This window comes from Clostridium sp. ZBS15, from assembly GCF_023845705.1.
GTDB lineage: Bacteria > Bacillota > Clostridia > Clostridiales > Clostridiaceae > Clostridium > Clostridium aquiflavi.
The window spans coordinates 1-57,671 of sequence record NZ_JAMQHY010000042.1; the positions used below are offsets into that span (position 1 = coordinate 1).

The following is a 57,671-nucleotide window of genomic DNA, read 5'->3' on the forward strand; positions in this document are numbered from 1 at the left end:
GAACTTAGGAATGCTAAAATTAAAACAAGGCCAATAATTAAAGTAATTATATAAAAGATTGCCATCCTGTGTTTGTAGTTAAACATTGGGTGGTATTTTTTATGGAGTAAATACAAATAAACAAAGAAAGTGTATAAATAAATTTTTCATGCAGTTTTAAAAAACATTTTTGTCGTAATAAAATTAGTAAATTACAAATACAATATAATATTATTACTAAATTAAAGGTGTATGATGGGAATAATATGTTGGATAAAATCAAAATTATTATTGAGTAAAAAGAGTAATGAAGAAAGTTTAATGCAAATATTAAGAGAGGAAATAAAGAACTTAAAAGAGGAAAATAAAGAATTGAAAGAAAAAATTATAGTATTTCCAAAGAGAACTAGTGAAGAAATATCTATAAAATTTTTTGATGAAAATATAGAAGAGGTAATTATAAGAAATATACATGAAACCAAAAAAGAGATTTTTATTGCAGTTGCATGGTTTACTTCAAAAACTATAATGGATGAACTAAATAATCTTAAAAGAAGAGGAATAAATATTAAAGTTATTATTAATAATGAATCAAATAAGAATTTTAATACTTATAAATTAATGAATGTTTGTAGTGAATTAAAAAAGGTGATTATGCCTAAAAGAAAAAATACTATTTATAGTAATTTTATGCACAATAAGTATTGTATTATAGATAATGAAAAGGTAATTGATGGATCATATAATTGGAGTAACAATGCTAAATATAATTTAGAACATATTATTGTTATTGAAAGTACTAGTGTAGCTAAAATGTATAAAGAGAATTTTGATAAGATCTATAATAATCCTAAATATTATAATTTTGAAGAATTTAATGAATTAGGGTAAATTTTATAACTTATTAATTTTAAGGAGTTTTTTATATGGAAGACGAACAAATAAAGGATATTATAGTAGCTTTAATAAATAATAGGATGTTTCCAGAGGGAAAAGATGAAGAACATACAGCTAAATATGTAGCTAGATTTATAAAAACATTGCAAAAAGAATTAGATAAATAAGATTGGGGTGGTGGAGGGGCGCCTCCACCATGAAAACCTCGACAATACAGGAATGTGTTGTCGAGGTTTTTTATGCTATAATAAGATTAAATTATAAAAGATATGAGGGAGAGAAATGAGAAACTATAAAGAGTATATAAATAATTTAGAATGTTATAAAGATATAGATTTAATTAATACGAGTGGAATAATTAAGATTAATATAGGGGCGGATTCTTATATAACATATGGTAGCTCAATAGTTAAAGTTTTTACAACTATATTAATTCAACTTGAAAATAGAAATGGAACTAACAAAAGATTACAAAAGGCATATGATTATATAGGAGATTCAGATGTTAGTATAGAAATATTGGAAATATCAGAAGGAATGTATTTAAAAGAAAAATCAATGCAATATATTGATAATATTAAGCCTACTTTGAATTATCAAAGAAGTGAAGATGGTTTTAGTGAAGATCATAAAAGAAATTTATCGAAATCTAAAATAGGTGAAAAGCATAATCGAGCAAAGTTAACTGAAGAAGAGGCTAAACAAATAAAAGTTATGGCAATATATAGTGGAATGACATCAGGAGAAATAGCAAAAATGTTTAATATAAGCCCTCAACAAGTAAGAAAAATAAAATTAGGAATAGCATGGAGTCATATTGTAGTATAAAGGGAAATAATCGAAATAACAGTTAGTTTATATACTAGCTGTTATTTTTTTATCAACAAAATCTAAGCAAGAACTAACTTTAAAAAAGTATTGACATTAAGCAAGAGCTAGATTAAGATAGAAACATAGAAAGTTAAAGCATAAGCTTGCTTAGATAAGAGGAGGGTATTTATGAAAGTATTAAATATTTGTACATTAAAGAGTGGTTTTCAAGGAAAAACAAGTGAAGGAGAAGCTTTTAAAATAATAAAGCTTAAAGATGTAACTAAAGATGGGATTGTAAAATATGAAGAATTAGAAAACTTTGATACTGAAAAGATGAATGAAAAGTTCTTATTAAAAAAAGGTGATATTATTTTAAAAGCAAAAAGTGGTGATAATACAGCAGCTTTAATAAAAGAAGATATTGGAAATATAGTTGCAGCTTCTCATTTTATAGTTATTACAGTAAATGATGATAGTGTATTAAGTCCAGAATATTTAGTAGCATATCTAAATTCAGAGTATGCACAAGATTACTTTAAGAAACATGCTGAAGGAACTACATTACCAATTATTAAGATTAAAACTTTAGAAGAACTTGAGATAAAAGAGTTGGCAATGGGTAAGCAGTTAGAAGTTGCAAATATGTATAAACTTATTAAAGAAGAAAAATTAACTATGGAAAAGTTAATAGATAATAGAGAAAAACAATTTAAAGCTTATTTAAGAGAATTATTAGGGTAGGGGGAATGAGTATAATGGTTAATATTGAAAAGTATATAGCTGAAACAACATGGAAAGGACTTAATGTGTTAAGAGGGTATTTGGATTTAGGAATAGCACAAGGAGTGCTAAGAGAGTTGTTATTCTTAAGGTTGTTAAATAGTGGAATTAATATGTATAGTTATTTTGAAGAAAGAATAGATGGAAGAATCAAATTTAATAATACTGAAGAATTATTTACACAACTTAATGAATTTGTTGAAAAGAACATAATTTTACAGGGATTATTTGAAGATATATATAATGTTAGAAATAATAATGATTATAGATTTTTAGATAATGTAATTTCATTATTAAATAATATTGATTTTAATAATAAAGATATGCAGTTAGATATATTATTTAGAAACTTCTTAGATATGTCACCTAAATTAAAGTCTTCTATAAATACTACATCTCCTAGCATTAGAGGGGTGATTAGTGAATTATTAAAGAATAAACAAATAAAAGATTTATATAATCCAAGTATAGGTTATGGTAGCCTTTCTTTAGAAGTTGCATCAAATCATAAGGAAGTTAATATTTATGGACAAGATATTAATAATGAAATGATAAGAATATGTAAGATGCAGTTAATATTAGATAAAAGAATTGAGGATTTAGATAACATTAATCAAGGAAATACAATTATTAGTCCAGGTAATATTGATGAAAATGGATTGAGAAAATTTGATTGTATTGTGTGTGATCCACCATATGGATTAAGAGATTGGGGATATGAAGAAATATTAAGTTATGATAAATATAATAGATTCCATAGGGGAATGCCATCAAAATCATTAGGGGATTATGCATTTATAACACATGTTGTTGAAAGTTTAAATAGTAATGGTATTGCAATTATGGCTGTACCAGCAGGTGTATTATTTAGAGAAGGTGCAGAAGGATTATTAAGACAAAAGTTAGTGGAGGAAAATCTTATTGATACGGTAATAGCACTACCTAATAACATGATGTTTGGAACAGCTATACCTGTAAATTTAATAATATTTAATAAGGTAAAGAAGGAAAAAGATATACTATTTATAGATGTTGCAAAAGAGGTAATGGTAAATAAAGTATTAACTACTCTGTCTAATAATATGATTGAAAAGATTGTTAAAATATATGAGGAAAGATTAAATGTTGAAGGATTTTCAAGAAAAGTTGATATAGAAGAAATTAATGATAATAACTTTAATTTAAATGTTCAAAGGTATATAGAAGAGGTAATTGAGAAAGAAGCTTTAAATATGGATGAGATAGGGAAGGAAATTGAGGAATTAACAGTGAAATTGCAAGCAATACAGGCTGAAATTAATCAGTTTTTTCAATAAAAATAATAACTTATTTATGGGGGGATGAGGATTATGATATATGAAACATTAAAGATTTTAGCAGAGTTATTTTGTGGAGATACACAGGGATTTTATGCTTATAAGAGTGGAGGAAAATTAGTTGAATTTTTTAATTCAACTTATGGTTTTGAAGATGTCTATGGGCAAGGATTTCCTTCAAGATGGCACTATACTCAACAAAGGATTGTAGATTTGTATGAGAATGGAAAAATAAATCTGTTTTTAAATGATATATTAAGTAAGCGATTTATAATGAAAGATTGTAGTGTTAATGAAATTGGATATATTGAAAAAAGAAATGAGATAATACAATATTTAAATGAAGAGTTAATTAGTGAAGGATTTAAAGTAGTTAAAATAAATAATGAATATTGTTTTGTAAGTGAAGATGAGGATTTAGTTTTTATAGGAGAAGGTGGTTTTGCTACTGTATATAAAAGAAAAACTAATGGACTAATTGTGAAAAAATTAAAAGATGATTTTTTAGTCGATGTAGGGGTAAAAAGTAGATTTAAGAGAGAATATGAATTAACAAAATCACTAAATGACATTAATGGTGTAATAAAGGTATATGATTTTGATTCAAGTAGTTATTATTATACAATGGAGTGTGCAGATAAAACATTACAAAGCTATATAGAAAGTACAGACTTATCTGAAATAGAAAAGATTGAGTTGATAATTAGAATATTGGAGATAATGGAGATTGTACACAAAAGGAATATTATTCATAGAGATTTAAGTCCTCTAAATATTTTAGTTATTAATAATGAGATAAAAATTGCAGACTTTGGACTTGGTAAAGATTTAAATATGTTTACATCACATCAAACTATGAATACAAATGGTATAGGACAGTATAGATACTGTGCTCCTGAGCAGTTTATGATGTTAAAGGATGGAGATAAAAGAAGTGATGTATTTTCACTAGGAAGAATAATTAACTTTATTTTAACTAAGGATTGTGTTAATAATAGACACTTTCTTAGAAGTGTAATTGAAAAAGCCACAAATAATGATTCTGTTTTTAGATATAATGATGCAAGCGATTTACTTAAATCTGTAAAAAGAAGTATTGAATATCATAATTCAGTAAAAAAAGAAGAGCAAATTAAAAATATGATAAATTTAGGGGAATATAGTATTGAAGTAGAAAATTATATTTACGAATTGGCTGAAAATGAGTTATGTAGAGAAATTATAAAAAGCTATAAGTTTAAAGCTGCTGTAATTAGATTTATAGGAGACAGTGAAGATAAGGCTTTATATATTTTAAGAAGTTTAGATAGTAGTTTTGTGGAAGAATGTAAGTCATGGGAAGATTTTGATCCTATTTCTGATATATCCTACAAGGTACTAGATGACGATGCGTTCTCATTTGTAGCAAAAGAAATATCTGCTAATTTATTAAATTATATTGCATATGATGTAAATAGATTTGACGCGCAAAGAAAAATTGAACGATTGATTGATAAAGGAATTGAACCTTTATTAGAAGAAATGTTATGTTAAAATAGTAGTATAGTAAATATAGTACAACAGGAGGATAAAATGATAGATATAAAGAAAATAGAAAAAGATTTATGGGAAGGAGCAGATCAACTTAGAGCAAATTCTAAGTTGACTGCATCGGAATATAGTATGCCAGTTCTAGGATTAATATTCCTTAGACATGCATATAATAGATTTTTGGTAGTTAAGGAAGAAATAGAAGCTATATTACCATCAAGAAATGGTAGAAAAAGACCAGTAACAAAAGAAGACTTTATGAGTAAAAGTGCTATATATATTCCTCAAATAGCTAGATATGATTACTTATTGGATTTAGAAGAGGGAGCAGACATTGGTAAAGCAATCAATGATGCAATGAAAGCTATAGAAGAGGAATATGAAACTTTAGCAGGTGCATTACCTAAGAATTATAATATTTTTGATAATGATTTATTAGCTGATTTAATCAGAATATTTAATAGTGATGAACTACAAAAGGCTACAGGAGATGTATTTGGTAGAATATATGAATACTTCTTAAATAAATTTGCCATGAGTGGTGCACAAGAAGGTGGAGAATTCTTTACTCCAATTTCACTAGTTCAAATGATAGTAAATGTTATAGAACCAGAAGGTGGAATAGTATTTGATCCAGCATGTGGTAGTGCAGGGATGGCTGTGCAGACAGGGCACTTTGTTGAATCTCACGGTAATAATGCTAATGATAAAATTACCTTTTATGGTCAAGAGAAGGCAGATTTAAATACCAAATTAGCAAAAATGAACTTAGCTGTTCATGGATTAAATGGAAAAGTAATTCAAGGGAATACATTCTATGAAGATAAGCATGAGTTACTAGGTAAATGCGATTATGTTATGGCAAATCCACCATTTAATGTTGATGGTGTAGATAGTGAAAAAATTAAGGCAGACCCTAGATTAAAATATGGTTTGCCAGGAGTAAGTTCAAAAGGTAAAGCAGTAAGTAATGGTAACTATTTATGGATTCAATATTTTAATACATACCTAAATAAAACAGGTAGAGCAGGATTTGTAATGGCTAGTTCAGCAACAGATGCAGGTGGTAAGGAAAAAGATATCAGAGAAAGTTTAGTTAGATCAGGAGATGTTGATGTAATTATATCTATAGGAAATAATTTTTTCTATACTAGAACTTTACCTTGTACTTTATGGTTCTTTGATAAGAATAAGTTAGAAAATAATAAAGATAAAGTATTAATGATAGACGCAAGAAATACATTTAGAAAAGTTAATAGAACAATAAATGACTTTTCACAAGAACAACTTAAAAATTTAACATCTATTGTATGGCTATATAGAGGTGAAAATGAAAAATACCTAAAATTAATCAAAGATTATATAGTTGAATATTCAAATAAAGCAGAAAAGATAAATGAAAAATCTAAAGAATTTGAGAGCGTATTACAACTATTAGTTGATCAATTTCAAGAGTTTAATTCATTTAAGTTAATTGGTGAAGAGGATAAAGAAAAGAAAGTAGAATATTATGAGTCACTAAAAGCTCTAGAAAAAGATATGGATAAGTATTTTATAGACAAAGAGAAGTTGAATTATGAAATACAAGATTATTTAAATAAGGTTAAATCATATACAGATAATGCTTTTAGTAGTATAGAGGAACATAATGCTATACAAAAAAATATATATACTAGATTTGAGAATATATCAAAAGAGCTAAAGCTAAATGTAAAAACAATAGACCGTTTATACAAAGAAGCTAATAACATTTTAGATAAAGCAGAAAAAGAATTGAATGCTAAAAAGAGTGATGTATGGAATACAAAAGTAGTTAGAGAAAATAGAAAGATATTCGAAGAATTAAGAAGAAAGTTAATAGAGTTCATAAAAGACATTAACTATATATACTCTCAAGTAAAGTGGTTACAAACAAAGTTTGTTAATGCAAAACTAGAAGATATCGAAGGATTATGTAAGTTAGTAGATATAGATACTATTAAGCAAAATGATTGGAGCTTAACACCAGGTAGATATGTTGGAGTTGAACAAAGTATTGATGAAGATTTTGATTTTGAAGGAAGACTTAAAGAGATACACATAGAGTTGGATGGATTAAATGAAGAGGCTTTTGAGTTAGCAAAAATAATTAAAGCTAATTTTGAGGAGTTAGAAATATGATTAGGAATACAATAGAGTTAGGCAGAATTGCAGAGTTTAGAAATGGAGTTAACTATAATAAAGATAATTTTGGCATAGGAATAAAAGTAATAAATGTAGCAGATTTTAAAGATTATTTTAGACCTAAATACGAAGAATTAGGTGAGATTAATCCGGAAGGTGTAGTTAGCAATGATAGCATCTTACAAAAAAATGATATAATTTTTGTAAGATCAAATGGGAACAAAGAGTTAATTGGCAGAACCTTATTTATTGATGAAGATGAGAAAAATATTATATACTCAGCATTTTGCATTAGGTGTAGGTTTATAGACCCGGAAATTGAACCAAAATTTTATGCATATTTATTTAAAACTAATTTTATAAGACGTACTCTGACAGCTCAAGGGAATGGAACCAACATATCGAATTTAAATCAAGGGATATTAAACAAATTACAAGTACCTAAGCTACCAAAAGCTGCTCAACAGAAAATTGTAAAATTTTTGTCACCATATGATGATTTAATTGAAAATAACTTAAAAAGAATAAACCTATTAGAAGAAAGTGCAGAAATACTTTATAAAGAGTGGTTTGTTAATTTTAGATTTCCAGGTTGTGAGAGTCAGATAGATAGTAATGGAATACCACAAGGTTGGAATAATATTGAGGTTAGACAATTTGGTGATGTAATTACAGGAAAAACCCCTTCAACTAAAAAAAGTGAGTATTATGGTGGATATGTTAAATTTATTAAAACACCTGATATGAACAATAGCATATATGTAATTAATACTAATCAAACATTAACAGATGAAGGGGCAAAAAGTCAGGAGAATAAGTATGTTCCAAAGAATTCTATATTAGTATCTTGTATAGGAACAGTAGGTATTGTTTCATTAACTAGTGAGATTTCGCAATTTAATCAGCAGATAAACGCATTAGTTCCATTTGAGAAAGAGTATATTTATTATCTGTACTTTAAGTTTAAATCGTTAAAGGAATTATTGGAGGGGCTAGGTAGTAGTGGAGCTACAATGGCTAATGTTAACAAGGGTAAGTTTGAAACTATAAAAATATTAAATCCTGATAAAAAAGTAATTAAGATGTTCTATGATAAATGTGATGTTATTTTTAAACAGATATTAAATTTACAGCATGCAAATGAGAAACTTACGGAAGCAAGAGATATATTAATACCAAAATTAATTACGGGGGAGATTGAGGTTTGAGTAGAGAGTATTCAGAGGATGGGTTAGTACAAAAGACTACAATAGATTATTTTAGGTATAATTTAGATTGGGAAACTGTTTATGCTTATAATAGTGAGATACTTGGTGAAAATGGAACTTTAGGTAGGAAATCTGAAAAGGAAGTGGTGCTTGTTAGGTATTTAAAACAAGCACTAAAGAAATTTAATCCAGGTTTACCTGATGATGCTTATGAAGGTGCCATTGAAATAATAACTGAAAACAACTTATCTAAAACATTAATTGATATGAATGAAGAAAAATATAAGTTGTTTAAAGAAGGGGTAAAAGTACAGTTTAAAGATAAAAATGGTGAATTAACAGAAGAAAAATTAAAGGTTTTTAATTTTAGGGAGCCAAAGGAAAATAGTTTTGTTGCAGTAAGAGAATTATGGATACAAGGAAGTTTATATAGAAGAAGGGCAGATATAATTGGTTTTGTTAATGGAATTCCATTATTATTTATAGAGTTAAAAAATACTCATAAAGATGTTAAAAATGCTTATGAAGATAATTTTACAGACTATAAGTATACTATTCCACATTTATTTAACTGTAACGCTATTGTAATGCTAAGCAATGGAATAGAAGGAAAGGTTGGTTCTGTAACAGGTAAGTATGAATACTTTAATGAATGGAAGAGATTTGAAGAAGAAGAGGAAGGTTCTGTAGATTTTGAAACTATGTTAAAAGGTATGTGTTCTAAAGAAAATTTTATGGACATCTTTGAAAATTTTATTTTGTTTGATGATAGTTCAGGCACTAAGGTTAAAATACTAGCTAGAAATCATCAATTTTTAGGCGTTAACAAAGCTATAGAATCATTTAAAGAATCTAGAAAGATTAAAAGTAATAAGCTAGGGGTATTTTGGCACACTCAAGGTAGTGGAAAATCTTATTCTATAGTTTTTTTCTGTCAAAAGCTTTTAAGGTCTGTTAAGGGAAATCACTCATTCTTAATTGTTACGGATAGAAAAGAGTTAGATGAACAGATCTATAACACATTTGTTGGAGTAGGAGCTGTTAAACCTAGTAGTAAAGTATGGGCATCTAGTGGTGAACATTTAAGGCAATTATTAGGTGAAGATCAAAGATATATATTTTCATTAATACACAAGTTCAATGAAAAAGTTAAACAACCTTATGAAAATACAGAGGATTTAATTGTAATATCAGATGAGGCACATAGAACTCAATATGGATTACTTGCAAAAAATATGAGGGATGCTTTACCAGATGCAAAATTCTTAGGATTTACAGGAACGCCACTATTAAGTGGTGATGAATTAACTAAAGAATTCTTTGGTGACTATGTTTCAGTATATGATTTTGATAGAGCTGTTAAGGATGGAGCAACAGTTCCTTTATACTATCAAAGTAGAGGTGAAAAGCTTGGAATAGTTAATGATGAGTTAAACAAGAAAATTCATGCTAAAATTGATGAGTTTGATTTGTCAGATGAGGAAGAGGAAAAGCTAAGAAAAGCCTTATCTAAGGAGTATCATATTATAACAAGTAATGAAAGATTAGATACCATAGCAAAAGATATAGTACAACATTACTCTACTATGTGGGAAAGTGGAAAAGCTATGTTGGTGTGTATAGATAAAGTTACTTGTGTAAGAATGTATAATCTTATAGATAAGTATTGGAAAGAAAAAATTCAAACTACTAAAAAAAATATCGGTCAATCTTTTGATATGCAAGATGAGCTAGATAAGCAAAAGAAATTAAAATGGTTAGAACAAACTGAATATGCTGTTATTATAAGTGAAGAGCAGAATGAGGTTAAAAAGTTTGAAAAATGGGGATTGGATATAATTCCACATAGAGAAAAAATGAAAAAAGGTATAAAGAGAGAGGGTTATGATAAAGAAAGAGATCTTACAACAGAATTTAAGGATTCTGAAAGTCCATTTAGATTAGCGATTGTTTGTGCTATGTGGTTAACTGGATTTGATGTTAAGAGCTTGTCTATTTTATACCTTGATAAAGTGTTAAAAGAACACACTTTAATGCAAACAATAGCCAGAGCAAACCGTGTAAATGAAGGGAAAAATAATGGGTTAATTATAGACTATATTGGTGTGTTGAAAAATTTAAGACAAGCTTTGGCTAAATATGGTTCAGGAATGGGGAATGATGGTGGAGAAAAGCCACCAGCAGGAACTGATGAAGATTTGTTAAATGATTTAAAGAAGTCAATAAAACTAACTAAGAAGCATTTAAAGGTAAATGGCTTTAACTTAAATGAATTGATTAAAGCTGATGGATTTAAGAAAATTGCATTAATAAAAGATGCTGAAGAGGCGGTATATGCTACAGAAGAGGTAAAGAAGAAATTTGAGATACTTGCAAGAGATGTTCAAAATAAGTTTAAATCTTGTTTATTCATGGAAGGAATTGATGAGTTGATTCCAGAATGTGATGCTATAAAGGCTATATACAATAAGATACAGGACAATAAGAGAGAAACAGATATTTCACATGTTATTCTAGAGCTTCATAATGTTGTTGATGAAGCAATAAAAACAGAGAATATATCTGAAGGTGGATTAGTACCTAGTAGGTTATTCGATATTAGTAATATAGACTTTGATAGACTAAAGGAAGAGTTTAAAGGTAGTAAAAGAAAAAATACAGTACTACACAATATGAAAGAACAAATAGAGAAAAGACTTGAAAAAATGATAAAGCAAAATCCTATGAGAATGGACTTCTATAAAAAATATAAAGAACTAATAGAAGACTATAATTATGAAAAAGATAGAGCTGTAATTGAAGCAACTTTTGAAGCTTTACTTAAATTTGTTAATGATTTAAGCCAAGAAGAAAAGAGAGCAGCAAAAGAAGGTTTGGAAGAAGAGGATTTAGCATTATTCGATTTATTAGAAAAGCCAAATTTGGAGAAAAAGGATAGAGATAAGTTAAAAGAGGTAAGTAATGACTTGTTAAATAAACTAAAAACTCTTATTGATGATATAGACAATTGGCGTGAAAAAAGAGAAAGCCAAGCTAAGGTTAAAGTTGTTATATATGATTATTTAATAAATTATTTACCAGAAGCTTATGATTTTGATGAAATAGATAAAAAAAGAGATATTGTATATAATCATTTCTTTGAAAATTATGCTACATCTAATAAGAACACTTATAGAATGTATAGCTAATAATAAATGAGCCTACGTATACGAATGTATGTGTAGGTTTATTTATTATGTGAAATAAATATAGTTTATAAATATATATTATTATATTGAAAGGATATCTATACTAGATAGATAATTCCTATAGGTTCATAAAAAATGGAGGTAATATTAATGAGAAAGGTTAGTAAAGTAAGTGACTTAATTGGAATGAAGCTAGAGGTTAATGTAATAAGTACTATTGAAGAGCAACTAAATATTTTAGATGAGAGCTATGGAGCTGAAAGAAATGTTGATGCAGATTTAGGTGGATATGTATTAGTTTTAGAAACTAAAGAAGATGTTAGTGTAGCAAAAGAAAATATATTGAAAGATATTATTGCAGAGTATGTTGATGATATTAAATGTGAAGGAGGTAAGCAGTATTGTTTATCTCTTTTTCTTTTGTCTTCAGATTATGCAGTAATTGTAGTTGCTACTAAAGAGATAATGGATATTATAGTAGAAGGGTAGGAGGTGGAGAGGTGGCAAAGAAAGCTATTAAGGAGACTAAGTATTGTTCATTAATTTCTCAAAGTGTAATTGCAGATGAAGAATATACTTATGCATTGGAGAAGATTATAGTTAAACCACAAGGAAATAGAGAAGAATTAAGATTTAGTGTGTATAAAGATCAACAAAGATATGGTATGAAGCTATTAGTAAGACCACTAGATCTTCAAGAAGAATTGTTTTTACTTTTATTAAAGAAAGCTATAGAAGATAACATGTTTAGCAAAAAGTTTATAACACAATTAAAGAATTTAATTAATGAGAAATAAGACTTAATTATCAGTATTAATGGTAATTAAGTCTTTTATTATTTTAGGAGGATTTATGAGATATTTACTATGTGTTGGAAGTATTAAAATGGGTAAATTTACAGTGAAAATTAATGAGGAAGTTAAGAATAGTTATGGAAAGTAAAAAGGTGTCAAAAAGAGTTAATTTAGTATCAGTAAAACTTATAAAAGAAGGTTCAATTTTGTATGAACCAAGAAGGGTTTCAAGTCCTAAGGATGCTTTTGAGTTAGGTAAGGAGTTCTTGATAGATAGTGATATAGAAAAGCTTATACTAGTATGTTTAGATAAGAAGAATCAACCTACTTCTATTAATACAGTTAGTGTAGGAAGTCTAAATTCATCTATAGTACATCCAAGAGAAGTTTTTAAGGTAGCTATATTAAGTAATTCAGCAAATATTATAGTTTATCATAATCATCCTTCAGGAGATGTTACACCAAGTAAGGAAGACATTAATATCACAGAAAGACTAAAGGAAGCAGGTAAAATATTAGGAATAGAGCTAATAGACCATATTATAGTTGGTTCAAATAGCAGTTATTACAGTTTTAAGGAGAAGGGGGATATTTAGTATGTTTGCTAAAGAAAATAGATATATAACAAGAGGGGTAAATGAAAAATTAGATTTACCATTACAAATATTATTATGGAGTTTAGTTGATGATTTGAAAATAGAGAAGGACTATTTACAAGTTTTAAAGTTAAGTAGAGTTGGAGACGTTTTAAATATTGAGCATACACAAGAGATACCAGATTATAAGTCATGTATAAAAGTTAATGCAAAGAATTTAGAGTTTGAGGGTAATGAGAAGGTATATTTAATAGATTCATATGACTATAGCACAATGTTGCTAGCAGAGGAATATTAAGGGGGAAAGGGGGAAGAGCTATGCTAAAAAATGAATCAAAGATTTTAAATGAATTCTTTATGAAGGATTTAACTAAGTTAATTGAAAAATATAATAATATGGATGAAGTTATAGTAGAAAAGCTAGAGGATTTAGTAGCTAAGGTGGATGATAATGAGATAAAAGAAATCTTAATGAAAGATTTAGATGAAACTTTAGCTTTAGTAGATGAACTAGGGGAAGAGGTGGAAGATGATGTTATCCAATTATATTTCTTTATTAAAAATAATATAAAGGAAATTAATATAATAGAAGCAAAAGCAATACATGAAGAAATTATATTCAGAGGATATTCAACAATTGATGATATTATTATGTATTCTAAGCTAAAGGATTTAAGGGAATATGTTAGTGATGAGATAGATGACATACTTAGCTCATCTTATCAGCTTGACAGGTTATTTGATAAGGATACTATCATAGATTACTTTTTAGAAGGTACTTCAATTGGAGAAATAGCAAGAGAAATGATAGATAATTATGATGAATATGAAGAAGTTTTAGATATAGAGCCAGATGTAATGTTTGAATCTAAGCATGGGCAAGAGTATTACTATGCATATGTTAATAATTAGTTGAGGAGGACATATAATAATGAATGTAGTTTTAATTATACAAATAGTAGCAATGGTGTTAGAGTTAATTGCAAAAGGGTTAAGTGAATCAGATGCAATTAGTAAAGCTAGTAGTGCATTTAATGTTTCAGAGAGCTTTATAAGAAAATTTCTATAAATTTAATAAAAATTATACAAATATTATTTAAGTATTTGTATAATTTTTTTTTTCATTTCTAAAGTGTTTATAGGTGACTACTTTGCCACCTATACCACTATACTTTATTTAGTGATAATATTTGAGTATAATGATATAAAAACTATACAAGTAGGAGATATTATGAGCTTAGAAAATGCAATAAATTATAGATTAGTTTCACTGGTAACAAGTTTTTCAGTAGCAGATAGATGGGGATATAAAAATAATAGTGAAGGATATAAAGAGCTAAAAAGAGTGTTTAAGGATAAGTGTAAATTAATAACTCTAGAGGAATTTAAGGATGAAATTATTTTGGCTTGGATAGGAGAATCAGATAATAAAAGAAGATTAAAGAGGTCTAAGGCACAAATACTTGATGAAAGTATGAGTGATGAAGAAAATAGAGAGTTGTTTAATAAGATATGTGATAAGGTAAAAAATCAAAATAAAGAAAATTTATTAACTGGTATACCTGATGAAATTAAAGAAAATAAAGGAGCTGTAACAGATACAATAGATATTATAGATAAAGGATTTGCTAAAATAATGAAATCTGCTAAAAATGCAAATGTTAAGCTTGAATTTGATAAAGAAGAATTTGATGACATTACTTTAGCTATGGCATGTCTAGAAGAGATGAAAGATAAATCTCAATTGGATGATTTAGATAGTGATACATTTTTAGAGAGTGTTTTAAAGGTACATAATAAGAAAATAAACCATGCAGAAATGCCAGCTAAAATTTACACAGAACAAATGTTATTAGAAATAAAGACTGACTTCAATGCTAGGCTTAATACTATACCAATTAACACGAAATCTAGAAATAGAACTAAAGAAACTATTTTTGATAAAATGGATTATGCTAAAATGTCAGCAATGACACTTGCAGATTTTTCATCAGGGTATGATGAATTAATAGATTTGTATGATGAAATCAACAAGGATATACATTCTATAGATGGTTTAATAAAATTTTACAATATAGAAAGTAGATATAATTTAATATTTTATATAAATGTAGTAATAGATCTATATGAAGATACTAGTTTATCAAAAAAAGAATTGGCAAGGCAGATTTCAAAACTAGCATTGATGGATTCATATATATATCGTGCTTCTAAAATGAGATTTGAAATTAATAAATTAATATGTGCTTTTGGTAAAGAGGATGAAACCTACAAAAGCTTGTATAATGAGATTAATGAGCTAGTAATATTAAAAAACAAAATTGTTACTGATTTATTAGAAGTAGGAACATTAGATTTTGAAGCTTTAAAAGATGAGGCTTTTAACGCTATAAGTTCTAAGTGGAAAGCAGAAATAGTTAATCAAATTAAGAAGGTTGATGTAGTAAAGCATTTAGGTTTTAATGATGATAAAAAAATGAAACAAAGGGTACAAAGGCATTTAAAATACTTATTAGAGGATAATAAAGAAATATTGTTAGAAAGAAGCAGATTAAGAAATAACATATAATGCATAAGAAATCACCATCTTTGGCTATTTTTACAACATAAACCTCATTAAGAAATAACATATAATGCATAAGAAATATAGATACTTCAATTGAATTTAGAAGTATCTATATTTTTTTATAATTAAATTACTAAATTTTACATAAATGTAAAATTAATTTTAGAATTAGAGTTTTAAGCTGGATAAATTATTTCTTAAAAATTATATACTCTAACTGTAGCAAACGAGCTACGAAATATGATCTTTAAAAAGTTAATAACATGCATCTAGGGAGGTAATAGATATGAAGAGTGATGAAATATTCTTTATTGATACAGAAACAAATTCACTGGATTTTAGGAAAGGCAATATAAAATTAATAGTTTTTTCTAACGGGTTTAGTAAAGTGGTTACAAGAACAAGTGTAGATGAAAAGCTTAAAAATATTCTAAAGGATAAGAGTATTACTAAAGTATTTCATAATGCTAAATTTGATGTTGGATTCTTTCAGAGTAAAGGATATATGGCAAACAATTATCATTGTACATTACTTATGGCTCAAGTATTAGGGGAAGAAAAGTTAAGTTTAAAAGCTTTAGTTAAAAAGTATCTTGGTGTTGAAATGGACAAGTCTATGCAAAATAGTGATAACTGGCAAGGGACTGAAATAACTCAAGAGCATATTGATTATGCAGTAAAGGATGTTGAGTACACTAGAGCTTTATACTATAAACTTTTAGATTTACTTGTAGAGAATAATCTTTTAACTGTTTATGAAAGAGAAAGAAGAGCTCTACCAGCTATAGTAATGCTTGAAGGTAATGGTATTAATATGGAGTTTGATAAGTGGAATGCTAGATTAGATGATGATAGAAGGGTGGCTATTGAATTAGAGAGTACGATTAAAGACTTACTTAATAGGGAAGAGCTAAACATTAATTCACCCAAGCAATTAGTTGAAGCTATTTCAGAGTACGGTATTAAGCTATATTCAACAGCAGATGATGAGCTAGCAAGGTATTCGGATGAACATGAAGTAATCAAACTTATTAGGAAGTATAGAAGACTTCAAACAAAGATTAAAACCTATGGTGAAAAGCTAAAGCAATTTATTAATGACGATGGAAGGATAAGAGCAGATTGGAGATTAGTAGGTGCAAGCTCAGGGAGAATGTCCTGTAATAATCCACCACTTCAAGCTATGCCAGGGAATAGTAGAGAGTTTTTTGTTGCAGATGAGGGGTACAAGCTTATAGGTTCAGACTACTCACAGATTGAGCTTAGAGTTCTAGCAACTATTTCAAATGATGAAACTTTGATTAGTTACTTTAATAATGGGATAGATCTTCATTTAGGAACAGCAAGTTTAGTTTTTAAGAAGCCTATAGATGAAATTTCTAAAGAAGAAAGACAAGTTGCTAAAAGCTTAAATTTTGGCATAGTTTATGGAATAACTGCTTATGGAATTCAGAAAAATCTTAGGAAAAGTGGTGTTCCAGCATCATTGGAGGAAGCAGAGAAGTATAGAATTGAATTTCTTAATGTTTATCCAAAGGTAAAAGAACTTCAAAATGCTTTATTAAAAGCAGACTATATAAAAACATTAGGGGGAAGAAGGTGGCAAGGTGGTAGTTTATCAATGACTCAAAGATTAAATTTACCTATTCAAGGTTCAGCAGCAGAAGGATTAAAGGAAGCTTTAGCATTGCTTGTTGAAAGAATCAAAGAATCCTGGAGGTTAGTTGCAGTGGTACATGATGAAATACTTTTAGAAGTACCAGAAGATGAAGCTGAAGAAGCAAAAAATGTTTTAGAAAGTTGTATGGTTGGAGGAATGAGGACTATTGTTAAGGATATTCCAATAATAGTTGATACTTCAATAAGTAATAATTGGTGTAAATAAGAGGAGGATTACAAATGATTTTTAGAAACAACAAAGAAGTATTAGGAACATCAGGTGCGAAAGCTACTCTAAATGAAGGTGATTATGAAGCAGTAATAAAAAGAATAATTTACTTAAGAGATTGTAAAACCGATTGGGGATTTAGAGATTTTATTGAAGTAATTTATAACATTAGTGTTGGAGTGACAGAACAGGAAAAGAAAGAAAGGATAATGGTATCTCAAGCAGAAAAGTCCAAGTGCTTTAACTTCTTAATGGAAGTATACAATGGCAATATTCCAAATGAGATAAATATAGATGAGTTAGCAGGAAAGAGATGTATTTTAACTATAAAACATAATCCAGATGGAAAAGGTAATGTATATGCAAATATAGTAGAAAGAAAATTTAACTAACTTAGGAGGAATTTAGAATGATAATGAAAACAGTAAAACAAATAATAATGGAGTTTATTAAGGATAGAGTTGTAATTAAGGAGTGTCCAGAAACTCTTTATAAATTAATGTCATTACTTAGACTTATAAAAGAAAGAGGAGATGAGAGTGCTTATTTAGAAATCAAATATCATTGTAATAGTATAGATGAAGGATTATTTTCAGCTATATTAGGAGGTTTATTACCAGGTGTAAGTATTAAAGGGGATAGTGATGATAAGCTTGAGGATATTAGATATGATGAATCTTTAATAGAGGAGTTAAAAGCATTAATTACTCATAATAAAGCAGTTGCATTAGGTTTCTTTTATGATGAAAAGAAAAAACTAAGATTAAATACTAATAGGTGTATAGCTTATTTACAACAAATTCTAGAGTGTGTAGTTAAAAATGGTTCATTAATAGTTCTAAATCAAAAGGAAGGGGTTTATGAGGAATTCACAGAGGAGTTAGCAGGAACTATTTTGAGGTATCTAATGAATAGTACAATTACTGATAGTTGGAAAAAAACATATGAAAGAGATATTTTAGATGGCTTGTTTAGAGAAGTACCTAGAGTTAATGGTGAGGTAGTGGATGATTCTTTAATTGCATTGAATAATGGAGTTTTTAACCTTAAGACTAAGGAGTTAGTACCATATGATAAGAGTCATATATTTACTAGTAAATCACCAGTTAATTTTATAAAAGGAGCACTATGTCCACAATTTATAAAAGCTTTGAGAGAGATAGTATGTGATGATGAAGCTTTATTAATGTGTATCCAAGAAATATTTGGATATACATTAATAAATAATACTAAAGGAGAAAGAGCTTTCTATTTCATTGGAGTAGGATCAAATGGTAAGAGTTTTACAGCAGAAGTATTAACAACCATGGTAGGATCAGCAAATGTAAGTAATGTGCCACTTTCAAGATTCTCAGAAAAGTTTGGAACAGAAGGTCTTATAGATAAGTCTGTAAATATTGCAAATGAAAATGAAATTGGTAATGCTATAAGTACTGAGAATTTAAAAATATTTGTTAGTGGAGATAGGACAAGTATAGCAAGAAAATATAAAGGAGATTTAAATTACAAGTCAACATGTAAGATGATTTTCTTATTAAATAGGTTACCAGATACTTTAGATAATACGCATGGGTATTATAGAAAAATACTTATAGTACCATTTAACAAGGTTTTTAAACAAGAAGAAATGGACAAAAATTTAAAAGAGAAGGTTTTAGAAGAACTAAGTGGAGTTCTTAACTGGGCAATTGAAGGAGCAATAAGACTTATGAATAATGATTATAAATTTACAGAATGTGAAGCTATTGATAAGGTTACAAAGGCTTATAAAGAAGAACAAAATCCAGTAGAAGCTTTTTTAAAAGATGCACTTATATATGAAGAAGAAAGTAGTGAGACTAAAAAGGCTGTACTAGATGCCTATAAGTTATGGATTGAAGGTCAGAACATTTCAGCTAGAGGTACAGAGTCACCACAAAGATTTTGGAAGTCTTTATCTAATTCATCAAAAATAGTTCTAAATGAAGAGTTAGAGTATAAGAAGGTTCAAGGTACACTACATCTTAAAAACTTTAGAATAGATTATTCTAAATTACCTTCAAAAATAGATAAATATACATTTGTATAGATAGGGGATAAGGTGGCTAAGTGGTAGAGAAATTAGAATCAGTCAAGTTCATAATAATTTAGATTTATATTTTTTATTAATACTTAGCCACTTAACTACCTAGCCACTTCAAGGTTAGGTGTAATAAATAAGATTAATAAGTATATATCATAATAATGAATACTAAGGAGGAAAAGGTTAATGAAAGAATGTATTAAAACTACTATAAGCAGAGACAAATTATATGAGAGGGATTATACAAGAGATAGTGTAGAAAAAATTAAATATAATCAAGAAGTTAATAGTAGGATAAAATATAATTCTTTAGTTAAAATATTAGCCTCTATGTATTTAGATTCTCCTAAAGGAGGAGTATAAATATAAGGAGTTGATTTAATGGAACAACCTAATTATCTTGAGATAAAAAGGGCTTGTGCATATATAAGGTATAGCTCTGATAATCAGAGGGATGAAAGCTTAGAAGCTCAAATAAGAGCTATAAAGGAATTTGGTTATGCTAAGGGATATGAAATAGTAAAGGTTTATCAGGATAAAGCTAAGTCAGCAACAACTGATAGAAGACCAGGATTTCAGCAAATGATTAAGGATAGTGGTAATGATATCTTTGATATAGTTATAGTCCATAAGTTGGATAGATTTTCTAGAGATAAATATGATAGTGCTCAATATAAAAGAAAGTTAAAGCAAAATGGTGTAAAGCTAATTAGTGTTACTGAAAATCTAGATGATAGTCCAGAGTCAGTTATACTTGAAAGTGTTATTGAAGGCATGGCGGAGTATTACAGTAAAAACTTAGCAAGGGAAGTAATGAAAGGAATGAAGGAAACTGCATATCAAGCCAAACATACAGGAGGACTTCCACCGTTAGGCTATGATGTTAATGCAGAAAAGAAATATGTAATAAATGAAAGAGAAGCTGAAAGTGTAAGATTAATATTTGAAATGTACACAGCTAGATATACTTTAAGCCAAATGGTAGATGAATTAAATTCAAGGGGATTTAAAACAAAAGCAGGAGCAATGTTTAAGAGTAATAGCATTAATAGTGTTCTTACTAATGAAAAATATACTGGAGTTTATATATTTAACAAATCAGCTAAGAAGGATGCATATGGAAGAAGAAATAGCCATCTTCAAAAAGATCCTAGTGAAATAATTAGAATTGAAGATGGTATGCCGCAAATAGTAGATAAGGAACTATATGAAAAAGCACAAGAGATTCTTAGAAGTAGGAAGAAATCAAAAGCAGTTAATAAGGCTAAAGAAAGCTACTTACTATCAGGCTTAATTAGATGTGGAGAGTGTGGTTATGCAATGTATGGTAATCGTAGACAAGCTAAGAATAAGCCATTATATGTATCATATAGATGTGGTGGTAGAAAGCGTACAAGCAGTAATGTTTGTAGTAATAAGGAAATAAGAAAGGAATACATTGAAGAATATGTTTTAACGGAGCTTGAAGCAAGAATATTTAATGATAAAGCAATTCCAATGTTAGTAGAAGGAATTAATGAAAATCTAAAGAAGCAAAGCCAAGGGGATGAAGATAAAAGAGGAGTTATTGAAAAAGAGCTTAAAGATATAGAAAAGCAAATAGGTAATATAGTAATGGCTATAACAAATGGATTTATCCAAGAAGAGTTTAAGGTTAAGATGGAGGAGCTAAAGGAACGAAAAGTTTATTTAGAAGGTAAGTTAGTAGATATAGAAGCAAGTCAATCAGTTACTAAGGTTACAGAAGAAGATATAAGAAGTCTTTTAACTGGATTCAAGGAATATGTAGTAACTAAAAATATCCCAGAGTGCAAAAATTTCATACAGGACTTTGTTAAAGAAGTTATAGTATATAAGACCCACGTTGAAGTAGTGTTCAACGTGGGTTTTAATGTTTATAAAGAAATTAGTATTAAAACTATAATGTATAGAAAATAAAATTTGCAACTTTCTAATATGGAAAAGTATTCAAAAGTATAAATTTTAATTATATAATGGAGTAAGGGAGAGGGGGATATATGTGGATAAAATAGATTTAAGTATTACATATTTGAAGTGTATAAAAGATATTTATAGTGATAATTGTATAAACCATCTTGAAGATATTATGGAAGAAATAAGTACTGAACTCAAAGTATTGATAACAGAGCACAAAGGAAACTATGATTTAGTCTATAAAAATTCAGTTCATACGAGTGATTTATTTAAATTAGATGGTAGAGTAAAAAAGCCGGAAAGTTTATTTGAAAAATTCATAAGAAAAGATGAAGGCTTAATGTTACTTGATAAATTTCAGATAAGATCAGAAGAAGATATAGATTCTAGAAAGACTGATATAGTAAATTATTTTTATAGTTATGAAGACATTGTTGGAGTAAAAATAGTAACTGAATTAAAAGAAGATGCTAAGAATATGTATAAGTTATTGCTAGATCACAGTAATGAAGTTTCAGACAAAATAATATTTAGGGACATAAAAAATCAGCCAAAATCTATGAAAAATGGATTAGAAATATATAATATAAAAGGTTTATATTTAAATAAATATGGATTTGAGCTACAAATTAAAAGTAAAATAAATTCAGCATGGGGAGACTTAGATCATAGCATCTTTTATAAAAATTATAGTTTTAATCCAGTAAAAAGCACAGCACAATTAACTATGAATCATATAGGTAATATGTTAGATGAGATTGAAAAGCTTTTGTACAGTATAAGGAATGCCGAAAATAACTATGAGGTAACAGCTAAGAAGAGTAGATTTGTTGAACAATTGGATAACTATTTAAGTGAAAAAATTAAAGTAAAGTTTAATAGCAGTTATAGGGTAGATAAGTTAGCAGATATATTATTTTATGCATATGAAAGTTTAGTTTCAGAGTATGACAATACTAATTTAGCAATAGCAGATACAGAATATTATGATCTAATGCAAGCAGAGTTCGAAGATGATTTATGCATTAGCTATAGAAGATTTAGAGAAAATAGTTTTGAAGCAATGATATTAGAAAATATATTTTTGAAAATAATATTCAACAATGAGAATAGTAGCAATGATCAATATGAAATTAAGATTAAAGAATATTTAGAATTTATGTTGTTGTATTTAGCCAAGACATTAGGTGATGAGAGTGTTGCAAGCCTTAATGAGAGAGGAATAGATTTAATAAACATATTAAAAGATGCATTTAATTATGTAAATACTATAGATTTAATAATTAAGAAATATAATTATGAAGTATTGAATCTATGGATAAAGCAACTTTTAGATGATTATGAGATGGATGAATGTCAAAAAAATATTATGATAAAGCTATGGTTAATTACTCTAAATAAAGGGATGCTACAAAAATACTTGGAAAATCAAGATATTAATTTAATTTATGAGTTAGTGGAAGAGGTTAAAAATAATATTAATATGATTGAAGATAAAAGTTCTATAGAAATTAAATTACTAGAAACATGTAATGATGAAATAAGTAGTGTTCTAACTAAAATTATAGGAGGGAATTAAATGGTTGATAAGTTTAATGCATTTTATTATAAACAAAATAATCAAGAGTATATAAGTTTGGTGTTACCTTTTAGAATAGTAAATAATATTTCAGAAGTATTAGTCTATGGAAAAGATAAATACGGATATCAAAGGGAACTATCATCTAATCATTATAATCAAATTAAAAGAAATATACTTAAAGAAAATATTATATTACCAACATCTATTATATTAAGTGTAAACAAATCTGATATTGAATCTAATATAGAAGTTATAGATGATAACTTTATTAGGTTGAAAATTGAAGAGGGTAGGCGAGTATTTAGGGTTGTAGATGGACAACATAGGTTAAAGGGATTAGAAGAAGCTGCTAGGGAAAATAGTGATATAAATGATTATATGTTAAATATAGTTATATTACTTACTGATAAAAATAATAGAATTATAGAAGTAGATACATTTATAGATATAAATTCAAAGGCAAAAAAGATAAAAACAGATTTAACACTTTTAGCAAAATATAATTATGAAATTCTTGGAGAAAAGCCAATTGATGATGTATATGAACATATTTGCGTAAAAGTTGCATACTTATTGCATGAAAAAATTGAAGATAGTGTTTGGAAAAATGCAATAAAATTTGAATTTAATTCATCTAAAAGTTATGGAATAATAGAGGTTAATGCATTTAAACAGTCTATAATGCCTCTAGTAAAAGCAATAATTGATAAAAAACAATTAAGAGTAGTAAATGATATTGATATTATTGATGATATAGCTATGGAAGTAGCGAAAATAATTAATTTACAATGGAAATTAATTAAAGAAAGATGGGAAGCTTGTTTTGAAGAAAAAATAGAAAAAGATTTTGAAAATGAATTTGTCAAAACATATTATAATACAAAATATTATATTCAAAAAACAACAGGCGCTAATTCATTAAATATGATATTTAATGATTCAATTCAAGATACAGTAACACTTGAAGGAGCATTAGAAGAATTTAAGACTATCTTAAAGAAGAGTTTAATTAAATCAGATGATTGGTTAGTAGGAAAGAAATTTAGTGGATTAACTTCAGGATCAGGTTTTAAAAAGGCTAAGAGATTTATAATGAATGAGCAATAAATATAAAGGTCGAGGGTACTAATAGTCACGCCTCGCCTCCACCATACATAAACTTATAATATTGATACAATAGAAAGCCCTTGATTTCAGGGGCTTTTCGTGTTTATTCGAGAAAATGAAGTGATTGAAAAGTAAGTTTTAAACGTGAATTTTGGAAATATAATTAAAAAAATGCACACATCTTATGTATTTTAGTAAGGTGGGTGCATTTTTTAGGTGTAGGTGTGCACTTTTTGGCAGAAAGGAATTTGTAAGAAAATATTTGTAATATGATGTTTAGATTTAATGAATAAGCTATAATTAAGATAAGATTGCGAATAGGAGTGATTAACAATGAAGTATAGTGAGGCAAGAGAAGTATACAAAAATAAGTGGATATTATTTCAAGCTATTTCTGCTTATTCAGAAGGTGGAAAAAGAATTGTAACTGATTTAGCGGTTCTAAAAAGTTATGATAAGGGTAATAATGCATTAAAGGATTATGCAAATTATCATAAAGCTGATAAACAAAAGGAATACTATGTTTATAATACAACTCACGAGACTTTAGAGATAGAGGAAAGAGCTTGGATAGGAGTAAGGATAAATGGTTGATTTAAAGTTTAGATACGGATTACCATTTTGTAAGGTAGAAATAATTCATAATAATAAAAAACTTATTTTAGACAATGTACTTGTAGATACAGGTTCGGGTGGAACCTTGTTTAAAATGGATAAAGTAGAAGAAATTGATATAACTATAGATATGAATGATTCCATTGAAACTATACATGGTGTAGGTGGAAGTGAATTTGTGTATAAGAAAACTATTGATGAAATTAGGCTTAATGATTTACATAGTAGAGATGTTAAAGTGGAAATAGGAATTATGGATTATGGGTTTGATATTGATGGAATAATTGGAATAGATTTTTTAAGACAAATTGGTGCAATTATTGATTTAGAGAAAATGAAAGTGTATAGCAGAAGTGACAATGAAAAATAAATATATTCCCCAATACACCTCACCTAGTATAAGGTAACATATCAATTATAGGTGTGCACTTTTTAGCAATATTACATACAATTTAGCGTTAATCAAATATAACAATTACCTTAAATTAATCTCTATATTGTATCAAAATTATAGTTATTAGACAAATAAGAACTAATGTAAGGATACAATGGAAAAATATTGAAAAATCAAGGCTTAACCATTGTATTTTGCTTTTTATGAAGAAATTTTTAGTTGATTTTAATAGGTATTTTAGCCACTTTTTAGGTATTTTGAGTATTTGTGCACACCCTTTAGTAGAATTTTATTAGGGGGTATGCACTTTTTAGCGGAACTAGATTTTGTTATAGAATAACCTTTAAGAGTGATTTAATTTAGTTAGAAAGTTTATAACAATGATTGATATTTAGTATGATATAATTATTGGCGTTAGTATAAAGTAGTGGACACATTAAGTCGAACTAAGTAAAACAATATTTAGTCAAAAAAGGATGCAAGCATTATGGAAAGTTGAAAAAGATATAATCAAGAATATAAATATATGATAATAGATATATTTAAATCAGCAATAAGCTATTAACATGATAATTTTTAATAATGCATAAATTACAGAAAGAAGGTGTAGTATGAAAATATTTGCAACATCAGATATTCATGGAGACTTTAATGCTTATAAAGAAATAGTTCATTTTGTAAACAATAAAGTTGAAGATATAGATACGATAATGTTTGCAGGAGATATTACAGGTAAACATTTAACCTCTAATTTAGAAGAATTAATAAGCCTACAAGAAAAAGATTACACCTTTTTTAAAGTTAGAGTTTTGAGTAAAATAAACAAGAAAATTAAGGTGATGTATATATTAGGCAATGATGATTGGATTGAAGAACAGGATCTTGATAATAGATATATATTAACCCACTTAGATAATGATAGTAATATATTGGGTTTTGAGTTAATTCATATCACCCCATTCAGCACTAATAGAGAGGAAACAGAAGATGTGATATATAATAAATTTAATAAATTAAATATTAAGGAAAATGAAAGTATCATATTATCACATACACCTCCATATAAAGTACTAGATAAGTGTATAGATGGAACTAGAGCAGGAAGTAAAAGTATTAGGGAAATAATATTGAAGAAGAAACCTAAGCTTTATATATGTGGTCATATACATGAAGACTTTGGAAGTGCTATGTTAGGTGATACTCTTATTCTTAATTGTGCTTGTGATTATAAAAATTTGAGAGGGTGGTATATAGATACAGATACTATGAAATATAGGGAGATATATTTTTAAGTTTAGAGTGGAATATTTTTAAAGAAGCGATTTAAACATTGGAATGGTGCAGATAGATGGTTTTCACATCTTGCAGTGGAGATAATTTCAGATCAGAATTTTTAGCCGTACTAGTAATACCAATTTTAACAGCAGCTATAACAAGAATACTTACAAATGTTTTGCAAGTAATGCCTGTACTGTTTGCAATACATGAGTTAGAGTATAATTTTAGTAGGCAAAGACAGTAATAAAAACTTACTGTAAAATAATATATACAAAAATAAACAGAATTATTGCCAACTTTTACTTGACTCAAACATTTAAAAATAAACTATATTACACATTATAAAAATAGGCTATAATATATATAAAAAGTGCTTCTATTGATAAGGAGGTAGTGAACAGTTAAAATAAATCTAATTGAGGTGATAAGTATGAAGTATTACTCAATAGGAGAATTTGCAACTAAAATAGGAAAAACTGTTCAAACTCTTAGAAATTGGGATAAAAATGAAACGTTAAAACCATCACATATAACAGATGGTGGAACAAGATATTATTCACAAGAACAACTTAATCATTTCTTAGGTTTAAAATCAGAGGTACTATTAAATAAAAAGACTATTGGTTATTGCAGAGTTAGTTCACATAAACAAAAAGATGATTTAGAAAGACAAATAGGGCTAAGAAAATGATTAAGGAGTTGTTAGAAGATGATACTTGCGAAAAAAGTTAGATTATATCCAACAGAAGTTCAAGAGCAAAAGCTATGGCAATCTGTTGGTACGGCAAGATTCATTTATAACTGGACTATTGCAAGACAAGAAGAAAATTATAAAAATGGTGGTAAGTTTATTTCAGATAATAATTTAAGAAAAGAAATAACTCAACTCAAAAAAACTGAATTAACTTGGCTTAAAGAAGTTTCAAATAATGTAGCAAAACAAGCTGTTAAAGATGCTTGTGATAGTTATAAAAGATTTTTTAAAGGGCTTTCTGATAAGCCGAAATTTAAGAGTAGAAGAAAGTCTAAACCATCATTTTATAATGATAATTGTAAGTTAAAAGTTAAAGATAATGCAGTAAATATTGAAAAAGTAGGTTGGATAAATATTAAACCTTATTCAATTCCTTTAGATACAAAATACTCAAATCCAAGAATAAGTTTTGATGGAAAGTATTGGTATATATCAGTAGGGATTGAAAGAGAAATACCTAAAGTAGAACTTACAAAAGAAAGCATAGGGATTGATGTTGGAGTCAAGGATTTAGCTATCTGTAGCAATGGTATGACTTTCAAAAATATCAATAAAACAAAAGAAGTTAAAAGACTTAAAAAAGTTTTAAAAAGAAAGCAAAGAAAAGTTAGTCGAAAATATGAAATGAATAAAATAGAGAAAGGTGGTGAAAACCGTTGCCAATTCAAAAAGACTAACAATATTATAAAACTTGAAAAGCAGATTAGATTACTTCATAGAAGATTAACCAATATCAGAAGTAATCATGTTCACCAAGCAACGAATAAGATAGTGAAAACCAAACCTTCTAAAGTTGTGATGGAAACTCTTAATATCAAAAATATGATGAAGAATCGTTATTTATCAAAAGCTATTGCAGAACAATGTTTGTATGATTTTAAAGTAAAAATGAAATACAAATGTGAGTTTTATGGAATAGAATTTGTTGAAGCTGATAAGTGGTATCCATCAAGTAAAACTTGTAGTAGTTGTGGAGCTATCAAGAAAGATTTAAAGCTTAAAGATAGAATTTATCAATGTTCTTGTGGACTAAAGATAGATAGAGATTTTAACGCTTCAATAAATCTTTCAAGATATGAATTAGCATAATATCACCGAAAAGATAATGCTAATATGTACGATTTGTTGTATCGGAATTTAAGACCTTGGACTGTCATATCAAATGAAAGTAGCATATGAATTTATTCATTGCAAAATCAGACAGGTAGAATAGGTAATTAAACAAGATTTATAGATATTTATAGATTTTTGGCAACGGGATATTGATTATGGTTCAAGATAATAAAAAATTATATGATGCTTTTTTAAATTATTCTTATAGTGATTTGATGGACTTATTTAAAAGGGCAAAAACTAAGGAAGAACAGGACTTTTATGTTATGCTTTCAAATTTAGTACTTAAAAGAGAAGCTAAAAAGGTTATAGGTAAGTAGAGTGGCAACATATACAATATTTGCAGGTGTAAATGGAGCAGGTAAGACTTCAATTTATAAAACAACTTATTATGAACACAATAAGGATGAAAAGAGAATAAATACAGATGAAATGGTAGCAAGAATAGGTTCATGGAAAGATAGTAATTTGCAGTTGAAGTGTGCGAGAGAAGCAGTTAAACTTATTAGAAAATATATTTTTGAAGAGACATCATTTAATCAGGAAACTACATTAAGTGGAAGAAGCATTTTGAATAATATAAAAAAAGCAAAACAAAATGGATTTCAAATTATTGTAAATTATATTGGTGTTGAAAATTCTCAAATTGCTAAAGAAAGGGTAGATTTCAGAGTCAGTAAAGGTGGACATGGAATTCCTCATAAAGATATTGAAAGAAGATATTTTGAATCATTAGAAAATCTATCTAAGGTTATACCAATATGTGATGAAATTAATATTTATGATAATACTGATATATTTAAGCTAATAGTATGTATAAGAGATGGCAGTATAATTTGGAATGAAGAAAAATTACCAGATTGGATAAAGGCAATAGTTAAAAACATAATATAAGTATTCCAATTGAAATATTGGTGGATTTTGAAGGTTACGCTTCGCCGCCACCATGAAATCCACGAAAATCAAAATATATGATTTTGAACTGCCCCCTGTCTATTTGACAGGGGGCAGTTCATTTTCGTGAGTTATTTTCTTTTTAGAAATGTATGTAGGATAACAGTTAAAGATTATATTTGGCAAATAGAGTAATTGGAAATATAATGTTGAGAAAAGAGAAAGAGGCTAGATGTTTGGTTGTGAAATATTTAAATAATATAGAAAGCTATATTAAAGCTTGTATAAAATTATATTGAGTGAATATTATAAAAAAATCGTAGTATCATATAATATAAGTAAAGTTTAATATATGGTGTTTATTGAAATATATAGTATAATTATGTAGGGAAAAATAAGATTTTATAAAAATACTTTTGGAGGTTACTTAATGCTGAATGAGGAAAAAAAGAATAAGGTTAACAATCTATTTCAATTTTTAAAGCAATATAATAATATAAAAAATCCTACTATAACAGATATTGTTTCACATCATTGGCATAGATGGCTTGATGATATTCCTATACATGAAAAAATAAAAAATAATATACATAAAGAAGATGATTCTGATACAGTATTAACTGTAGGCAAACCTGAATTTACTGAATGTCCTGAGATACCTGTAGAATTAAAAGAGTGGCTTGAAAAGGGATGGAGCAAATTTGATGAAGAGGTAAAAGTAAAAGAGTCAATAAATAAAATGGAAAAAGACTCAGAAACAGGAGAAGAAAATTTAGTCGAAATTAATTTTGATGATGATAATAAAAGAAGATCAGCATTAGAAAACTGGAAAGCCAAAAGAAATATTTGGTCAGAAAAAGAAATAACTGCACATGATGTTGATGATATATTTAATATGTTATATACAGTGTATTCAACATTGAAAAAAGAATCTGAAGCTATGGAATTAATTTTTGGTGATGGAATTTTAGGGTGTAGGGATGAAAAGAAAATATATCATCCTATTCTTTTACAAAAAGTTAATTTAATATTTGATGCTAACATTCCAGAGTTTAGGATTGAAGTATCTGACAAAAATCCTGAATTATATAAAAGTATATTTACATTAGTACCTGATTTTAATACAGAATTATTACTAGAAATTTATAAAGAATTTGAGGTAGAGGAATTTTCACCTTTTGATATCGATAGAAGTAATTCATTTTTTAATAGAGTTACCCATGCGTTATCTCCTAAGGGTGAATTTTTAGATAATGATGAAGAATTTAAATTTCAAGAATATCCTCAGATATTTAGAAAACCAGTTTTATTTATTAGAAAATTAAATATGGGTTTTGAATCAGCTATTGATGCTATTTTAGAAGATTTAGAGAAAGTAGATTCTATCCCAGAATTTTTGAAAGATATAATTGGTGTAGACGAAGATGACAGCATGCAGTTAAATAATAGTACAATTACTGAAAATAATAGTACATTATTAGCTTCAAATGGTTTAGATGAAAATATTATTCTTACAAAGCCTGCAAATACTGAACAATTAGCAGTAGCAAAATATTTAGAAACGCATGGAGCTGTTTTGGTTCAGGGGCCTCCAGGAACAGGAAAGACTCATACAATTGCCAATATGGTAGGACATTTATTGTCTCAAGGAAAAAGTATATTAGTTACAAGTTATAGTGAAAAGGCGTTATCTGTTTTAAAAGAAAAGGTTACTGATAATTTACAGGCATTATGCTTGAGCTTACTTTCTACAACTGAAAGTAGAATTGAAATGGAGAAGACTTTAGATGTTATTAATGAAAATAGATCTAGGTTAGAACCAGATAGTCTAAATCAAAAGATAATTTCATTAGAAAGAGATAGAAAAGATAAAATTAAAAAATTAGGCGAATTGAAACTTGAATTGAAAAATGCAAGATTAAATGAATACAGGGCTATAGTAATAGGTGGAGAAGAGTTTAAACCTAAAGAATGTGGAAAATTTATTAATGCACATAAAGAAAATGCAAGCTGGATTCCATTACCTGTTGAAAAAGGTATGAGCTTATCCTTAACTCAGCAAGAATTAGAAGAATTATATTTAAGCAACGAAGCAATTTCTAAGGATGAGGAAAATGAATTTGATAGCAATCTGCCAGATATTTCTGAGTTGATAACGCCTATAGAGTTTAATAATTTAATTAATAAAAAGAATTCTTTCGAAGAAGAAGTATTAGATTATGGAGTTGAATTTTGGGAAGATAATCATGAAATAAGTAAACAAACACTAAGATTAATAATTGATAAAGTTGAAAATGCTGTTAAAAATATTGATTTAAATAGATCATGGACTTTAGAAGTAATAGAAAATTCAAAAGAAGAGATACTAAAGAAAAATTGGATTAATTTAACAAATGAAATTGGGAGAGTATATAATCTTTCATTAGATTTTTCTGAAGATATTTTAAATTATAATCCTGAATTTCAAGATTTAGATGATAACATAGATGTTAAAGCGCAGATGGATGTAATAATTAGAAAGCTTGAAAGTGGTGGAAAAATAACTAAATTAAATCTTCTTTTAAATAAACAAATGAAATCATTTATAAATTCATGCAGAGTAAATGGTCATGTTCCTGTAAAGTCTAATGAATATAAAGCTTTAGATAAATTTTATAATTTAAAATTGGAAAGAGAAAAATTAAAGGACAGATGGAATAGACAAATGGTTCCATTAGGGGCTGATAATACTGAAGCCATGGGAGATAATTTTGAAGCTACATGTGTTAAGTATATACCTATAATTAAAGAGAATATTAATTGGCATAATGATATTTGGAATCAAATAGAAAAGGATATAAAAAAAGCTGGATTAGATTTAGATAAAATTAATACTAGAGTTGATTTATCTAGCGATAAATATAGCAATTTAAAATATATTAAGACAGATTTAAGTAAGAAAATTATAAAAGCAGTGCAATCACAGATAAGTAGAATTCAGTATGAAGAGATAAAACAAAATAAAGAAAAAATTGAAAGTATAATTAACAAGTATTCATCTAATAAAAATAGTAAAATCATAAGTCACCTTCAAAATGCAGTGATGAGTGAAGATGCAAATTTATATAAGGAATGCTATGAATCTATAATAGTCATAAGGGATATGGGCAAGAATATTATTAGAAGAAGACAACTAATAAGCATATTAGAAAAAACAGCACCAACATGGGCTAATGAAATAAGATTAAGAAATAATAAATTTGGAAAAGGAAATGTTCCATTAAATATAAATGATGCTTGGAAATATACTCAATTTAAACAGGAAATAGATGATAGAAATTCTGTTAATATTGAAGAAATTCAAAATGATATATTAGATATGGAGAAAGCCTTAAGGGAAAATACAGCAGAACTTGCATTTAATAAAGCATGGTCATATAAATTAAAAGCTTTTGAAAATAATAAATCTCAGGTTAGAGCCATAGAAGGCTGGAGACAGCTTATCAGAAAGATAGGGCAGGGAAAAGGAAAAAAAGCAGAAAAGTTAAAATCTGAGGCTCGTAAATTAATGCCAGAATGTCAAGGTGCAGTTCCTGTTTGGATAATGCCTCTAAATAAAGTAGTAGAGAATTTTAATCCTAAAGAAAATAAATTTGATGTAGTAATTATTGATGAAGCAAGTCAGGCAGATGTTATGGCAATAGTCGCATTATATTTAGGAAAACAAGTAATAATTGTTGGCGATAATGAGCAGGTTAGTCCATTAGCTATAGGCGAAAAATCTGATGATGTTGAAAATTTAGCTAAAGAGTATTTAATCAATATACCACATCCATCTTTATATAGTGGTAAATTTTCAATATATGATTTAGCACAAGCAGCAGGTTATCAGCCAGTAAGACTTAAAGAACATTTTAGATGTGTTCCTGAAATAATTCAGTATTCAAATATGCTTTCATATAATGGACAGATTAAAGCATTACGTGAAACTAGTCAAATTAGAACAAAACCACCTATAGTAACTTATAGGGTTCAGGATGCAGTAACTGTAAGTAAAACAAATGAAAAGGAAATAGATGCAGTAGTATCTTTAATATTAGCATGCTGTGAACAAAAAGAATATAATGGTAAGAATTTTGGTGTAATAACATTAAAAGGAGATAAGCAAGCTACATTAATAGATAGAAAATTACAAAGTAAAATGGATGCTAAAGAATATAATAAGAGAAATATATTATGTGGTAATTCTGCTAATTTCCAAGGTGATGAAAGAGATATTATATTCTTAACTATGGTAGATGCTAATGATAGTGAAGGCCCACTTAGATTACAATCATTTGGAAATGATGATTTATTTAAGAAGAGATATAATGTTGCAGTAAGCCGTGCAAAAGATCAGTTATGGCTTGTTCATTCATTAGATTCTGAAAATGACTTAAAGAAAGGTGATATAAGAAAGAATTTGTTAGAGTATTGCAATAATTATAAATCAAGACAAGTAGAATTTGAAAAGAATGTAGTTAAAGCTGAATCAGAATTTGAAAAGAGAGTAATTAAATATTTAATAGATAGAGGATACCATATAACACCACAATGGGAAGTAGGTGCATTTAGAATAGATATGGTAGTAAGTTATAAAGATAACAGAGTAGCTCTTGAGTGTGATGGAGAAAAATGGCATGGGGAAGATAAACTGGAAGAGGATATGAATAGACAATCTATCTTAGAGCGTTTAGGTTGGAGATTTATAAGAATTAGAGGAAGCGAATTCTTTAGCGATGAATCTGGTTGTATGGAAAGAATTATTCAAAAATTAAATGAACTTGAAATATATCCAGAAGAAAGTAATGATGATTCGAATGACCATAATACTTTAAAAAATACTATTATATCAAGATCACAAGAAATTAGAGCAAGCTGGCAAGCAGAAGATGACGAAGAAACTGTGGTCTAATTTTAAAGAAATCACAATTAATTTTGTGGTTTCTTTTTATGATGAAGTTATATTTTACTTAGATGTTTGAGTAAAATAGACGATAAAATAATTCACTACAAAAAACTATTTGGTGGATTTCAAAGGTTGTGTTTCGCCTCCACCAAATAAGAACTAGAAATTTGATACAATAGAAAGCCCTTGATTTCAAGGTCTTTTCGTGTTTTTTGGAGAAAATCAAGTGCTTAAAAAATAAGTCTTGAAGATAAAATTTGGAAATATAATTGAAAAAATGCACCCACCTTATGTATTTTAGTAAGGTGGGTGCACAATTTAGCGATAACAACATTAAAAAAGTTTTGATAATACTAATAAATACAATTATAATAATAGTAATCACCATAAAGAGAGAGGGTGTTAATTTGAAATTTAGTCTTTATGGTATAAGCCAAGAATTACTTGATAAATTAAGCTTTGAAAATAAACTTGGAAAAAGTTTAAAGAATACTTTAAGAAAATTTGAAAAAGATGATTTATTTAATGAGATAATTGATTTGAAAGAATTTTATGAAAGTACTGATTTGCTAAAAGGTGTGAATTTTGCTTATAGGGTAAAATCTATACAATCATGTTTGCTAAAATACAATAAATATTATCCACATATAGAAGCTAATAAATGCTTTAATGATATACTTGGAATTAGAGTTATAATAAAGAATTACAATGAAGTTTTAGAACAGGATTTAAGTATTTTTAAAGTAGCGAATATGATAAATGGAAAAGCTAATGATGATGGATATCGAGGACTCCATTTATATTATCAGAAGACAAATAAGCATTATCCTATAGAGATTCAAATAAATACTAAACATGATAGGATTATGAATGATTGGCTTCATGTACATTTATATAAGTATGAAAAAAACAGTAATATAGGTGAATTGTTAAGAAAAAAATATAACAGTGAAGAAATTAAAAGTGAATTTGATTTTATGGAGGTATTAAAAAATGTGTTATCTAGTAGCAAAGAAATTTGATAAAGAAGGTAGTTTGGTATTAGAATTAGAGCAAGGTCAAAGATTGGCATCATTATCAAAATATTTAACATTAACAACCCTTGAAAAGGGTGTACAAATAGTAACACTTAATGATTTAGAAAGTTTCAAAGAGTATTTTCCATATACAGTAATTACTGATGAAGCAGAGTATATTTCTAAAGTAGTGAAAATGTAGGTTGCAATTCTGTTAAATTGAATGAACTATTTGAAATAGAAATATGTTTCCAAATACAGGTTATATAAGAACTAGAAATTTGATACAATAGAAACCCCTTGATTTCAAGGGGTTTTCGTGTTTTTTGGAGAAAATCAAGTGCTTAAAAAATAAGTCTTGAAGATAAAATTTGAAAAGTAAAGAACCAGAGTTCTTTGCTAATCCTCAAGTGCAATATAAAGTAAAAAAAGGTGATATAGTTTCTGGGCAACATTTGATTTAATAGAATCCCATACATTTGTTATTAAAGGTCTTCCATTTGTATAAATTTTTACTCAAGATGGACATTAGATGTCCGTATTATTGGAGTATATTTTAAACATAGAAATTTGGAGGAATTGATAAAATGGACATGTTAAATCGAGAAGTTAATTATGTATATGAGATAAAGTATAGTAAAGAAAGTACAAATAAGAAGAATAGATGTTTAGTTAAGAGCAGAATAAAGCCGAAAGATATATGTGATTTAATATTATACATTCAATATAAATATAAGAGTATTATTCCACAGTCAGATTTAACAGAATATGAGGTTAAAGAAGTACTAGTAAACTGTTATGAAGCAGAATGTATTAACAATTTAAATGCTGATGAGATTATATATTTGAAAGATAATTTTAAAAGGTTATGTAATAACGATAAAGGACAGAAAATAATTGATAATATTTCAAGGTATGAAGTTAAGGGGTTGATAGGAGAATTAAAAAAAATAGTCTATTTAGCAATAGAAATGTGGAGATGATTAAAATCACTAAAAATATTCTAAACTATATACAAAAATTAATATTTTAAGTAAAATATTGTTTGGTGAGTGATAAATATGGTAATTAAAGAAGAAAATGATAAAAATATGGGTGAGGACCAGATACCAAGTGAAAGGTTGGCTATATATAGAATTCTTGATCTATATAATTTAATTAATAAAGAAAATCAATTTGATAAAGCAGCATTTGTAAAATATTCTGGTACAAGTGAGAGAACTGTTAGAAGAGATATTAAATGTTTAAATGACTATTTTAAACGTAACTATGAAAATGAGGGTTCTAATGGTGTGTATAGGGAAATAAGCTACTGTCGCAAAGAAAATCTATATAATGCGAATTTACGAAGTGATTATGATTTTTCTGAAAGTGATATATATGCTTTTGTGAAGGTAATAATACAGTCAAGAGCATTTACAAGAAAAGAAATAACAAGAATGTTAAATATATTAAGTTCTCAAGTTAAAGATGCATCAGTTGTAAAAGAGATAATTGCTAAAGAAGAACTTTATTATGTTGAACCACAGCACAAGAAAGATATAATTGATTTGCTTTGGATTATACGAAAGAGTATTGAAAGAGGTAAACAAGTTGAATTTGATTATAAAAGAGCTGATGGAAGGCAGAAACATCATGTAGTAAACCCAATAGCAGTAGTTTTTAATGAATATTACTTTTATTTAGTTTCTGAAATTGAAAAAGGAAGCAGTAAATTTGAAATACCATTTAGAGTTGATAGAATTGAAAATTACATAGAAACTAATAAACATTCAACATAATCCAAATTATAAAAGCATCTAAAATTTCAGATAAAATACAAATTTAGTACATAAGCGCTAAGAATACTAGTAAAGTTCTTCAAGGCGTTTTTTTATTGCCAAAATGTTGATTGAAAGGAGCAATTCATATGAATGTGGGCCAAAAAGAAAAAATAAGAGAATTAAGATTAAAAGATATGGGATATAAGGCTATTGCTAGTATTATAGGATTATCAAGAGATTCTGTAAGAGGGTTCTGTAGAAGAAATGGTATTTTTAGATTATTAATGCAAGTTATGTCATATTAATAATCTAAATATTTTTTTGATATGACTATGTTATTAATTTAACAATAAATATAAAAATAAGGGTATTAAGGAAAAAATTACTTTAAATCAATGATGCAAAAATTGATTTAAGGACTTATATATATAACTTTTTATAATAGAGAAAATTACCAATGTAAACATTTACTGTTAAATTATTAACAATTGTTTACAAGCAGTATTTGAGGAGATATAATGAAATTATAAATTGGTCCTACCTATTTATGATTGGTATGACAAGTACGTATGAATTTATAGGAGGAAAATTATCTTTGATTATAGGAATATATTAAATCTAGGAAAAGAATATTAATAAACTTGTTAATATCATTAAATTAATGTAAATGGTAAAGGGGAGAAAAAACATGGAAATTATGTTATGTGTAAAACAAGTTCCAGATGACTCTGTTGAAATTCATTTGGATAAGGAAGCTAAAAAACCCAAGTTAAGTGGAGTGAGTTTGGTAGCAAATGCATTTGATACATATGCATTAGAGCTAGGAGTCCGCTTGACTGAAGCACATGGAGGGAAAGTAAGTGTATTAACAGTTGGAGCAGAAGATTCTTTAAACACCTTGAAAAATTGTCTTTCTGTAGGAGCTAAAGAAGCATTTTTTGTAAAAGATGATTTATATGCAGATTTAGACTCCCTTGGAACAGCTCATGTTTTGGCAGATGCTATTAATAAAATTGAAAAGGACAAGGGTAAAAAATTTGATTTAATTCTTTGTGGAAAGGAATCTACAGATGAAATTACTGGTGAGGTTGGAGCAATGCTTGCTGAAAAACTTAAAATGGGTTTTGTAAGTAGTGCAATTGAAATAGGTCTAAAAGATAATGATTTGGAAGTTCATCAAGAAACTGATGAAGGATATAATTTAGTTTCTTTAAAATCACCAGCAGTAGTAACAGTAAGTAAACCAAATTATGATCCACGTTACCCTACGATTAAAACTAAGATGGCAAGTCGTAAGGCAGTAATTCCAACTTACTCAGCAGCAGAAATTGGAGAGGTAAAACACGCAAAAGTATGTTGCATTAAATATGTTGAACCTTCTAAGAAAGAAGCTGGTATCAAGATTAAAGAGAAAGATGCTGTGCTTGCAGTAAGTGCTGTTATGGAACAAATGAAAAAGGATAAGGCAATCTAAATTAAGGGGGAAAAGGAAAGTATGAAAGCATTATTGTTTATTGAAACAGATGGAGAAAAAGTATTGGGAGGAAGCCTAGAACTTATTAGTGCAGTAAAAGCATTAGAGGCAGAAGGAACAGCTCTTGTAGTAGGTAACAGGGCTTTAGTAGATACAGTAGCAGAATTTGGAATTCCAGTTATTTTTGCAGATAATGCGGATGACTGTGATACTTTGACAGAAGTATTAGCAGAAACTGTTAAGGAACAAAATCCAGATATTATTCTATTAGCTAATACAGCACTCGCTAAAAACATTGCACCACGTATTGCTGGACGAATGAGTTTAGGCTGTGTAAGTGATGTAACAGGAATTAGTAAAAGCCATGATAAAGTTATATATACCAGACCAGCTTATGGCGGCACAATTTTGGAACATATTGAAGTAGAAGGCACTGCTATAGTTACAGTTAGAAATGGAAGCTTTCCAAAGCCAGAATCTGCTTCAAATGCAAGTGTTACAGAAAAGAAGTTTGAAATTTCATCTAATGTTATTAAGACAAAAATTGTTGATGTAGTAAAAGAAATTTCTGAATCTGTTAATTTAGAAGAAGCTGAAGTTATTGTTTCTGGTGGACGTGGAATGGGAAATGCAGAAAATTTTAAACTTGTTGAAGAATTAGCACGTGTACTTGGTGGTGTAGTTGGTGCAACAAGACCCGCAATTGAGGAAGGATGGATTTCTCGTGCACATCAAGTTGGACAATCAGGAAAAATTGTAGCACCAAAACTATATATTGCATGTGGTATTTCTGGAGCAACACAACATACATCTGGAATGACAGGTTCAGGTTATATCGTTGCAATTAATAAAGATGAAGAGGCTCCAATATTTGAAGTTTCTAACTTGAGTATTGTTGGTAATGTTGCAGAAATTCTTCCAGTTATGATTGAAGAAATGAAAAAAGCAAAAGCACAGTAAAATTTTTTCTAAGATAAAGGGTTATTTCACTAAAAGCTATTGCAATAACTTAAAAATAAATCTCAATTCACAAGAATATGAAATTAAATATAAAATTTTACACTTGTACACTTAGAGAATTATTAAAAATAAATTAATAATAAACGTAGCATATAAAAAATAATTATATTCGTATATTTTTAAAACAGTATTAATTAGCAAGTGGAGAGATGGATAATTATAATACCATGGTGATACCAATTTGTGAAAGATTATACCACTTAAGAATTAAATAAGGAGGATATGAAATGCTGTTTTTAAAATTCTTAATGGCCATAGCACCAATTATTTGGCTTATAATTGCACTTAGCGGATTAAAAATGCCAGGTTTTAAAGCCTGTTTAATTACACTTGTTCTTACAATGATTTTAGCTATTTTCTTCTGGAATTTGAATGTCATTTATACTATGACAGGAGTATTAGAAGGAATACTAAACGCATTGTGGCCAATTTGTCTAGTTATTGTTGCAGCTTTGTTTACGTATAATTTGGTTCTACGTACAGGCGCAATGGATTCCATTAAAAAAATGTTAGCTGGAGTTTCTAGAGATAAAAGAGTATTAATATTAATTATTGGATGGGGCTTTGGTATTTTCATGGAAGGAATGGCGGGATTCGGTACAGCAGTTGCTATTCCAGCATCAATGCTCGCTGGTCTTGGATTAAATCCAATTTCAGCAGTTCTAGCATGTTTAGTTGCCAATACAGCGCCAACTGCTTTTGGATCAGTTGGAATACCTTTAGTAACACTTTCTGAAATAACGAAAGTTGGAGCTAACTCACTAGCAGCAAATACAGCGATAATTGAAGCGTTTATCCTTTTTATAAGTCCATTTATTATGGTATGCATTGTAGGTAAAGGAATAAAGGCACTTAAAGGGGTATTTGTTGTTACCTTGGTTGCTTCATTATCATTTACAATACCTGCTTATATTACAGCAACAGTACTTGGACCAGAATTACCAAATATAGTAGGATCTATTTGTTGCATGATATGTACAGTTGCTTCAGCAAAAATATTTAATAAAAATCCTCAAGAAGAATATTGTATTCAAGTTAATGAAAAACAAGAAGAAACAACTTTATCATTTAGTAATGCAGTAAAAGCTTGGTGCCCATTTATTCTAATATTTTTAATGTTAATGTTTACTTCAACATTATGCCCACCAATTTATGATGCAATTGCAGGATTTAAAACTAGTGTAATTGTATATGCAGGTAAAGGAGGAAACACTTTAACCTTTAGTTGGATTAATACACCGGGTGTAATTATCTTTATTGCGGCCATTATTGGAGGGTTTACACAAGGTGCAAAAGTGCCAATGATGTTTGAGGTATTAAAAGGTACATTAAAAGCAAACTGGAAAACGATTGTAACAATTTGTGCAGTTATGTCAACCGCAAAAGTAATGAGCTATAGTGGAATGATTTCAGATATTGCAAGTTTTTTAGTTGTAGTTACAGGAGGAGCATATCCATTAATTTCACCATTAATAGGATCTATTGGAGGCTTTGTCACAGGCTCAGGTACATCTACCAGTGTTTTATTTGGAGGATTACAAGTACAAACAGCAGAAAAACTTGGACTTTCAGCAGCATGGATGGGTGCAGCAAATACACTTGGAGCAGGGATAGGAAAGATGATTTGCCCTCAAAGTATTGCAATTGGCGCAAGTGCAATAGGCAAATCTGGTTCGGAAAGTAAAATTTTAAGAAGTATATTTAAATATTATATATGCTATATAACTATTAGTGGAATCCTATGTTTTATAGGCACACGTTTATTTAGTTAAGAGATAATAAGTAAGATAGAAGTAGTATTTAGAGATAAGAAATAAGTAGTATAAAAATATAAGGGATGAAAGATCTCAGGTAAAATTTTAGGAAATAATTTAAATTTGGCACTAAATAAATTAGAAAGGAAATGATTATTATGGCTGAGTATAATCAATTAACAGAAGAATTAATCATGAAATTACAGGAGGCAGCTCCAGGGCATATTTTAACAGGTGAAGATATAAATGAAGATTATAGTCACGATGAAATGCCTATCTATGGAAAAGCAGCTCCACAAGTTGTATTTATGGCACATTCTACTGAAGAAGTTTCAAAGGTAGTAAAAATATGTAATGAAAATAAAATACCAGTAACTCCAAGAGGGGCAGGAACTGGGCTTGTAGGTGGAGCAGTTCCATTACTCGGAGGAGTTTTAATTGATATTACAAAGATGAATAAAATACTTTCTTATGACTTAGAGAATTTTATTGTACGTGTAGAGGCTGGTGTTTTATTAAACGATCTTGCAGAGGACTGTTTAAAAAAAGGATTATTATATGCTCCAGACCCAGGTGAAAAATTTGCTTGCCTAGGTGGAAATGTTGCAACTAATGCTGGTGGAATGAGAGCTGTAAAATACGGTGCAACACGTGATTATGTACGTGCAATGAAGGTTGTACTTCCAACCGGTGAAGTAACAGACTTTGGAGCTACAGTATCGAAAACAAGTTCAGGTTATAGTCTTTTGAATTTAATGATTGGTTCAGAAGGTACTCTTGGAGTTATTACTGAACTTACACTTAAAATCATGCCAGCACCAAAGGTAGTTGCAAGTTTAATTATACCTTTTGAAAATTTAGATGATTGTATTGCTACTGTTCCTAAATTTAAAATGGAACACATGAATCCGCAAGCTATAGAATTTATGGAAAGAGAAATCGTTTTATCTAGTGAAAGATATATTGGAAAAAGCGTATTCCCACAAGTAATTGATGGAGTAACTGCAAATGCTTATTTACTTGTAACTGTTGATGCCGGTAATGAAGATGAGTTAAATAATCTTATAGAACAAGCTAGTGAAATAGTATTAGAAGCAGGAGCAATTGATGTGCTTGTAGCTGATACACCAGCAAAAATTAAGGATGCGTGGGCTGCACGTTCTAGTTTCCTTGAAGCTATTATGGCAGAAACAAAATTATTAGATGAATGTGATGTTGTAGTTCCAGTAAATAAAATTGCTTCTTATCTTGCATTTGTAAATAAAACTGGTGAAGAGTGTGGAATAACTATTAAAAGCTTTGGACATGCAGGAGATGGAAATCTTCACATATACCAATGCAGTAATGATTTAGAAGAAGGAGAGTTTAAAACAAGAGTTGATAAATTCTTTAAGATTATTTACGAGGAAGCAATAAAATGTGGAGGCCTTGTTTCAGGAGAACATGGAATTGGTAGTGGAAAGGTTAGCTATTTAAGAGATAGCATTGGAGAAGTAAATATGGAATTAATGAAAGGCATTAAAAAAGTCTTTGATCCAAATTCCATTATGAATCCAGGTAAAGTATGTAGCCAAATAGAAGGTTTAAGTTCATAATAAAAAAGTTTATATATATAAATATCTCATAAAAGTAAAAAAAAGAAAAATAAGCGTATCCTACAAAAAGTAAAAAGGAAAAGATGTTCCACAAAACAAGAAAAGGAATTAAGAAAAAACAATTGATATCCAACAAATTATAAAAAGGAAAAAAGGAAGGCAGGAGATTAATATGAATTTTAGACAAGATGAAACCCATGAACAATTACAAGAAATGTATCGCGAGTTTGCAGAAAATGAGGTAAAACCAATCGCAAAAGAAATTGATGAAAGCATGCGTTTTCCAGAAGAGAATGTAGCAAAAATGGCTGAAATGGGCTTACTTGGAATTCCATTTTCTGAAGAATACGGCGGAGCTGGAATGGACACATTAAGTTATATACAATGTGTAGAAGAATTATCTAAATGTTGCGCGACAACAGGTGTTATTGTTTCAGCACATACAAGTCTTTGCGCAACTCCAATTCATACTTTTGGTACAGAAGAGCAAAAAGTAAAATATTTAAAACCACTTGCTTCAGGTGAAAAATTAGGTGCATTTGGATTAACAGAACCTGTTGCTGGAACTGATGCCTCTATGCAAAAGACAACAGCAGTACTTGAAGGAGACCATTATGTATTAAATGGAAGCAAGATTTTCATTACAAATGCAGGATATGCAGATATATATATTGTTTTTGCTATGACAGATAAGAGCAAGGGAACAAAGGGTATTTCAGCATTTATCGTTGAAAAAGATTTCCCAGGTTTTTCTGTTGGAACTCATGAATTAAAGATGGGAATTCGTGCATCTTCTACATGTGAATTATTCTTTGATAACTGCATAGTTCCAAAGGAAAATCTTTTAGGAGAAGAAGGTAAAGGATTCGGAATTGCAATGGCGACTCTTGATGGAGGACGTATTGGTATTGCAGCACAAGCTCTTGGTATTGCAGAAGGTGCAATAGAAGAAACAGTAAAATATGTTAAAGAGCGTGTTCAATTTGGAAAATCAATTTCACAATTCCAAAATACTCAATTTGAACTTGCACAAATGCGTGCAAGTACAGAAGCTGCAAAACTTTTAGTATATCAAGCAGCATGTGCAAAAGATGATCATGTAAAATATACACATTTAGCTGCTATGGCAAAATTGGTTGCTTCTAGAAATGCTACTAATGTAACAAGTCGTTGCCTGCAATTATTTGGTGGTTATGGATATTCAAGTGATTATCCAATTGAAAGAATGATGCGTGATGCTAAGATAACAGAAATCTATGAAGGAACATCAGAAGTTCAAATGATGGTGATTTCAGGATGGATGCTTAGATAAGCCACATTTTAAGAACTAATAAATTTGCTCTTTAGTTAAACACATTTAAATAAACTATGAAAATAACAAGTTCAACTATATATTATAGGGAACTTGTTATTTTTTATGTCTTTAATTGGATGGAGTGCTTTTTTATTCTTTAAGAATTTATAATACATTAAATATTAATGAAGGTAAGAAAACAAAGATGAGGGTGGTAGATATTGTAGGCACACTTTGCAATATTGAGGGCATGACAAAAGAAGATATAGGAATCATCAATATAGTTGATATATCTACCTTTGTAGAAATATTAAATAATAAAGGGGAATGGGTATTCCAGGAGTTACAAAAAACACCTATCAAAGGCAGACTTCGTACCGTAAGTAAAGTAGATATATAACAGGTGGGATTCCTGTATGATAAAGCTTAGCAATTAGTCCCTTCGGTTCTGATAAGACCCTCCTCCTAAATATTGAAAATATTACCAGAAATTTAATGCTTAGTGTTTCATAAAAACTCCATCTCAAGAAAAGAAAGATTTCAAAGTACAAGTTGTTTAGTTTAATATAAATATAAAAAATCTAAGATCCTAAAGTAACTTAATTAGTTTTTCCAAATCTTCAGATAATTTTTTTGCACTAATAAAATCATTATTTTTTAAAGCTAATTCTATTTTTGTTTCAACTAATTTTTTATTTTGTTCAATTTCTAAATAATCTTTTCCAAAGTAATTGGCATAAACCATCTTTTTGAAAGTCTTCATATTCATTCTTCTTATTTTCTTATCTTCAACAATTAAAATATAATCCATACAGTTTACTATAGAATAGAAATCGTGAGAAACCATTAGAATAGCACCATTATAGTTTTTTATGGCTTTTTCTAATGCTATTTGTGAATATGTATCTAAATGACTTGTAGGCTCATTAATAAGCACTTTAATATATAAGTATATTTAGTCTATATCTTGTATTTATAATTAATGCAAATAAAATAAATATAGTTAAAAATAATAATAAGTGATATGTTAATTTTCATTCAACTTATTTTTGGCTCAAATTCTCAGCTTCGTGCCATTGCAGAAGTATATGCATGTGATGATAATAAAGAAAAATTTATACAGGATTTCATATTTGCATGGAATAAGATAATGAATGCAGATCGTTTTGAAATTAAATAAATTATTTAAATAGCTTTAACTAAGTTAATTTTAAACTTAATTAAGTCTATTTTAGATTACAAATTCTACAATAACAAAGATAAAAAAGAAAGGTGAGGACTAGAAATAGTTTAAGAAATATGCTATTTTTTAAATGATATAGAATGTTTGGAAAATATTCAGAATTTTAAATACAAAAAGTAAAGAATGTATTTAGTTAATTCATAAAACATATATATTAATTTCAAATAAAGGCTAAAGAGACTTTAGGTTTTGGAGGATGGAAATGAAATATAGTGTTAAAGATTTATCAAATATATTAGGAATAACAACAAGTGCAATTCATTTTTTTGAAAAAGAAAATTTAATTAAGGCAAATAAAGAGAAAAATGGATGGAGATATTATAATGTAGTTGATGTATTTCGATTGTTATCGTATACAAAGTATAAAAATATGGAAATGCCAATGAAGGCTATTGTTAAGCAGTTTAGTGGGGAAGAGAGTAGTTATTTATCTACTAAGAATAGAATTGAAGAATACAAAAGAAAAGCCGAAGAAAAAAGCAGATATTATAGAGAGCTTGCAGATTCAATAGAAGAGAATTTGAAAAGCATACGTCTTATTAATGAACTTCTTGATAAATATGAATTTGTTAAATCTCCAGAAATATTAATGCTGTATGATGATGAATGTGGATGGATATCTAGAAATAGACAAGCTCAAAAGATGGTTCAACAGTGTGTTAAAGCAATGCCAACAGTTCAGCTAGGTGTGATTAAGCATAGAGATAATAATACATGCAATTTTGGATATATGATTTTAGATAATCATATAGAAAAGTTTAACATTTCTTTGGATTTGCATAGAAAAAATTTAAAAGCCACTTCATGTCTTCATACAATTCAAATTATCGATGATGAATTGACAAAAAATCCTGAAGTAACTTTTAAAAGGGCAGAAGAGTATGCTAAGTCTAGAGGATTTGAAATCATAGGAGATACAGTTGGAAAAATTCTTCTTGTAGATGTTGAGAAACCAGCTAAATTACGCACATATATAGAAATATGGATACCTATAAAATAAATATTTGATAAATTTGTCACAATAACTATTGAAGTTAAAGTTCCTTTATACTCTATAATGATTTTTAGAGGTAAGTATTACCAGACATAAAATTATTTTAGAGAAAGAGGGATGTCTTATGATAAAAGAAAAACACAAAATTTTATTTGAACCAATAAAAATAGGTGGTTTAGAAATAAAAAATAGATTTGTTTTAGCACCAATGGGACCAGGTGGGTTATGTAATGCTGATGGAAGCTTTAACGAAAAAGGTGAAGAGTTTTATGTTGAACGTGCTAAAGGTGGCACGGGTTTAATAATGACAGGTGTTACTATGGTTGAAAATGACATTGAAAAATGTGCATTACCATCTATGCCATGTCCAACTTTAAATCCTCTTAACTTTATAACAACAGGAAAGAGTATGACTGAACGTGTTCATGCTTATGGATCAAAAATATTTTTGCAGTTATCAGCTGGATTTGGACGTGTAAGTATTCCTTCAATTGTTGGAAAAACAGCAGTTGGACCATCTGCAATTCCACATAGATTTTTAAAAGATGTAGTATGCCGTGAACTTACAACTGAAGAAGTAAAGGAATATGTTAGAAAGTTTGGAGAATCAGCAGAAATAGCTAAAAAAGCAGGTTTTGATGGTATAGAAATACATGCTGTTCATGAAGGATATTTACTTGATCAGTTTGCAATTTCATTCTTTAATAATAGAACTGACGAATATGGTGGAAGTTTAGAAAATAGATTACGTTTTGCTTGTGAAATAGTTCAAGAAATAAAGAAAAGATGTGGAGAAGATTATCCAGTATCTTTAAGATATAGTATTAAGAGTTTCATAAAAGACTGGTGTAAAGGTGGTTTACCAGGTGAAGAATTCGAAGAAATGGGAAGAGATGTTCCAGAAGGAATAGAAGCCGCTAAAATATTAGTAGATGCAGGATATGATACTTTAAATGGAGATGTTGGATCATATGATTCATGGTATTGGAGTCATCCCCCAATGTATCAAAAAAAGGGATTATACTTACCATATAATGAAATTCTTAAAAATGCAGTAGATGTTCCAATAATTACAGCAGGAAGAATGGAAGATCCAGAATTAGCAAGTGATGCTATATTATCAGGAAAAACAGATATGATAGGACTTGCAAGACCATTACTTGCAGATGCTGAAATCCCTAATAAAATATTAGCAGGTGATTATAAGAGTGTTCGTCCATGTTTATCTTGTCAAGAAGGTTGTATGGGAAGATTACAGAATTTTGCCAATATAACATGTGCAGTTAATCCAGCATGTTGTAGAGAAAAAGAACTAGAACTTAGAAAAGCTGATGAAAAGAAAAAAGTACTTGTTATTGGAGGCGGAGTTGCAGGATGTGAAGCTGCAAGGGTAGCTGCAATAAGAGGGCATGAGGTAGAAATATTTGAAAAGTGTGATAGATTAGGTGGAAATCTAGTAGCAGCAGGAGCTCCAAGTTTTAAAGAAGACGATATAGCACTTATTCAATGGTATGAATTACAATTGAATAAACTTGGAGTGAAGATAAGATATAATACAACTGTTACAGAAGAAATGATTAAAGAAACTGATGTAGATACAATTATACTAGCTACAGGCTCTACTCCTAGAAGATTAAGTATTGAAGGAACAGAAAATGTTTATACTGCAGAAGAAGTATTACTTAAGAAAAAAGATGTTGGAAACTCGACTATAGTAATTGGTGGTGGACTAGTAGGTTGTGAAACAGCTCTATGGTTAAAAGAAATGGGTAAGAATGTAACTATTGTTGAAATGATGGATGATATATTGCAAGTTGGTGGACCTTTATGCCACGCAAATCATGATATGTTAAAAGAGTTAGTAGCATTTAATAAGATTAATGTAAGATGTGGCTCTAAAATAATAAAAGCAACAGAGGAAGGATTTATAATTGAAAACAAAGAATCTCAAGAAATAGTTAAAGCTGATTCAGCAATTGTTGCAATAGGATATAATTCAGAAAATTCACTATATAATAAAATTAAATTCTTACACAGTAATGTTAGAATGATTGGTGATGCAAACAAAGTTCAAAATATAATGTATGCTATATGGGATGCATATGAAGTAGCAAGAAACATTTAAGGAATAATTTAATTTTAATAGAGATTCTTAAATTTAATAGTGTAAAGTAAAAGTATGACTTCCATATTTTATTGAAGTCATACTTTTTAATTTTTCTCGTAAATTTCTTGCATTATAAAAATTATAATTGAGTACAATAAAAATCAACTTAGAAAAACTAAGAAAATTTTCAAAATAAATGGGTAATTTTAGCCACTTGTTTTGAATTTTAAGTATTTGTGCACACCCTTAGTGAAATTTTATTAGGGGACATTTTTATTTTGAGGACGTGCACCTTTTAGTAGCAAGGATTCTGTGAGAAAATATTTATAATAGGATGTTTAGATTGAATGAATAGGATAAAATAAAAATATATTAGAAATGTTAGATTTTAAAATTGAGGAAAAGAGGTACTGTTTATGAAGTTGCTATAAAAAAGGTAGATGGATATGTAACAATAGATCCTGTTCTAAAGGATGTTTATAAGAGTGGAATTGTTGTGGAAGAAGTATTGTAACTTGACGAATATAATAATATAATATTATTATAAAAGAATAGGTGGTCGTTTATGCAAATATTAAAAGAAGAAGTTAAAAACAATATAACTTATGGGGCTAAAAAACTTTTTAGTAAATATGGATTTGAGAAAACTTCAATGAATATGATTGCAAAGGAAGCAAATGTAAGTAAAAGTAATGTTTATAATTATTTTGCCACAAAAGAGGAGATTTTTTATTATATTACTGATGCTATGGCAAATGATTTGATAAATATGACTGAATTTTTTGTAAATCATAAATTCTATGAGAAATTTGGTAGCAATGAATTTATTGAAATGATGGTTCAGAAACTATTTAAAATTTCATCGGAACACAGAGAAGAATTACTTCTTATTATGGATTGCTCAAAAGGTACAAAGTATGAAGATATAAAATCAAAAATTATTAATATGTTAGAAAGGCATTTTGCAGAAGGATTTTCCGAAAATATTGCTAAAGAATGCTTTATAGCTCATGTAATTGCTTTTAATTTAATAGAAGGTATATTAGAGATACTAAGAAATAAAAAGGATAATAGAGAGATTTATGATAATTTTAATAAATTAATTAAATATCATATAAAAGGTTCAGAAATGTTGATTAATAAATAGTCAACATTTTTAAATAAAATAATAACGACCATGTGTCCTTTATTAAACAAGATATAGGAAGTGATTGATTTTATGTATAATAACAATTTTAAAGTAGGTACATATAATTTGAATAGTGAACCTAATTTTAACTATCAGTTAAATAGAACAATATTGTGGAGTAATGGAGATGCTGAAGAAATTAAGTCTATAAGCTATTTAATAAAAACACCTAAAGATTGGGAAAGAGAAATGTTAAAGCTTGGAGATAAAGCTTTAAATGAAAAGCGTATAGAACAGGCAATAGCATATTATCGTATGGCAGAGTTTTTCATGTTCCATGAAAATCCAAGTAAAATTAAAGTTTATGAGAAAGCAAAAAAATTATTTTATGATTTAAATTCAAGCCTTTTTATGGATAAAGGAGTAATTAAAATAGAAAAAATTAAATATGAAAATGGATATTTACCTGTATGGGTATCGCTTCCTGAAAAAGGATCAAAGGGTACAATTCTTTTATTTGGTGGAAATGATTCTTATATTGAAGAATTTAAATCAACAGTATTATATTTAAGAGAAAAAGGGTATTCTATTTATGCTTTTGAAGGACCAGGACAAGGAGAAGTGTTAAGAAAATATAATATTCCATTTACCCACAAATGGGAGGAACCTGTGAAATGTGTTTTGGATTATTACAACTTAAATGATGTTACAGTGATAGGTATTTCCTTAGGTGGAATATTAGCTCCCAGAGCTGCTGCATTTGAAAAAAGAATTACAAAAGTTGTAGCATGGAGTATATTCCCTAGTTTTTTTGATATATTAATGTCAACCCGTACTAAAAAAGTTCAAAGAATTGTAAGGGTATTGTTCAAATTAAAACAAAAATTTATGATTAATAAATTGATGGAAAAACAAATGAAAAAAGACCCTATGGCCGAATGGGGAATTAAGCATGGTATATATAATTTTGGAGTTAATACACCTTATGATTATTTTGCTAAATCAATGAATTTTCAAATATATAATATAGCTCCTTTGATTAAACAAGATTTTCTATTGATTGGTGCTTCTAAAGATCATTTTATTCCTAAAGAATTTTATAAAAAAGAAATAGATGCTTTAACAAATGTAAAATCATTAACTTTTAAATTATTTAATGAAAAGCAATTTGCAGAAAGACATTGTAATGTTGGTAACACTAAATTGGTTCTAGAGAGTATAGTAAATTGGATAGACAATATATCTAAAATAAATTAAGTTTGGAGGTGTGATATGTCTGTGATATTTTGGAATACGATTTCTAACTATAATAAAAGCACTTGGATAGCACAACTTATAATATGTGCTATAGGCTTAGTGTTAACAAGACTAATATATATTAAACCAACAAAAATTGTGAAAATTTCATTGAAAATATTTTTATCTTTTAGTTTTGCTTGGATTTCAATTGTATTTTTTATACTGAATGGGTCTAATGAGTTAAACAAATATTTAACAGCTACTTTATTTGGCAGTATTGCATTATTGTTTTTTATTGACATATTTAAAGATAATATAATTTTTGAAAGAAATAAAAGGTTTAATAAATTAGTATTCATTTTATACATTCTATTTTTAGCCTATCCATTAATTAGTATTATATTGGGACATGCATATCCTGCAATAACTACATGGCTTATGCCTTGCCCGCTTGTAGTATATTCAATTACATTATTAGTTTCTTTTTCTACCAAAGTAGATTATAAAATATTAATACTATTAATATTTTGGGCGTTAACAGGATTGCCTAAAATTTTTATGTTTGGTGTACCAGAAGATTTTATACTTTTTCTTTCTGGAATTTTGGCTATTTATGTGTGGACTTTAATTATTAAAGAAAGAAAAAAATAAAATAATAATAGCAAGAGTTATAAAAGTGATATATTATGTTTAGAGTGATGAAAGGAGGTTTTTAAATATGGTACGAATTTCAAAGGAGCCTGAAGTTCGCAAACAGGAAATATTAGATACAGCAATGAGATTATTTTATAAAAAAGGATATGAATCAACTTCTATGGCTGACATAGCAAAGGAAATGAATGTGGTACCAGGGTTATGTTATCGTTACTTTAAATCAAAACAAGAACTTTTCGAAACCGCAATGGATAAGTATGTTGAAGAATGTGGAGAAAAATTTTTAAAGGTTATTTGTGATGATAAAAAAACATTAATAGAACGTATGGACGATATGGCTAAATTAATGCTAATTCAAGAAGATAACAGCAAATATCATTATTTTTATCATAAGACTGGTAATGAAATATTGCATGAGCAACTTACTATAAAAATTGCAAAATATTTAATTCCAAGTTTATGTAAAGAGTTTAAAAAGTTATGTGAAAAAAGAGAAATTCATATTGAAAATGTTGAAATAATGACTAATTTTATTATGTATGGACAAATAGGTGTTTTGTCATGCAAAGACATTTCTATGGAAGAAAAAATTAAACAAATTCGTGGATTTATAAATTCAATATTAGGAATAAGATAATAGATATAATGATTGGTTATTAGATAAACATCCCTAATAAAGTATTTCTGTAAAGTGATATTTTGTTAGGGTAAAAAAATACTTAGTGAATGAATTTTATTCATTGACTATAATTCACTAAATAGTAATCAAAGAAAGAAGAGGATTTAAATGAAAAATGTATTAGAAAAAGATTTTACAACAGGTAACACAACTAGAAAACTAATAGGAGCTACTATCCCAGTGCTCATAGCATTTATATTTAGCATGGCATACAACATAGTTGACAGTCTTTGGGTTGGAAATCTACTTGGTGAAAAAGCAATGGCAGCACTTACTGTATCAATGCCACCTATACTGTTAACAATTTCTATTGCAATGGGTGCTACTAATGGGGTTGCAATTTTGTTATCAAAATATGTTGGGGCAAAGGATAAAGAAAATCAAAATAAAGTAATATCAACTTCTTTTATAGTAGCATTTATTTTCAGCATAATTATAACTGTTATATGTGAACTTAGTGCAAAAACTATTTTAAATCTTTTAAACACACCAAATGAGATATATGCTATGTCAAAAGAGTATCTTATTTTATATATGATTGGATATGTTTTTGTATTTATGTACTTATATTTTACAGCTGTATTACGCAGTTTTGGTAATACAACTATGCAAATGGTATCTATTATTTTCTGTACAATACTTAATATAATTTTGGATCCTATTTTTATTAATAAAATGGGTCTTAAAGGTGCAGCAATTGCAACTTTATTGTCTCAGGGAATAATGATGATTATTATGATTGTATATATTATTAAGAAAAAATTAATTGTAATTAATTTTAAGTTCTTTGACAAAAATACTTTAAAGAATCTTACACTAAAAGCAATACCATCTATTATTCAACAAAGCATTCCTGCAATAAGTACAAGTTTTATTACTTGCTTAGTTAGTACATTTGGAGTATTGCCTATAGCTGCATTTGGTATTTCAGGAAAATTAGAAACCATTTTATTTTATCCTGCTATGGCGCTTAACATGACAATTACTACATGCACTGGTCAATGCTTTGGTGCTAAAAATATAAAAAAAGCAAAAGAATATCTTAAATCAGGAGTATTATTAGGTAGTGGATTTTTAATTGTATTAACAATTATAGTAGTATTTTTTTCAGAAAATTTAGCACAAATGTTTGGAGCAAATGAAAGTGCTAAAGATTTAGTTAAAGTTTATTTTTCAATTATTTCAGTTGGATATATCTGCAATGTTATTACTAATTCTGTTCTTGGAGCAGTAAATGGTTTTGGAAAACCAATGTCAGCTATGTTTTTAATGATTTTCTACTATATTATTATTCGTATGCCACTAGCAAAGGTATTATCTACAGGTGATTTAGGATTAAATGGAATATGGGTAGCTGTTTTGATAAGTCATATTGTAGCAACTATAGCAGGAATTTATTATTTTAAAGTACTACTAAAAAATGCACAAGTTTAGGTGGAACTACACATAGAAAAGTTTATTAATTATGTTGTTTATTCAGGCAATATAAAAGATCCAGGGAGTATTTTAGAAACAGGAATAAATGAATACAAAGTTAATTCAATATCTATGTCGAATAGAGATTACAAAACAAGATATAATGGCTCTAACATTCACTCCTATTATGGGATGGAAGATAGGAATATCTGATAAAATAATAAACGCTATACACGTAGTAAAAGACATAAATAATGACTATAAGAATGATATAGAATCAATACTATATGCTTTTGCAAATAAATTTTTAAGCGGAAAAGATTTGGAGAAAGTAAAGGAGGAATTGAGAATGACTGAACTTGGTAAAAGTCTAATACAAGAAGGAATTGAAAAAGGGAAAGATGAAGGAAAAGCTGAGCTTCTGATTAAACAGCTAATGAAAAAGTTTAAAAAATTACCTAATGAATATAAGGAAAAAATAAAATCACTTCCAAAAGAAACAATAGAGTTAATTGCAACAGATATATTTGAGTTGAATTCAATAGAAGAGTTAGAACAATATTTCTAAAGAGTAGTGAAAATATTGGAAAATGTAATGTGTAAACAAAATAATTTATACCAACAATTTTTAAAGTATTGATATTATGATTTAAAGGAATTATTTAAAAAGGCGAAAGCTAAAGAAGAACAAGAAAAAGTAATAGGGAAAGAAATAGTAGAAAATAGCTTGCGATATTTAGAGTAGGCTATTTTTTTACGCAAAATTACTTAGACAGGAAGGTGATAGATTGATATGCATCTACGATAAGAAAACCACAAAAGGCAACTTCAGCTGGAGTCAAATTATTCAATGAATCATGAGGTCTTATAAAATTATAGTGAAAAATAAATATATAGATTAAGTTTATAAGAGCAATGTTTACATAACTTAACAGATTAAAGCTTAAGGAAGCGTAAAATAAACAATAGATATAGAGCATTCTATAAATGTAAAGTACAATATAAAATATGAAGAGTTTTTTAAATTTTAAAAAATCACCCCAACCTCTAGATATACCTACAAAAGGTATTCAGAATGATTATTAGGATGATTTTTAAAAATATTAAGTTTTTATTTTACCAATTTAATGTATTCTTAGCTTGATGACATTGTCACCCTGTGCTATTAACTAAATTTGGAGTAACTTAATCAGCTTTTCTAACTCTTCAGATAAATCTTTTGCAGTGGTAAAATCATTATCTTTTAAAGCTAATTCTATTTTTGTTTCAACTAATTTTTTATTTTGTTCAATTTCTAAATAATCTTTTTCAAAGTAATTGGCATAAACCATTTTTTTGAAAGTCTTCATATTCATTCTTCTTATTTTCTTATCTTCAACAATTAAAATATAATCCATACAGTTTACTATAGAATAGAAATCGTGAGAAACCATTAGAATAGCGCCATTATAGTTTTTTATGGCTTTTTCTAATGCTATTTGTGAATATGTATCTAAATGACTTGTAGGCTCATCAAGAAGCAACAAGTTTGCATTACTAGCAGAAATTTTAGCTAATTGAAGCATATTTTTTTCTCCACCAGATAAAGACTCTATCTTTTGATTAAGTATTTCTTCATTTTCAAAACCATATTCAAAAATATGTAATTTAATGTCTTCATAAGTTTCAAAACCAGCCTCCAAGAATTCTTCAAGTATGGTATTAGAATCATTTAGAGTTTTGCCCTGAATTTGAGATAAATAAGCCATTTGAACTTGTTCATTTATCTCAATAGAATCATTATTATTTTTAAATATTTCTTTAAGTAAAGTAGTTTTTCCAGTACCATTTGAACCCACAATAGCTACTTTATCAGTAGATTTAATCTCAAAGTTAACATTTTCTAACAGTATCTCATCAAAGACAACATTGTAATTATTAATTTTTAAAGCAATAGTTTCTTCAAGTTTATTATAGGTATTTAAATTAATATCTGGTTCTTTAATAGCTATAAATGGAGCTTTAATTCTACGTTCTTCTAATCTTTCTTGAATTTTAACTCTAGCCCTTAGGGTTTTTCCTCTGAATTGTTCAGCATTTTCAGTTGCAAGCTCTCGAAGTCTTTCTATTAATATATCATTTCTTTCAATTTCAGCAGTATCTTCAGCAGCCAGTTCTTGTAATTCAATTTTAGTTTGAAGTAATGAGAAGTTATAATCAATATAGCTTCCATCAAACTCTTGTATCTCCATGTTTTCAAGATGAAGAATTTTGTTGAAACAATTATTTAATAGATATCTATTGTGTGTAATAATTAACATTGTTCCTTTATGTGAATTAATTAGATTTTTAAGAGAATTAAGGTTTCCAAAATCTAAAAACACATCTGGTTCATCCATAATCATTAAGTCTGGACTATTTAGCATTGCTTTAATTACTTGGATAAGCTTGAATTCTCCACCACTAAGTTCAGATATCATTAAATCTTTATACTTGATTAAGTTTGTAAGATTAAGTTTCTTATTAATAATGTTTTCGAAATCATCGCCATTAATTGCATCAAATGCATCTAAAGCTTGTTGATACTTTTCTAGTAAAGTATCAATATCTGAAGATGTCTCCATTTCAGTACAAAGAGATGTTATTTCATTTTGTAGTTTAATAAACTCTTCTGCTATATATTCGAAAACTGTAATTTCTTTTATTTTATCTAGTTGTGAGAATTGACTTACATACCCAATTCTACAATTTGGAGATATTTCTAATGTACCATCAAACATATATTCTTCTGGATCCATAAGTATATCTATAAGTGTACTTTTTCCACTGCCATTTGTTCCTATAAAAGCACAATGCTCACCATCTTCTAATGTAAATGAAATGTTATTATATAAATCCTTTTGGGGAAATGAGTAGGATAAGTTATCAACTTTTATCATATTATTACCTCTCTTTATAACTTAAAAAGAGCTTATAAAAATAAGCGCTTTAATATATTCTTAGCAATTGAAATTTTACACTTGATTTTTATGTAGTAAAGACATTTTACTAAGTTTAACATTGACAGCATAACATTTTTTTCGACTAAGTTCAATAATTTCATATAATAAACAAAAACTGTCCTAGTATTTTAATACATTAAGTATATTAGTCTATTTTTTGCACTTATAACTAATGAAAATCCAATATATATTATTACCTTAAATAATATATATTTAAAAAAAAGTAGTGGGATTTTCGCTAAGGGAGGCATTTTTACGGTTGATTTAAAGCTTTTATAAAATGTCTATTTTGTAATTAAAGTAATTATTATTAAGATAAATTTAAAAAAAATTTAATAATATATTGCATAATAAGAAAAAAAGTGCTATCATGTAAACGTAGTCAAAAAGAATATTTAGTAAGAGTTCTTAAGTAGATTACAATAAAATATAAATATTTAGCGTGTTACTGATTCGATCAGGCATAAGCGTAGGGAAATAAAAAATGCAATAGAGTAAATGTAATATTGTTTGTTGTATCATATGTTTTGTACAGTTTTTTTAGGTATTATGATTTTTTTATGATTTAATTTAGTGTACAAATAATGTGACCAAATCTGAACATATATTTCTTTATTTTATTTCCAAATGCTTATGTCTTTTTTGTTTTGTAACAAATAAAAAATAGGAGGTATAAAAATGGTAGGAATTATTCTTGCTAGTCACGGAGAATTTGCTAAAGGCATCATGCAATCTGGTAAAATGATTTTTGGAGAACAAGAAAACGTAAAAGCTGTTACGTTGATGCCTAGTGAAGGACCTGATGATCTTAAAGCAAAAATGAAAGATGCAATTGCATCCTTTGACAATCAAGATGAAGTCTTATTCTTAGTTGATCTTTGGGGTGGTACACCATTCAATCAAGCAAATGGTTTATTTGAAGAACACAAAGATA

50 protein-coding genes and 6 pseudogenes (1 of these 56 running past the window's edge) are annotated in these 57,671 nt (G+C 28.1%); 53 read left to right on the forward strand and 3 right to left on the reverse strand.

Annotated elements, in window-relative coordinates:
* Positions 1 to 270: 270 nt before the first annotated feature.
* From NG904_RS12780 to NG904_RS12990, 43 genes and pseudogenes are all read left to right on the forward strand, one after another.
* Positions 271 to 870: a phospholipase D-like domain-containing protein gene (locus NG904_RS12780; RefSeq protein WP_252231857.1), complete on the forward strand. Its 600-nt coding sequence runs from the start codon at positions 271 to 273 to the stop codon at positions 868 to 870.
* A gap of 35 nt (positions 871 to 905) precedes the next feature.
* Complete coding sequence (locus tag NG904_RS12785; RefSeq protein WP_205449346.1) at positions 906 to 1,043, forward strand: hypothetical protein; 138 nt, start codon at positions 906 to 908, stop codon at positions 1,041 to 1,043.
* A 115-nt stretch (positions 1,044 to 1,158) separates the two neighbouring features.
* Positions 1,159 to 1,704 (forward strand): hypothetical protein, encoded by a 546-nt coding sequence (locus NG904_RS12790; RefSeq protein ID WP_252231858.1) that lies wholly within the window; start codon positions 1,159 to 1,161, stop codon positions 1,702 to 1,704.
* A gap of 171 nt (positions 1,705 to 1,875) precedes the next feature.
* Positions 1,876 to 2,430, forward strand: a complete 555-nt coding sequence (locus tag NG904_RS12795; RefSeq protein ID WP_252231859.1) for a TaqI-like C-terminal specificity domain-containing protein — start codon at positions 1,876 to 1,878, stop codon at positions 2,428 to 2,430.
* Positions 2,431 to 2,444: 14 nt separating this feature from the next.
* Positions 2,445 to 3,785 (forward strand): N-6 DNA methylase, encoded by a 1,341-nt coding sequence (locus NG904_RS12800; protein ID WP_252231860.1) that lies wholly within the window; start codon positions 2,445 to 2,447, stop codon positions 3,783 to 3,785.
* A gap of 33 nt (positions 3,786 to 3,818) precedes the next feature.
* Positions 3,819 to 5,318 (forward strand): protein kinase domain-containing protein, encoded by a 1,500-nt coding sequence (locus NG904_RS12805; RefSeq protein ID WP_252231861.1) that lies wholly within the window; start codon positions 3,819 to 3,821, stop codon positions 5,316 to 5,318.
* Between the two features lie 39 nt (positions 5,319 to 5,357).
* The gene (locus NG904_RS12810) at positions 5,358 to 7,475 is read left to right on the forward strand and encodes an N-6 DNA methylase (protein ID WP_252231862.1); all 2,118 of its coding nucleotides are present in this window, start codon (positions 5,358 to 5,360) and stop codon (positions 7,473 to 7,475) included.
* Complete coding sequence (locus tag NG904_RS12815; protein ID WP_252231863.1) at positions 7,472 to 8,686, forward strand: restriction endonuclease subunit S; 1,215 nt, start codon at positions 7,472 to 7,474, stop codon at positions 8,684 to 8,686. The genes NG904_RS12810 and NG904_RS12815 overlap by 4 nt, the downstream gene beginning before the upstream one ends.
* The gene (locus tag NG904_RS12820) at positions 8,683 to 11,874 is read left to right on the forward strand and encodes a type I restriction endonuclease subunit R (RefSeq protein ID WP_252231864.1); all 3,192 of its coding nucleotides are present in this window, start codon (positions 8,683 to 8,685) and stop codon (positions 11,872 to 11,874) included. Before NG904_RS12815 ends, NG904_RS12820 begins: the two co-directional genes overlap by 4 nt.
* A gap of 150 nt (positions 11,875 to 12,024) precedes the next feature.
* Entirely contained in the window at positions 12,025 to 12,363 is a 339-nt protein-coding gene (locus NG904_RS12825; RefSeq protein WP_252231865.1) for a hypothetical protein, read from the forward strand.
* 11 nt (positions 12,364 to 12,374) lie between these two features.
* On the forward strand, positions 12,375 to 12,671 hold the full coding sequence (locus tag NG904_RS12830) for a hypothetical protein (RefSeq protein ID WP_252231866.1): 297 nt from the start codon (positions 12,375 to 12,377) through the stop codon (positions 12,669 to 12,671).
* A gap of 134 nt (positions 12,672 to 12,805) precedes the next feature.
* Complete coding sequence (locus NG904_RS12835) at positions 12,806 to 13,264, forward strand: JAB domain-containing protein (protein WP_252231867.1); 459 nt, start codon at positions 12,806 to 12,808, stop codon at positions 13,262 to 13,264.
* Between the two features lies 1 nt (position 13,265).
* Positions 13,266 to 13,562 (forward strand): DUF960 family protein, encoded by a 297-nt coding sequence (locus NG904_RS12840; RefSeq protein WP_252231868.1) that lies wholly within the window; start codon positions 13,266 to 13,268, stop codon positions 13,560 to 13,562.
* A 20-nt stretch (positions 13,563 to 13,582) separates the two neighbouring features.
* Positions 13,583 to 14,176, forward strand: a complete 594-nt coding sequence (locus NG904_RS12845) for a hypothetical protein (protein WP_252231869.1) — start codon at positions 13,583 to 13,585, stop codon at positions 14,174 to 14,176.
* 19 nt (positions 14,177 to 14,195) lie between these two features.
* The gene (locus tag NG904_RS12850) at positions 14,196 to 14,333 is read left to right on the forward strand and encodes a hypothetical protein (protein ID WP_252231870.1); all 138 of its coding nucleotides are present in this window, start codon (positions 14,196 to 14,198) and stop codon (positions 14,331 to 14,333) included.
* Between the two features lie 162 nt (positions 14,334 to 14,495).
* Positions 14,496 to 15,833, forward strand: coding sequence for a hypothetical protein (locus NG904_RS12855; RefSeq protein WP_252231871.1), 1,338 nt, complete (start codon positions 14,496 to 14,498; stop codon positions 15,831 to 15,833).
* 283 nt (positions 15,834 to 16,116) lie between these two features.
* The gene (locus tag NG904_RS12860; protein WP_252231872.1) at positions 16,117 to 17,715 is read left to right on the forward strand and encodes a DNA polymerase; all 1,599 of its coding nucleotides are present in this window, start codon (positions 16,117 to 16,119) and stop codon (positions 17,713 to 17,715) included.
* Between the two features lie 14 nt (positions 17,716 to 17,729).
* A complete protein-coding gene (locus NG904_RS12865) occupies positions 17,730 to 18,110 on the forward strand; it encodes a hypothetical protein (RefSeq protein ID WP_252231873.1) in 381 nt (126 codons plus the stop codon).
* Positions 18,111 to 18,127: 17 nt separating this feature from the next.
* Positions 18,128 to 19,786, forward strand: coding sequence for a DNA primase family protein (locus NG904_RS12870; protein ID WP_252231874.1), 1,659 nt, complete (start codon positions 18,128 to 18,130; stop codon positions 19,784 to 19,786).
* Positions 19,787 to 19,966: 180 nt separating this feature from the next.
* Complete coding sequence (locus NG904_RS12875; protein ID WP_252231875.1) at positions 19,967 to 20,143, forward strand: hypothetical protein; 177 nt, start codon at positions 19,967 to 19,969, stop codon at positions 20,141 to 20,143.
* Positions 20,144 to 20,161: 18 nt separating this feature from the next.
* Positions 20,162 to 21,718, forward strand: coding sequence for a recombinase family protein (locus NG904_RS12880; protein ID WP_252231876.1), 1,557 nt, complete (start codon positions 20,162 to 20,164; stop codon positions 21,716 to 21,718).
* An 82-nt stretch (positions 21,719 to 21,800) separates the two neighbouring features.
* Complete coding sequence (locus NG904_RS12885; RefSeq protein ID WP_252231877.1) at positions 21,801 to 23,294, forward strand: RelA/SpoT-related domain-containing protein; 1,494 nt, start codon at positions 21,801 to 21,803, stop codon at positions 23,292 to 23,294.
* A complete protein-coding gene (locus tag NG904_RS12890; RefSeq protein ID WP_252231878.1) occupies positions 23,295 to 24,404 on the forward strand; it encodes a DGQHR domain-containing protein in 1,110 nt (369 codons plus the stop codon).
* 333 nt (positions 24,405 to 24,737) lie between these two features.
* Positions 24,738 to 24,998, forward strand: a complete 261-nt coding sequence (locus NG904_RS12895; protein ID WP_252231879.1) for a hypothetical protein — start codon at positions 24,738 to 24,740, stop codon at positions 24,996 to 24,998.
* Complete coding sequence (locus NG904_RS12900; protein WP_252231880.1) at positions 24,991 to 25,389, forward strand: retropepsin-like aspartic protease; 399 nt, start codon at positions 24,991 to 24,993, stop codon at positions 25,387 to 25,389. The genes NG904_RS12895 and NG904_RS12900 overlap by 8 nt, the downstream gene beginning before the upstream one ends.
* Before the next feature lie 635 nt (positions 25,390 to 26,024).
* Entirely contained in the window at positions 26,025 to 26,705 is a 681-nt protein-coding gene (locus NG904_RS12905; RefSeq protein WP_252231881.1) for a metallophosphoesterase family protein, read from the forward strand.
* A 56-nt stretch (positions 26,706 to 26,761) separates the two neighbouring features.
* Positions 26,762 to 26,935, forward strand: a complete 174-nt coding sequence (locus tag NG904_RS12910; RefSeq protein ID WP_252231882.1) for a hypothetical protein — start codon at positions 26,762 to 26,764, stop codon at positions 26,933 to 26,935.
* Positions 26,936 to 27,121: 186 nt separating this feature from the next.
* Positions 27,122 to 27,367: pseudogene (locus NG904_RS12915) on the forward strand (MerR family transcriptional regulator); the annotation flags it as partial.
* 33 nt (positions 27,368 to 27,400) lie between these two features.
* A complete protein-coding gene (locus NG904_RS12920; protein WP_252231883.1) occupies positions 27,401 to 28,534 on the forward strand; it encodes an RNA-guided endonuclease InsQ/TnpB family protein in 1,134 nt (377 codons plus the stop codon).
* Between the two features lie 179 nt (positions 28,535 to 28,713).
* Positions 28,714 to 28,878, forward strand: a complete 165-nt coding sequence (locus NG904_RS12925; protein WP_252231884.1) for a hypothetical protein — start codon at positions 28,714 to 28,716, stop codon at positions 28,876 to 28,878.
* A 1-nt stretch (position 28,879) separates the two neighbouring features.
* A complete protein-coding gene (locus tag NG904_RS12930; RefSeq protein WP_252231885.1) occupies positions 28,880 to 29,452 on the forward strand; it encodes an ATPase in 573 nt (190 codons plus the stop codon).
* A 430-nt stretch (positions 29,453 to 29,882) separates the two neighbouring features.
* Positions 29,883 to 34,385, forward strand: coding sequence for a PDDEXK-like endonuclease domain-containing protein (locus NG904_RS12935; RefSeq protein WP_252231886.1), 4,503 nt, complete (start codon positions 29,883 to 29,885; stop codon positions 34,383 to 34,385).
* Between the two features lie 401 nt (positions 34,386 to 34,786).
* Entirely contained in the window at positions 34,787 to 35,401 is a 615-nt protein-coding gene (locus NG904_RS12940) for a RelA/SpoT-related domain-containing protein (RefSeq protein ID WP_252231887.1), read from the forward strand.
* Positions 35,373 to 35,597: a DUF6718 family protein gene (locus NG904_RS12945; protein ID WP_053342288.1), complete on the forward strand. Its 225-nt coding sequence runs from the start codon at positions 35,373 to 35,375 to the stop codon at positions 35,595 to 35,597. Before NG904_RS12940 ends, NG904_RS12945 begins: the two co-directional genes overlap by 29 nt.
* Positions 35,598 to 35,982: 385 nt before the next feature.
* Positions 35,983 to 36,378 (forward strand): hypothetical protein, encoded by a 396-nt coding sequence (locus tag NG904_RS12950; protein ID WP_252231888.1) that lies wholly within the window; start codon positions 35,983 to 35,985, stop codon positions 36,376 to 36,378.
* A gap of 78 nt (positions 36,379 to 36,456) precedes the next feature.
* On the forward strand, positions 36,457 to 37,176 hold the full coding sequence (locus NG904_RS12955) for a helix-turn-helix transcriptional regulator (RefSeq protein WP_252231889.1): 720 nt from the start codon (positions 36,457 to 36,459) through the stop codon (positions 37,174 to 37,176).
* A gap of 128 nt (positions 37,177 to 37,304) precedes the next feature.
* On the forward strand, positions 37,305 to 37,463 hold the full coding sequence (locus tag NG904_RS12960; RefSeq protein WP_252231890.1) for a hypothetical protein: 159 nt from the start codon (positions 37,305 to 37,307) through the stop codon (positions 37,461 to 37,463).
* A gap of 383 nt (positions 37,464 to 37,846) precedes the next feature.
* Positions 37,847 to 38,632, forward strand: a complete 786-nt coding sequence (locus NG904_RS12965; RefSeq protein WP_252231891.1) for an electron transfer flavoprotein subunit beta/FixA family protein — start codon at positions 37,847 to 37,849, stop codon at positions 38,630 to 38,632.
* A 21-nt stretch (positions 38,633 to 38,653) separates the two neighbouring features.
* Positions 38,654 to 39,592, forward strand: coding sequence for an electron transfer flavoprotein subunit alpha/FixB family protein (locus NG904_RS12970; protein ID WP_252231892.1), 939 nt, complete (start codon positions 38,654 to 38,656; stop codon positions 39,590 to 39,592).
* A gap of 287 nt (positions 39,593 to 39,879) precedes the next feature.
* Positions 39,880 to 41,424, forward strand: a complete 1,545-nt coding sequence (locus tag NG904_RS12975; RefSeq protein ID WP_252231893.1) for an L-lactate permease — start codon at positions 39,880 to 39,882, stop codon at positions 41,422 to 41,424.
* Positions 41,425 to 41,564: 140 nt separating this feature from the next.
* Entirely contained in the window at positions 41,565 to 43,001 is a 1,437-nt protein-coding gene (locus NG904_RS12980; RefSeq protein WP_252212767.1) for a D-lactate dehydrogenase, read from the forward strand.
* Between the two features lie 172 nt (positions 43,002 to 43,173).
* Positions 43,174 to 44,313 (forward strand): acyl-CoA dehydrogenase, encoded by a 1,140-nt coding sequence (locus NG904_RS12985; RefSeq protein ID WP_252231894.1) that lies wholly within the window; start codon positions 43,174 to 43,176, stop codon positions 44,311 to 44,313.
* Positions 44,314 to 44,470: 157 nt separating this feature from the next.
* Positions 44,471 to 44,695, forward strand: a pseudogene (locus NG904_RS12990) (DbpA RNA binding domain-containing protein); the annotation flags it as partial.
* Between the two features lie 189 nt (positions 44,696 to 44,884).
* Here NG904_RS12990 and NG904_RS12995 read toward each other — a convergent pair.
* Positions 44,885 to 45,232 (reverse strand): annotated as a pseudogene (locus NG904_RS12995) (P-loop NTPase family protein); the annotation flags it as partial.
* A 99-nt stretch (positions 45,233 to 45,331) separates the two neighbouring features.
* On the opposite strand from NG904_RS12995, the pseudogene NG904_RS13000 reads away from it, so the two are divergent.
* The 9 genes and pseudogenes from NG904_RS13000 to NG904_RS13040 form a co-directional block, all read left to right on the forward strand.
* Positions 45,332 to 45,475 (forward strand): annotated as a pseudogene (locus tag NG904_RS13000) (catalase-peroxidase 2); the annotation flags it as partial.
* 265 nt (positions 45,476 to 45,740) lie between these two features.
* Complete coding sequence (locus tag NG904_RS13005; RefSeq protein WP_252231895.1) at positions 45,741 to 46,538, forward strand: MerR family transcriptional regulator; 798 nt, start codon at positions 45,741 to 45,743, stop codon at positions 46,536 to 46,538.
* Between the two features lie 121 nt (positions 46,539 to 46,659).
* Positions 46,660 to 48,657 (forward strand): oxidoreductase, encoded by a 1,998-nt coding sequence (locus tag NG904_RS13010; protein ID WP_252231911.1) that lies wholly within the window; start codon positions 46,660 to 46,662, stop codon positions 48,655 to 48,657.
* A gap of 547 nt (positions 48,658 to 49,204) precedes the next feature.
* Positions 49,205 to 49,786, forward strand: coding sequence for a TetR/AcrR family transcriptional regulator (locus NG904_RS13015; RefSeq protein WP_252231896.1), 582 nt, complete (start codon positions 49,205 to 49,207; stop codon positions 49,784 to 49,786).
* Between the two features lie 72 nt (positions 49,787 to 49,858).
* Positions 49,859 to 51,025: an alpha/beta fold hydrolase gene (locus NG904_RS13020; protein WP_252231897.1), complete on the forward strand. Its 1,167-nt coding sequence runs from the start codon at positions 49,859 to 49,861 to the stop codon at positions 51,023 to 51,025.
* A 15-nt stretch (positions 51,026 to 51,040) separates the two neighbouring features.
* Positions 51,041 to 51,658 (forward strand): DUF6064 family protein, encoded by a 618-nt coding sequence (locus NG904_RS13025; RefSeq protein WP_252231898.1) that lies wholly within the window; start codon positions 51,041 to 51,043, stop codon positions 51,656 to 51,658.
* 67 nt (positions 51,659 to 51,725) lie between these two features.
* Complete coding sequence (locus tag NG904_RS13030; protein ID WP_252231899.1) at positions 51,726 to 52,298, forward strand: TetR/AcrR family transcriptional regulator; 573 nt, start codon at positions 51,726 to 51,728, stop codon at positions 52,296 to 52,298.
* Positions 52,299 to 52,448: 150 nt separating this feature from the next.
* On the forward strand, positions 52,449 to 53,774 hold the full coding sequence (locus NG904_RS13035; protein WP_252231900.1) for an MATE family efflux transporter: 1,326 nt from the start codon (positions 52,449 to 52,451) through the stop codon (positions 53,772 to 53,774).
* Between the two features lie 24 nt (positions 53,775 to 53,798).
* Positions 53,799 to 54,324: pseudogene (locus tag NG904_RS13040) on the forward strand (DUF4351 domain-containing protein); the annotation flags it as partial.
* 196 nt (positions 54,325 to 54,520) lie between these two features.
* On the opposite strand, the pseudogene NG904_RS13045 reads toward NG904_RS13040, so the two are convergent.
* Positions 54,521 to 54,661: pseudogene (locus NG904_RS13045) on the reverse strand (IS6 family transposase); the annotation flags it as partial.
* A gap of 264 nt (positions 54,662 to 54,925) precedes the next feature.
* The gene (locus NG904_RS13050) at positions 54,926 to 56,674 is read right to left on the reverse strand and encodes an ABC-F family ATP-binding cassette domain-containing protein (RefSeq protein ID WP_252231901.1); all 1,749 of its coding nucleotides are present in this window, start codon (positions 56,672 to 56,674) and stop codon (positions 54,926 to 54,928) included.
* Positions 56,675 to 57,415: 741 nt separating this feature from the next.
* On the opposite strand from NG904_RS13050, the gene NG904_RS13055 reads away from it, so the two are divergent.
* Positions 57,416 to 57,671: the 5' end (the start) of a mannose/fructose/sorbose PTS transporter subunit IIA gene (locus NG904_RS13055; RefSeq protein ID WP_252231902.1), read on the forward strand. Its footprint extends 722 nt past the window's final position; only the first 256 of its 978 coding nucleotides appear in the window; it begins with the start codon at positions 57,416 to 57,418; its stop codon lies off the right edge, out of view.

Coding starts and splice junctions, on each gene's coding strand:
- NG904_RS13050 (WP_252231901.1), bottom strand. CDS start 56,674: ATGATAAAAGTTGATAACTTATCCTACTCATTTCCCCAAAAGGATTTA.
- NG904_RS13030 (WP_252231899.1), top strand. CDS start 51,726: ATGGTACGAATTTCAAAGGAGCCTGAAGTTCGCAAACAGGAAATATTA.
- NG904_RS12945 (WP_053342288.1), top strand. CDS start 35,373: ATGTGTTATCTAGTAGCAAAGAAATTTGATAAAGAAGGTAGTTTGGTA.
- NG904_RS12840 (WP_252231868.1), top strand. CDS start 13,266: ATGTTTGCTAAAGAAAATAGATATATAACAAGAGGGGTAAATGAAAAA.
- NG904_RS12790 (WP_252231858.1), top strand. CDS start 1,159: ATGAGAAACTATAAAGAGTATATAAATAATTTAGAATGTTATAAAGAT.
- NG904_RS13035 (WP_252231900.1), top strand. CDS start 52,449: ATGAAAAATGTATTAGAAAAAGATTTTACAACAGGTAACACAACTAGA.
- NG904_RS12975 (WP_252231893.1), top strand. CDS start 39,880: ATGCTGTTTTTAAAATTCTTAATGGCCATAGCACCAATTATTTGGCTT.
- NG904_RS12900 (WP_252231880.1), top strand. CDS start 24,991: ATGGTTGATTTAAAGTTTAGATACGGATTACCATTTTGTAAGGTAGAA.
- NG904_RS12860 (WP_252231872.1), top strand. CDS start 16,117: ATGAAGAGTGATGAAATATTCTTTATTGATACAGAAACAAATTCACTG.
- NG904_RS12895 (WP_252231879.1), top strand. CDS start 24,738: ATGAAGTATAGTGAGGCAAGAGAAGTATACAAAAATAAGTGGATATTA.
- NG904_RS12985 (WP_252231894.1), top strand. CDS start 43,174: ATGAATTTTAGACAAGATGAAACCCATGAACAATTACAAGAAATGTAT.
- NG904_RS12920 (WP_252231883.1), top strand. CDS start 27,401: ATGATACTTGCGAAAAAAGTTAGATTATATCCAACAGAAGTTCAAGAG.
- NG904_RS12955 (WP_252231889.1), top strand. CDS start 36,457: ATGGTAATTAAAGAAGAAAATGATAAAAATATGGGTGAGGACCAGATA.
- NG904_RS12855 (WP_252231871.1), top strand. CDS start 14,496: ATGAGCTTAGAAAATGCAATAAATTATAGATTAGTTTCACTGGTAACA.
- NG904_RS12805 (WP_252231861.1), top strand. CDS start 3,819: ATGATATATGAAACATTAAAGATTTTAGCAGAGTTATTTTGTGGAGAT.
- NG904_RS12910 (WP_252231882.1), top strand. CDS start 26,762: ATGGTTTTCACATCTTGCAGTGGAGATAATTTCAGATCAGAATTTTTA.
- NG904_RS12870 (WP_252231874.1), top strand. CDS start 18,128: ATGATAATGAAAACAGTAAAACAAATAATAATGGAGTTTATTAAGGAT.
- NG904_RS13025 (WP_252231898.1), top strand. CDS start 51,041: ATGTCTGTGATATTTTGGAATACGATTTCTAACTATAATAAAAGCACT.
- NG904_RS13020 (WP_252231897.1), top strand. CDS start 49,859: ATGTATAATAACAATTTTAAAGTAGGTACATATAATTTGAATAGTGAA.
- NG904_RS12800 (WP_252231860.1), top strand. CDS start 2,445: ATGGTTAATATTGAAAAGTATATAGCTGAAACAACATGGAAAGGACTT.
- NG904_RS12965 (WP_252231891.1), top strand. CDS start 37,847: ATGGAAATTATGTTATGTGTAAAACAAGTTCCAGATGACTCTGTTGAA.
- NG904_RS12935 (WP_252231886.1), top strand. CDS start 29,883: ATGCTGAATGAGGAAAAAAAGAATAAGGTTAACAATCTATTTCAATTT.
- NG904_RS12815 (WP_252231863.1), top strand. CDS start 7,472: ATGATTAGGAATACAATAGAGTTAGGCAGAATTGCAGAGTTTAGAAAT.
- NG904_RS12960 (WP_252231890.1), top strand. CDS start 37,305: ATGAATGTGGGCCAAAAAGAAAAAATAAGAGAATTAAGATTAAAAGAT.
- NG904_RS12905 (WP_252231881.1), top strand. CDS start 26,025: ATGAAAATATTTGCAACATCAGATATTCATGGAGACTTTAATGCTTAT.
- NG904_RS12795 (WP_252231859.1), top strand. CDS start 1,876: ATGAAAGTATTAAATATTTGTACATTAAAGAGTGGTTTTCAAGGAAAA.
- NG904_RS12850 (WP_252231870.1), top strand. CDS start 14,196: ATGAATGTAGTTTTAATTATACAAATAGTAGCAATGGTGTTAGAGTTA.
- NG904_RS13015 (WP_252231896.1), top strand. CDS start 49,205: ATGCAAATATTAAAAGAAGAAGTTAAAAACAATATAACTTATGGGGCT.
- NG904_RS12890 (WP_252231878.1), top strand. CDS start 23,295: ATGGTTGATAAGTTTAATGCATTTTATTATAAACAAAATAATCAAGAG.
- NG904_RS12825 (WP_252231865.1), top strand. CDS start 12,025: ATGAGAAAGGTTAGTAAAGTAAGTGACTTAATTGGAATGAAGCTAGAG.
- NG904_RS12980 (WP_252212767.1), top strand. CDS start 41,565: ATGGCTGAGTATAATCAATTAACAGAAGAATTAATCATGAAATTACAG.
- NG904_RS13005 (WP_252231895.1), top strand. CDS start 45,741: ATGAAATATAGTGTTAAAGATTTATCAAATATATTAGGAATAACAACA.
- NG904_RS12970 (WP_252231892.1), top strand. CDS start 38,654: ATGAAAGCATTATTGTTTATTGAAACAGATGGAGAAAAAGTATTGGGA.
- NG904_RS12785 (WP_205449346.1), top strand. CDS start 906: ATGGAAGACGAACAAATAAAGGATATTATAGTAGCTTTAATAAATAAT.
- NG904_RS12835 (WP_252231867.1), top strand. CDS start 12,806: ATGGAAAGTAAAAAGGTGTCAAAAAGAGTTAATTTAGTATCAGTAAAA.
- NG904_RS12880 (WP_252231876.1), top strand. CDS start 20,162: ATGGAACAACCTAATTATCTTGAGATAAAAAGGGCTTGTGCATATATA.
- NG904_RS12845 (WP_252231869.1), top strand. CDS start 13,583: ATGCTAAAAAATGAATCAAAGATTTTAAATGAATTCTTTATGAAGGAT.
- NG904_RS12810 (WP_252231862.1), top strand. CDS start 5,358: ATGATAGATATAAAGAAAATAGAAAAAGATTTATGGGAAGGAGCAGAT.
- NG904_RS12950 (WP_252231888.1), top strand. CDS start 35,983: ATGGACATGTTAAATCGAGAAGTTAATTATGTATATGAGATAAAGTAT.
- NG904_RS12865 (WP_252231873.1), top strand. CDS start 17,730: ATGATTTTTAGAAACAACAAAGAAGTATTAGGAACATCAGGTGCGAAA.
- NG904_RS12875 (WP_252231875.1), top strand. CDS start 19,967: ATGAAAGAATGTATTAAAACTACTATAAGCAGAGACAAATTATATGAG.
- NG904_RS12925 (WP_252231884.1), top strand. CDS start 28,714: ATGGTTCAAGATAATAAAAAATTATATGATGCTTTTTTAAATTATTCT.